This window comes from Protofrankia sp. CiT1 (assembly GCF_917627335.1).
GTDB lineage: Bacteria > Actinomycetota > Actinomycetes > Frankiales > Frankiaceae > Protofrankia.
Map to the genome: position 1 here is coordinate 8090 of NZ_CAKJTP010000013.1, position 43382 is coordinate 51471.

The 43382-nt window shown below is 64.5% G+C and carries 35 protein-coding genes and 1 pseudogene; 10 read left to right on the forward strand and 26 right to left on the reverse strand.

All coding sequences use genetic code 11. The features are described from left to right. The first annotated feature begins 107 nt into the window (after positions 1 to 107). The 3 genes from MJ785_RS04050 (at position 108) to MJ785_RS04060 (ending at position 2657) form a co-directional block, all read left to right on the forward strand. Positions 108 to 968 carry a helix-turn-helix transcriptional regulator gene (locus MJ785_RS04050; RefSeq protein WP_239307834.1) on the forward strand — a complete coding sequence of 287 codons (861 nt, stop codon included), beginning with the start codon at positions 108 to 110 and terminating at the stop codon, positions 966 to 968. Beyond that, positions 965 to 1204 carry a DUF397 domain-containing protein gene (locus MJ785_RS04055; RefSeq protein WP_239307835.1) on the forward strand — a complete coding sequence of 80 codons (240 nt, stop codon included), beginning with the start codon at positions 965 to 967 and terminating at the stop codon, positions 1202 to 1204. Before MJ785_RS04050 ends, MJ785_RS04055 begins: the two co-directional genes overlap by 4 nt. A 1294-nt stretch (positions 1205 to 2498) precedes the next feature. Further along, positions 2499 to 2657 carry a hypothetical protein gene (locus MJ785_RS04060; RefSeq protein WP_239307836.1) on the forward strand — a complete coding sequence of 53 codons (159 nt, stop codon included), beginning with the start codon at positions 2499 to 2501 and terminating at the stop codon, positions 2655 to 2657. A gap of 166 nt (positions 2658 to 2823) precedes the next feature. Here MJ785_RS04060 and MJ785_RS04065 read toward each other — a convergent pair whose 3' ends face one another. The 4 genes from MJ785_RS04065 to MJ785_RS04080 all read right to left on the reverse strand — a co-directional run bounded on the left by MJ785_RS04065 (position 2824) and on the right by MJ785_RS04080 (position 7119). Continuing rightward, positions 2824 to 3717, reverse strand: a complete 894-nt coding sequence (locus MJ785_RS04065; RefSeq protein ID WP_239307837.1) for a hypothetical protein — start codon at positions 3715 to 3717, stop codon at positions 2824 to 2826. 51 nt (positions 3718 to 3768) lie between these two features. Next, complete coding sequence (locus MJ785_RS04070) at positions 3769 to 4926, reverse strand: glycosyl hydrolase (RefSeq protein ID WP_239380060.1); 1158 nt, start codon at positions 4924 to 4926, stop codon at positions 3769 to 3771. Between the two features lie 3 nt (positions 4927 to 4929). After that, positions 4930 to 5916, reverse strand: a complete 987-nt coding sequence (locus tag MJ785_RS04075; RefSeq protein ID WP_239307839.1) for an NAD(P)-dependent oxidoreductase — start codon at positions 5914 to 5916, stop codon at positions 4930 to 4932. 72 nt (positions 5917 to 5988) lie between these two features. Next, a complete protein-coding gene (locus MJ785_RS04080) occupies positions 5989 to 7119 on the reverse strand; it encodes a DegT/DnrJ/EryC1/StrS aminotransferase family protein (RefSeq protein ID WP_239307876.1) in 1131 nt (376 codons plus the stop codon). Positions 7120 to 8085: 966 nt separating this feature from the next. Here MJ785_RS04080 and MJ785_RS04085 point away from each other — a divergent pair. Further along, positions 8086 to 8514, forward strand: a complete 429-nt coding sequence (locus MJ785_RS04085; RefSeq protein ID WP_239307840.1) for a hypothetical protein — start codon at positions 8086 to 8088, stop codon at positions 8512 to 8514. A 34-nt stretch (positions 8515 to 8548) separates the two neighbouring features. Here MJ785_RS04085 and MJ785_RS04090 read toward each other — a convergent pair whose 3' ends face one another. Then, on the reverse strand, positions 8549 to 9247 hold the full coding sequence (locus MJ785_RS04090) for a metallophosphoesterase (RefSeq protein WP_239307841.1): 699 nt from the start codon (positions 9245 to 9247) through the stop codon (positions 8549 to 8551). 264 nt (positions 9248 to 9511) lie between these two features. Between MJ785_RS04090 and MJ785_RS04095 the strand changes: the two genes are divergently transcribed. After that, the gene (locus tag MJ785_RS04095; RefSeq protein ID WP_239307842.1) at positions 9512 to 10414 is read left to right on the forward strand and encodes an alpha/beta fold hydrolase; all 903 of its coding nucleotides are present in this window, start codon (positions 9512 to 9514) and stop codon (positions 10412 to 10414) included. A gap of 110 nt (positions 10415 to 10524) precedes the next feature. Here the strand turns inward: MJ785_RS04095 and MJ785_RS04100 are convergent, their stop codons facing one another. From MJ785_RS04100 to MJ785_RS04130, 7 genes and pseudogenes are all read right to left on the reverse strand, one after another. Continuing rightward, positions 10525 to 12303 carry an MFS transporter gene (locus MJ785_RS04100; RefSeq protein WP_370651383.1) on the reverse strand — a complete coding sequence of 593 codons (1779 nt, stop codon included), beginning with the start codon at positions 12301 to 12303 and terminating at the stop codon, positions 10525 to 10527. A gap of 329 nt (positions 12304 to 12632) precedes the next feature. Beyond that, positions 12633 to 12869, reverse strand: a complete 237-nt coding sequence (locus MJ785_RS04105) for a zinc ribbon domain-containing protein (RefSeq protein WP_239307843.1) — start codon at positions 12867 to 12869, stop codon at positions 12633 to 12635. A gap of 35 nt (positions 12870 to 12904) precedes the next feature. Continuing rightward, positions 12905 to 14242 (reverse strand): annotated as a pseudogene (locus tag MJ785_RS04110) (ATP-dependent 6-phosphofructokinase). Between the two features lie 492 nt (positions 14243 to 14734). Next, positions 14735 to 15826, reverse strand: coding sequence for a PP2C family protein-serine/threonine phosphatase (locus tag MJ785_RS04115; RefSeq protein WP_239307845.1), 1092 nt, complete (start codon positions 15824 to 15826; stop codon positions 14735 to 14737). Between the two features lie 671 nt (positions 15827 to 16497). Then, the gene (locus tag MJ785_RS04120) at positions 16498 to 17775 is read right to left on the reverse strand and encodes a GNAT family N-acetyltransferase (protein ID WP_239307846.1); all 1278 of its coding nucleotides are present in this window, start codon (positions 17773 to 17775) and stop codon (positions 16498 to 16500) included. Positions 17776 to 18432: 657 nt separating this feature from the next. Further along, positions 18433 to 18795, reverse strand: coding sequence for a hypothetical protein (locus MJ785_RS04125; protein WP_239307847.1), 363 nt, complete (start codon positions 18793 to 18795; stop codon positions 18433 to 18435). Then, positions 18792 to 19097 carry a WhiB family transcriptional regulator gene (locus MJ785_RS04130; RefSeq protein ID WP_239307878.1) on the reverse strand — a complete coding sequence of 102 codons (306 nt, stop codon included), beginning with the start codon at positions 19095 to 19097 and terminating at the stop codon, positions 18792 to 18794. The genes MJ785_RS04125 and MJ785_RS04130 overlap by 4 nt, the downstream gene beginning before the upstream one ends. Before the next feature lie 557 nt (positions 19098 to 19654). On the opposite strand from MJ785_RS04130, the gene MJ785_RS04135 reads away from it, so the two are divergent. Then, on the forward strand, positions 19655 to 21058 hold the full coding sequence (locus MJ785_RS04135; protein WP_239307848.1) for an XRE family transcriptional regulator: 1404 nt from the start codon (positions 19655 to 19657) through the stop codon (positions 21056 to 21058). Positions 21059 to 21815: 757 nt separating this feature from the next. Here MJ785_RS04135 and MJ785_RS04140 read toward each other — a convergent pair. Beyond that, complete coding sequence (locus MJ785_RS04140) at positions 21816 to 22655, reverse strand: carbon-nitrogen family hydrolase (RefSeq protein ID WP_255723980.1); 840 nt, start codon at positions 22653 to 22655, stop codon at positions 21816 to 21818. Positions 22656 to 23064: 409 nt separating this feature from the next. On the opposite strand from MJ785_RS04140, the gene MJ785_RS04145 reads away from it, so the two are divergent. Together MJ785_RS04145 and MJ785_RS04150 are read left to right on the forward strand one after the other, a co-directional pair. After that, positions 23065 to 24258 carry an acetyl-CoA C-acyltransferase gene (locus tag MJ785_RS04145; RefSeq protein ID WP_239307879.1) on the forward strand — a complete coding sequence of 398 codons (1194 nt, stop codon included), beginning with the start codon at positions 23065 to 23067 and terminating at the stop codon, positions 24256 to 24258. 164 nt (positions 24259 to 24422) lie between these two features. After that, positions 24423 to 25181: a 3-hydroxyacyl-CoA dehydrogenase gene (locus tag MJ785_RS04150; RefSeq protein ID WP_239380061.1), complete on the forward strand. Its 759-nt coding sequence runs from the start codon at positions 24423 to 24425 to the stop codon at positions 25179 to 25181. Positions 25182 to 25451: 270 nt separating this feature from the next. On the opposite strand, the gene MJ785_RS04155 is transcribed toward MJ785_RS04150, so the two are convergent. The 4 genes from MJ785_RS04155 to MJ785_RS04170 all read right to left on the reverse strand — a co-directional run bounded on the left by MJ785_RS04155 (position 25452) and on the right by MJ785_RS04170 (position 31688). Next, complete coding sequence (locus MJ785_RS04155; protein ID WP_239372824.1) at positions 25452 to 26627, reverse strand: acyl-CoA dehydrogenase family protein; 1176 nt, start codon at positions 26625 to 26627, stop codon at positions 25452 to 25454. A 156-nt stretch (positions 26628 to 26783) separates the two neighbouring features. Then, the gene (locus MJ785_RS04160; RefSeq protein ID WP_239307852.1) at positions 26784 to 27824 is read right to left on the reverse strand and encodes an LLM class F420-dependent oxidoreductase; all 1041 of its coding nucleotides are present in this window, start codon (positions 27822 to 27824) and stop codon (positions 26784 to 26786) included. A gap of 475 nt (positions 27825 to 28299) precedes the next feature. After that, the gene (locus tag MJ785_RS04165; protein WP_239307853.1) at positions 28300 to 29736 is read right to left on the reverse strand and encodes an ABC transporter ATP-binding protein; all 1437 of its coding nucleotides are present in this window, start codon (positions 29734 to 29736) and stop codon (positions 28300 to 28302) included. Next, a complete protein-coding gene (locus MJ785_RS04170) occupies positions 29733 to 31688 on the reverse strand; it encodes an ABC transporter permease (RefSeq protein ID WP_239307854.1) in 1956 nt (651 codons plus the stop codon). The genes MJ785_RS04165 and MJ785_RS04170 overlap by 4 nt, the downstream gene beginning before the upstream one ends. A gap of 199 nt (positions 31689 to 31887) precedes the next feature. On the opposite strand from MJ785_RS04170, the gene MJ785_RS04175 reads away from it, so the two are divergent. Further along, a complete protein-coding gene (locus MJ785_RS04175; RefSeq protein WP_239307855.1) occupies positions 31888 to 32994 on the forward strand; it encodes an ABC transporter substrate-binding protein in 1107 nt (368 codons plus the stop codon). 72 nt (positions 32995 to 33066) lie between these two features. Here the strand turns inward: MJ785_RS04175 and MJ785_RS04180 are convergent, their stop codons facing one another. The 9 genes from MJ785_RS04180 to MJ785_RS04220 form a co-directional block, all read right to left on the reverse strand. Beyond that, positions 33067 to 33909, reverse strand: a complete 843-nt coding sequence (locus MJ785_RS04180; protein ID WP_239307856.1) for a metal ABC transporter permease — start codon at positions 33907 to 33909, stop codon at positions 33067 to 33069. Further along, on the reverse strand, positions 33909 to 34874 hold the full coding sequence (locus MJ785_RS04185; protein WP_239307880.1) for a metal ABC transporter permease: 966 nt from the start codon (positions 34872 to 34874) through the stop codon (positions 33909 to 33911). Before MJ785_RS04185 ends, MJ785_RS04180 begins: the two co-directional genes overlap by 1 nt. Positions 34875 to 34898: 24 nt before the next feature. Next, positions 34899 to 35708 (reverse strand): metal ABC transporter ATP-binding protein, encoded by an 810-nt coding sequence (locus MJ785_RS04190; RefSeq protein WP_239380062.1) that lies wholly within the window; start codon positions 35706 to 35708, stop codon positions 34899 to 34901. Beyond that, positions 35705 to 36649: a metal ABC transporter solute-binding protein, Zn/Mn family gene (locus tag MJ785_RS04195; RefSeq protein ID WP_239307858.1), complete on the reverse strand. Its 945-nt coding sequence runs from the start codon at positions 36647 to 36649 to the stop codon at positions 35705 to 35707. The genes MJ785_RS04190 and MJ785_RS04195 overlap by 4 nt, the downstream gene beginning before the upstream one ends. Positions 36650 to 36749: 100 nt before the next feature. Continuing rightward, positions 36750 to 37700 (reverse strand): SPFH domain-containing protein, encoded by a 951-nt coding sequence (locus MJ785_RS04200; protein ID WP_239307859.1) that lies wholly within the window; start codon positions 37698 to 37700, stop codon positions 36750 to 36752. Between the two features lie 69 nt (positions 37701 to 37769). Further along, positions 37770 to 38210: an NfeD family protein gene (locus MJ785_RS04205; protein ID WP_239307860.1), complete on the reverse strand. Its 441-nt coding sequence runs from the start codon at positions 38208 to 38210 to the stop codon at positions 37770 to 37772. Positions 38211 to 38448: 238 nt separating this feature from the next. Next, on the reverse strand, positions 38449 to 39252 hold the full coding sequence (locus tag MJ785_RS04210) for an SDR family NAD(P)-dependent oxidoreductase (protein ID WP_239307861.1): 804 nt from the start codon (positions 39250 to 39252) through the stop codon (positions 38449 to 38451). A gap of 92 nt (positions 39253 to 39344) precedes the next feature. Further along, positions 39345 to 40418, reverse strand: coding sequence for an ABC transporter substrate-binding protein (locus MJ785_RS04215; protein WP_239380063.1), 1074 nt, complete (start codon positions 40416 to 40418; stop codon positions 39345 to 39347). A gap of 486 nt (positions 40419 to 40904) precedes the next feature. After that, a complete protein-coding gene (locus tag MJ785_RS04220) occupies positions 40905 to 42107 on the reverse strand; it encodes an amidohydrolase family protein (RefSeq protein ID WP_239307863.1) in 1203 nt (400 codons plus the stop codon). Positions 42108 to 42454: 347 nt separating this feature from the next. Between MJ785_RS04220 and MJ785_RS22010 the strand changes: the two genes are divergently transcribed. After that, the gene (locus MJ785_RS22010) at positions 42455 to 43351 is read left to right on the forward strand and encodes a TetR/AcrR family transcriptional regulator (protein ID WP_305039300.1); all 897 of its coding nucleotides are present in this window, start codon (positions 42455 to 42457) and stop codon (positions 43349 to 43351) included. Positions 43352 to 43382 lie beyond the last annotated feature (31 nt).

Genomic DNA, 43382 nt, shown 5'->3' on the forward strand with positions numbered 1-43382 from the left:
CTCCCGCAAGAGCAATCGCGACCGTGTCGTTACGGAAAGCATCATCCAGTACATAAAAGTGATGAAGTGCTGGCAGAATGTAGCAATGCTCTACGCGAAGGGGATTAATGGGCACTAACAGTGGTCCAACCGTCCGAAGGCGGCGACTCGGCGCCGAACTCCGCCAGCTCCGTGAGGAAGCTGACGTGTCCGTCGATCAGGCTTGCGAACTCCTCCGTTGCTCAATTTCAAAGATCAGCAGAATGGAAAACGGCCGCGTACCGGTCCGGACCCGCGACGTCCACGATCTCTTGCAGCTCTACGGCGTCACGGACGAGACCAAACGCGAAGCCTTCCTCGCGCTTGCCCGCGAGTCTCGCAAACGTGGCTGGTGGCATACCTACCACGATGTGGTTCCTCCATGGTTCGAGATCTACATCGGCCTCGAAGGAGATGCCTCTTCGATAAGCGTGTACGAGGCGCAGCTCGTTCATGGACTGTTACAGACAGCCGAGTACGCCCGCCACGTCATCCGCGCCAACAACCCAGAGATCGTGGAGGAGGACCTGGAGCGCAGAGTCGCACTGCGGCTCGATCGACAGAGTCGCCTCACGCACGACAACCCTCCTCGGTTGTGGGTCGTCCTCGACGAGGCGGTGCTACACCGTCCGGTTGGCGGTACGGCCGTGATGCGAGCGCAGCTCGAGTATCTCATCAAGCGAGCGAAACTACCCAATGTGACTCTCCAGGTCGTTCCCTTCGTCGCGGGTGCCCACGCGGGAATGGGTAGCACCTTCGCGATCCTCGGCTTTCCGGACCCGACAGACCACGACGTTGTCTATATCGAGGAAGCGACAGGGAGCCTCTATCTTGAACGGGCGGCGGAAATTCGGCACTACCGGCTGAAGACCGACTACCTGTTGGCCGCCGCGCTTCGCCCCGACCAGTCCCTTGAGATGATAGCCAGAGTGACGGAGGAAATGAAATGACTGAAAACAGCATGTCAACCACAAGCAAGATCGATATCGATGCCGAGACGGCCGTGTGGCGCAAAAGCAGCTACAGCAATGGTGCCGGCGGCATGTGCGTAGAGGTTGCGGTCGCTGCCGACGGCATCCTCGTCCGCGATTCGAAGGACCCAGCCGGCCCGGTCCTGGCCTTCACCGGTGGCGAATGGGATGCCTTCCTTGCCGGTGTCAGGGACGGCGAGTTCGATCAGATCTGACCCGCCGAATCACAACCACGGGCCAACACGGTGCTGCCGGGCGGCCGGATGTCGCTCAGACCGCTCGGCACCGGAATGAACCCGGGACATACGGTCCCAGCGGCCAAAGAGAGTGCGATCATGGTTTTTCACTCGCCCGGAACCACCAAGCGGGCTAGTATGCCAAAAATCGTGTAAGCATTATTTTTCGTCTGGCCAGAGATCCCGGGTGTGCTGGATTTTTGCGTACCCTCAGGCTCACAAAGGAGCCTGAGGGTACCCTGCAAGGATCATTTCGGACAATCGTGGACCTATCTTTCCGTCGGCAGGCCACGGGCGGGCGGCTCCCGAGGAAGGCCCGCACCGAACGGATACGGCCCATGTCGTAACCGATCCGGCCGCGCCCCGGCCTGGACGTGATAAGAGAGGCTCCGGCAATAGGGCGTTCGATCAGGGAGCGGCGCCCGGGCGGATGGATCGCGAGGCTGCGGAGGGAGTCACCGGAGGTGTTGGGTGGCGACTGACGAGCCGGGGTACCCGTGCATCGCGCAGCGATGGACAGGGAGCGATGATGCGAAGCGCCGACCGGGCGGCGCGAGCCGGACAGTCCTATTGCCGGAGCCCCTAAGAGAGTATCTCGTCCAGATAGGCGAAGTTTATCGTGTCCGATATGCAGCAATTGTCATAATTTAGGAATGGCGAGGTGGGGCATCGACTCACCTGCGCCGTCGTCTGCACCTCCTGAGGTGGCTCTGATGCCGGGACGGTTCGACTCTTGCCCCGCCTCACCACCTCCAGAAGCTCGGCTGAACCATCGCAAACCGGAACCCCCGTGGCACGACGCGGCCGAAAAAGTAATCAGACGAGCGCGGATAGCAACATCATGAAAAAGGCCTTGCGATCGGGCCCCCGACAGCGCACTCTGTAGAGGTCGGGTCGGGTTGTGGTCCTTGCCTTGTGATCCTTTTCTTGTTGTCCGCTCGCTTTGCCGTCCTTCCCGTTGACGTAGTGTCACAAAATTTCGATTATCTCATCGGGTGCTGGTGCCCGTTGTCGCTATAGGGAGCGAAGCCGTCATGTACGCCATAGCCTGGGCAGAGGCCCGAAGGTCAGGGCGTTTCGGCCTTTCCCCCCATCCGACCTTTAGATCCAGTCAGCTTCGTCGATTGCGCACTGGCGGAACGTAGGCGATCGACCGTTTCGCGGGCAGGGTGCCAACTCCGTCGGCCCGGAAGCTCATTGATCCAAATCGCGCCTGGCGCATGTCAGGCGGATTTTTCGTCGTCCTGTTCCCGCACAACGGGAGGTGATCAGCGTGGCCACTGCCACGACGAACCTGCTCAACACCCCGCTTGAGGACCCGCGTACCGAGCGGGTGCGCCGCAACGCTCTTGCGGCGTACGTCGACGGAAAGATCAGTTTTGCCCAGGCGAACTCCCGCGTCCGCAGGGCAATGGAGCGATTTCAGCCCTAAGGCGTGTTTCGACAGTCAGCTGTCCGGCTCGCCGCGTCCAGGCTGCACCTGGCCGTGTTCTTGGCTGCACCGATACCGCTCCTCCGGTATCGGTGCAGCCCACAGCCTTGCCAGGAAGCTACCTGGACGCGGCTCCCTGATCGAAAGCCCGATCTCACACACGCTCTCAGACCGCTGCGGACTCCCGCGTGACACTCGCGGCACGGTCCCGACCGAGACCGAAGATCCCGATCGCGACCAGGCCGAGCGAAATGACAAATGCCGCCATCTGGGGTCCTTCTGGCGCCGTCTCGTCAAACAAGGTCAAACCAATCATGACCGGTAAAAAGGCTGAGACCCCGCTGGTCACTGGGAACGCGATCACTGCGGCCCGGCCCTGTAGGCCTCGCTGTTCCAGGCCCAGCGCAAGAACGGAAAAGGCGATCAGCACATAAGGGGTCGGTGTTGACAGCAGTCCGGCCAGTTCATGATTGTCCAGATACAGGCCGATCTGGCGAGTCGCCAGAGTCGCGATGGCGTAGCAGACTCCGGCCGACAGTCCGAACAGCAAAGCCGCTTGGGCGATCCGCCCCCCACGCCCCGCCCGGTTCGCCAGCCACGCCCCGACCGCTGTGAACAGCAGCCCACAAGCCAGGAACAACGCCAGATCATGATTGCTTGCTGGTGTGCCGACCTTGGCCCCGCTGCTGAAAGCGAGGGCCAACAGCCCAATTCCCGCGGTGAGGCACGCCATCCCACGCCAACCCACCCGGCTGATCCGCTCTCCCAGGTAACGCCGGGCCAGCAACGAGAAGACCACCATGTCGCCCGCCATGAGCGGAGCAACAAGAGCGACCGGCGCCACCGACAGCGCGAGTACCTCCAACAGGAACGACCCGGCTTCAACAGCGAGCCCAAGCAGCCACAACGGTCGCAATACAAGACGTAACAGCAGGCCAAGCCCCAACCCGCCACCGGGCGGGGCCTGGCGTGCCGCGACAGCCTGGATGAGCGGAGCCGTCCCATACAGCGCCGCCGACACAACAGTGACAGGGACGCCGACAACGAGCGCGTCGCTCACATGTCTTCCCGGACACGACTGATAACGGCCAGGATACGGCCGGTCTGGCCGTTACCAGCCATTAGCCAGCTCGACCTGACTGAGTGCGGCACCAAATGCCTGCTCCCAGGCCTCGGGCGTCCCGACCACCCGTACCGATGGTGGCTTGATACGGTCCAGCGCGGCGAGCGCCGAACGACGCAGGGACATGGCACCGGCGGAGGTCACGTCCGCGCGCCCCCGGTCGAGCTCAAGCTGCAGGTTGTCGCGGCCGTGGCCGGGGACGACGTCCAGCAACAGGAGGTCACGACCGATGACCCGCGCCTCGCTACAGGTGTCACCCGACGAGGTGACAACAAGATCACTTGCTGCCATCAGCTCGGGGATACGGTCGGTGAAGCCGAAAGGGATGATCCGTGGGTGCGTGTTCGCACGTTCTCGCAGGCGTGCCGCAAGCGAGACGTTGCGTCCAGCTACCACAAGCACCCATATACCGGCCTCGGCAAGTGCCTGAGCGCCCTCGACCAGCGGCCCGAGGCCCCAGGAACCCGACATCAACAGTACGCACCGGGCGTCCGCGGGAATCTCGAGGGCCGCACGGGCCGCCTCCTGTGTCGGTGGGTCATAGAACGGTTGACGGACCGGCGTGGGTACCACCGCGATCCTCGCCTCTGGATGGAAACGCCGGACGAACCGCGCCGCCGTGGTTGAGGTGACCAGATACAGGTCGGTATTTTCATGTACCCACAGTCGGTGGACACAGACATCTGTGCAGAACACCGTGGTCACCATCCGGGGATGTTCGTGCTTGATCCGACTGGCCGCGGCGGCCCCGGTGGCGAAGATTGACAACAGCAGCTCCACTGGCTGCTCCCGCAGTTCCACGCGGAGTTTGGGTACGAGAAAGCGTGACGAAGTCGCCTCGATCGCCCTCGCCAGCCCGCCGCCTGGACGCATCTGCGAAAAGTGCAGGGCATCATACAGCCCAGGAACGGCCAGCATCCCGCGAAAAACACCCTCACCCGCCGACCCGGCCCGGCCGCCCATCATGCGCAGGGAGTCCAGCGTGCGAGTGGAGAATCCACGCAGAGCCAGCGAGTGCGCGCAGGCCTGGGCCATGACGTCGTGGCCCATCCCGAGCGAGCCCGACAGCAAAAGCGCCCGCCGGCCAGGCTGGCCTTCCCGCCCCGTCGGGAAGGCCAGCGGTTCCTCCGTGTGATCGTCCGTCATGCTCTACTCGGAGGAGACCGGGGCGCCGACCCCATCAGCCCGACGGGCGGATACCGGCTGGTCACTCGTGGGCTGTCGGTCCGCCAGGTACCACTCGACATACTGCCTGACACCGTCGGCAAAGCCGGTGATCGGCCGCCAGCCGAGCAGCCTCTCGGCCTTCGCGTTCGATACCGACCGGCCCCGGAAGTCACCCGGGCGTGCCGGGACGTGTTCGATCTCGACGCCGGGGAAGTGATCCTGGACCGCCTGCGCCATAGCCAGCACGCTGACCCGTTCGTTGCCCTCGAGCGCGATCGTCTCATTACGGGCCGCGTCATCCATGGCAAGCACATGCGCATCCGCGAGGTCACGGACGAAGACGTAGTTACGGAACTGCTGCCCATCACCAGCGACGGTAAGCGGCTCCCCGTTGAGCGCCTTCCGCAGGAAGCGAGCCAAGACCAGCTCGTCGCGCATGCCCGGACCGTACGGGATGCCGTAGCGCAGGACCGTGAAGTCCAGGCCATAGGTCTGCTGATAACTCTGCAGGAGCAGTTCGGCCGCAATCTTGGTTGACGTGTAGACGTGGCCGGCACGGCTCATCGCGAATTCCACGTCCTCGGTCAACGACCGTGGATCATCCAAATCGCCCCCGCTGGCCCCATACACCCAGACCGTGCTCGCGAACAGCACGCGGCGCACTCCGGTGGCACGGGCGGCCTCGCACACGTTGGCCGTGCCCTCCACATTGAGGCGCACCGTTCGGATCGGATCGGCGAAAGCATGATCAACATTGGACATGCCAGCAAGATGGAAAACCATGTCACAGCCGGTAAAAACCGTGGTAAGCGCGGAGAGGTCCAGAACGTCCACAATCCGGTGGTCGGCACGTGGATCGGTCATGCGCGCATTCAGATCCAGCGAGATCACATCGTGGCCGGCGTCCAGGAGCCGGTCCACTACATGGGCTCCGATGAAACCGGAACCGCCAGTGACGATTATACGCATTGGTCATCCGTCCAAGATCGTCAGGTTTGGGGTCGGATCATCTGGTCGGACCTGATCGGAGTGGATCCCCGGTCAGATCGTGACCGTGAGGGTCTCGACGGCGGATGCCAGTGACGCAAGCACATGGTCCACCTCAGCTTCGGTCATGTCCGAATGGACGGGGAGGCACACATGCCTGGCGCACACATCCTGTGCAACCGGATGGTTACCCCGCGCATAAATCTCAAAAACGGGCTGCTGGTGCAGTGGCGCCTCGTACACCTCACCGGACAGCGACACACCGTGACGCTCCTTGAGCTCCTTCTTCAGTCGTGCCCGATCGATGCCCGGACGTGGCAATACGAGGTACTTGTAATAATTACTGCGCCCGCCGGTCGGCACCACAATCGGTTCGAGTCCCTCGATCTGGCCGAGGCCGGCCGTATAGCGAGCGGCTACCGCGTTGCGGCTGTCCAGAAACTCAGGCAACCTACGGGCGTGCACCAGACCGGTGACGGCGTGCAGTTCACTCATCCGCCAGGCGTAGCCCTGCTTGATGTGAACGTTCCCGAGAAATCCAGCCTTTCCCTGGTCCCGGAATATCACCGCCTCATCCCGTACTCGCTCATCAGCAGTGACGATCATCCCACCCTCGCCGCTGGTCACGACCTTCGTGGGATAGAACGAAAACGCCCCGGCCACACCGAACGAGCCCGCGTACCGGCCGTTATGGCTAGAACCGTGCGCATGGGCCGCGTCCTCGACCAGCAGAATGCCGCGTTCGTCACACAGCGACCTGATGTCGTCGACTTCAGGAGTGATTATCCCTCCGATGTGCACCAAGATCACCGCACGTGTGCGCGGCGTGAGCGCGTCAGCGACTGTAGCCGCGCTCAAGGCGAACGTCCTGGCCTCCACATCCGCAAAGACCAGATTCGCGCCGGCACGCAAGACCGCGAAGCCGGTCGCCGCAAACGTGTTCGTCGGCACGATGACGTCCGCATCCGCCACATCCACGGCACGGAGGATGATCTCAAGAGCCGCGGTGCCGCTACTGACTGCCACCGCGAATGGAACATCATGAGCCGCGGCGAACTCGGCTTCGAACTCCTTCGTATGCGCGCCGAGCGTCAACGCTCCGCTAGCCAGGATCTCCGAAGTCAACGACGCAATCTCCGCGCGATCGGCTTCGGGAAAGACGATCCGCGCCGCTGGAACCTGCACCTGCACACCCCCTTCGCTCCGCCCCACCTTGCTGTTCGCAACTGTCGCCGGTCCAGACACGGCGCAGCGCGACGCTACCGGTTCACCTACCTAAAAACCGTCAGGATCATTCTGCCGACGGCAACCTCCATGATCATCTTTTGGGACGCCGACCTGCGGGGCGGCGAACGAGCCGAGAATGAGCGCCGAGATCCCGATTTGCACCTCCATCGCGGCTAGCAAACAAGATAGACCATTGCCACCCAAATCCACCCGGACATCGACGGATGGCTCGCCTGAAGGGGCGACATAGTTCCACCACGAACACGCGGATGAATCACAACGATGCAACTATCACCCAACACGCCAATAATGGGCGCGTTTGACAACTTCATGACGACCAGTGGACACCTTCGCATCACGACAGCTTGGGCATCCAGAGATGAAAAATTGATCATTGCGCTATGACCGCGGAGTGCCTGATCAACGGCCAGCATGACCGGCCAGCGCGAAGAGAAGATCTACCACAATGGTGGGACTTCGATCGACCGACGGCTCAACGCGCCTGTCGGCAGAGACCCCGGCCTACCTGGTGTCTCACCGCGCAGGAACCGAAGCTGACCGTCATAGGCTCTGGCAGAGGACTGCGGTCGCGCCCCGGGGACCACAAAGCCCCGGCGAAGGGTAGACCATCTAGCGTACGGGGGGAACGCAGATCGTGCTACCACTTCGCCGGGACGCAAGGTAAGGATAGCGGCCAATTGAGCACGTCAACAGATGAAGCGGGCTGGGACTTTGGTCCCGACCTCAAGATCGATACTTTCTGGAGAGAATCAACTACAGAAAGATGTGATTCACACTCCTGGCAATGACTCCAGGCAAAATGATCATAATCGTGCTGGCACCTCCATGGATCTCGCTGGACCGCAGCGGAGTACATGCCAACGGACGGATTCCCGAGAGCGGTACCCGGGAAGGAACAGCAGCGTGACACAAGACAAGATCATAAGAGATCTCGCTGGCGTGGTCGGACTCATCGACAAGGTAGAACCCTTTATCGAGCTTGAGGACACCTCGACCCGCGACGAAGCCGCTCGTGAGATACGCAACGCGGGTGTGCGCTACGCACGAGTCGTCCACCTCGAAGAGGACATCATCCGCTCATCGATCATCACCTTGGATGACCTCGACAAGATCCGTAATCCGGCCCGGCCACTGGAAGAGGCGATCGATTCCTTTCTGCCCGAAATCTTCCTGGACTGGCGTGACTTCCTCACCAGCGCCGTCGACGACTCGCTGCGCAATGCGGCGACGGGTGCGACGATCACGGTCGAGGATGAGGGACGACCGCTCGGCGTAATCCCAATCACAACCATCGAGGCGTTCATCCATACCGACGACACGCGACCACGGTGAGCCTGCCACCGATGGCTACTAACAGTTACTACTGTTAACAGCTAGAGCGCCCAGGCATGACTTCGTAGAAGGTCACTTCGGATGCCGTATCGTCATAAAGCAACCAGTGGGACGGCTTGCCCCGCGCCGGGCCTACGTTGACCAGCAGGCGCCGCGCGCCACTCGGGTCGACCGGGGTTGGTACCCCTGGCATGACCGGCCGACGATGTGCCACCACGACGCCGGCCGGGCCGTTCATCTCCCCGAGCGAGGGCAGATCCAGCAGCAGCGTCTGGTGTGAATGGCCGACCATCAGGATCGGGACGTCGGGCAGCTCGACCAGCCGCGGGTAGAAGACCGCGGGCCACCCGGGACGAGCCGGCCCGTCCTCCCAGGAAAACTGGTGGCCGTGCATTGTCATGGCAGCCCCGAGCATCCGAGTTTCGGGCGCGGCAAGCAGGACATCAAGATCACCAAAAATCTGTTCGGACCGCAGCAGATCGCGGATCCGCCACTCCTGGTTGCCCAGGACCAGATCGACCCCGGCCAGCTCACGCCACAGTGCTGGATCCGGTTCCACCACGTCAGTGAGCTCCCAGTGGGTGGCGGCAGTATGGCGACGCCACGGCACCTTCGCCTCGAGGTAGTCGCCGAGGCACACCACCTGGTCGGCCCCGCGCTGCTGCACATCGCCAAGCACGCGCCGCCATGCTTTGCGCCTGCCGTGCAGGTCCGCCACGACCGCGTATCGCATAGAACCACCATCCACCGCTCATCGCCACCCCGCCAGATATGTACCCAGCCCGACGGGTGAGCACAAAACGGAGAACTCGGCTCATTGCCGTGGATTCGGTACACCTGCTTTCTTGGTATTGGTTACCTCGGGTGAGCGGATCAAACGATCGCAGCCATCGGGACCGTCCCGGCCGGCTAGTCAAGCCGACTCCGGTCAAACTGGATTACGACACCGTCCAGCACCGCATATCCGGAATGGCAGAACCTACATGGCAGATAGATCATGAACCTTGAGACTCCCGGATGGTTCCGCAGCGCACTCGAGCAACGGCCCGAGCGGCGCACGACCCAGGTCGACGGATGCCGGATCAGCTACCGGTGCTGGGGGGAGCGAGAGCGCCCGGGAATCGTTCTCGTGCACGGAGGGGGCGGGCATGCGGGCTGGTGGGACCACATCGCGCCACTGATTGACAACGAGTACCGAGTTATCGCGATCGATATGTCAGGCCATGGTGACAGCGGACGCCGCGATGAGTACAACCTCATCAGCTGGGCCACTGAGATCGTCAGCGTGGCACGGGACGCCGGCCTCACCGGCACACCGATCATCATCGGGCACAGCATGGGCGGCTGGGCATCGATCATGGCTGCGGCGAAGTTCCCGGAAAGCGTCGGCGGCATCATGATCATCGATGCTCCGGTCGCGGACGTCACCCCGGAGGAACGGGCCGCCCGCGAACGGACCGCATTCGGGCCACTACGCGTATATCCGACCGTAACCGATGCCCTGGCCAGGTTCAGGACCGTACCAGACCAGCCGAACATGCTGCCCTACGTTGTGAACCACGTGGCACGGACCTCCATGGGCGCGGTCGAAGGCGGCTGGACCTGGAAATTTGATCCGGGCATTTTCCGAGGACGCCGGCCGTCTTCGCAGATCCTCAAAGAGGTACGCTGCCGGGTCGCCTTGTTTCGAGCCGAGTACGGCCTGATAACGCCGGACATCGGCACCGAGATGTACGAGCTGCTCGGGCGGGTCGCGCCAGTCATCGAAATCCCGCTCGCGGGGCACCATGTCATGCTGGACCAGCCGTTGCTGCTGGTCACCGGCATTCGGACGCTGCTTGCCGACTGGCAACACTCGGTGCCCCAGAGCCGGCCGAAGGCGCAGGCAACCACCGCGTAACAGGCCAGTGAGCATATGATCATGCCTCTTCGCCGGCAATCGGAGGCCCAGGGCCCTGGCCGGGCAACCGGTGGTCACCATAACCGATGGCCCGGTGAACGTGGCATTCGTCATCGGGCTTGCCCGGATGTTCTTGAGCCCTCGGCGCGGTGCGCGGGGATCAGCCCGGCTCCGGTGTCCGCCAAGCGCCCGCCTACCTCCTCCGCCGCGCCGAGCCTGGATTTCGTCCCGCCGGCAGACCCGGCGATGAAGGATGCGAGCAGGGCGATCAACAGCATTACGATGGAGAACGCAAAGGTAGCGGCAAGACCATCGGAGAACGGCCCGGAGATCAGATTCGGAAAAAAGGCGCGGCCGGTTACGTAAGCGCCCGAGTCAGGTAGAGCCGACAGCGTCTGCGGCCCGAGAAGCTGCTCCATCGGATTGTATCCGAGAAAGGCTGAGAATAGAACGCCGATCGGCGGAAGCGTGGAAACAGTCCGCGCAACCGGCACTGGCACACCTTGGTCCACAAGCCCGTTGAACATGGTTGACGGCAGGCTACGCGAAAGCCCGATGACTATCAGTGTGAAGGAAAACCCGATCGAAAGCACGAAAGCGGCGTTCTGGAAGGTGGCGGCCATGCCCGCGCCAACGCCTCGGGTGTTCGCCGGCAATCCGTTCATCACGTCAGCCCGGTTCGGTGAAGAGAACAGACCGGTGCCCAGGCCATTGATGAGCAGAATCAGCGCGAATATCGGATAGGGGAAGTTCACCGGGATTACCATGAACAACACAAAGCTCACGATGACGATGGCCAGGCCTGCCATCGTGAACATCCGGGCACCGAAGCGGTCGGACAGCACGCCGGCAAGCGGTGCGGCCACCAGAAACCCGACCGTCAACGGAATCAGGTAAATTCCTGCCCATAGCGGAGTCTCCGCGAAACCGTAGCCATGCTGCGGCAGCCAGATTCCCTGTAGCCAGATGAGAAGGACGAACTGGAGACCGCCGCGGCCGAGTGACGCCAGCAGGTTCGCGACATTGCCAGCGGAGAACGACCGGATCCGGAACAGTTCCAGATTGAACAGCGGTTCGGCCACCTTAGACTCGATGACCGCGAAGGCGGCCAGCAGGAGTACGCCGCCGATCACCGCAGCCAGCACCCACGGGTTGGTCCAGCCCATAGTGCGCCCACCATAGGGCTGTATGCCATAAGTGATGCCGACGAGCAGCGCGATCAACCCGCCAGCGAACGTCATGTTTCCCCACCAGTCCATCGCTGTACGACGCCGCACACCGTTGTCCCGGAGTTTCGCATAGGCCCAGAAGGTACCGAATACTCCAAACGGTACCGACACCAGGAAGACATAGTGCCAGTTGATCGGGGCGAGTAGCCCGCCCAGCAGTAGACCGAGAAAGGTGCCGGCGATGCCGGCGACCACATTGATACCCAATGCTAACCCGCGCTGACGGGTGGGAAAGGCATCAGTGAGAATAGCCGTGGAATTTGCGACGAGAAACGCCCCGCCCACGCCCTGTATGATCCGCCAGCCGATCAGCCAGAGAGCGGCCGTGCTGCCGTGCATCCAGGTAGCGGCCAGCAGAATCGAAGAAGCGGCGAAGATCGCAAATCCGAGATTGTACATACGGACGCGACCGTACATGTCCCCAAGCCGGCCAAATGTCACCACCAGCACGGCCGTGACGACGAGGAAGCCCATCATCATCCACAACAGATAGCTGATGTTGCCAGGGCTCAACGGGTTGATGTCGATCCCGTGGAAGATGTCCGGCAGCGCGATCAGAACGATCGACGCATTGATCGTTGCCATCAGCATGCCGAGCGTGGTGTTGGACAGGGCGATCCATTTGTAATGCGGACCCAACGTAATCGGGCGATTATCCATTGCCGATGGTCGAATAGTCCGCATATTGTCCGAAATTTGCTGGTCCATGCAGCCCGAGTCCCGCACTTCGCCGCCCTCCACGCACGCCACTCGCCTCACTCGAAAACTTGCTTAGTAAGACTAAACAAGTAACACCAAAGTTGGCGAGGCGAGAAGTGTGAGATTGGCCCGGAGTTCCCCGGAAGTGACCCTGGCCAGCAGTTCGGCAAAAAAATCAGGAATAATGGGGACTAACTGGGCAAAACTATCGGATGTCCCAGAAGCACGAAAACGGCGATGGGCTCCCTCAAGACACTTCGAGGGAGCCCATCTGGACGCACAGGGTGGAATCAGGTACAGCAGCCACCGCCGCAGCAGGCGCCCCCCGACGCGGCAGGCTGCGGCGAAGCCGGTCTGGAAGAGGGCGCCGCTGACCCCGCCCGGGTCACCGCGACCGCGGTGAACACCCTGCCGGTGTCGGTGTGACCACCCGGGCACGGCGTGCTGGCGGCGGCTGTCTCAGTGATCCCGCGCCGCACCTCAAAGCTGGTGTCGCACGTGCGGCAACGGTATTCGTATGCAGGCACACTCCTACTTTACGCCAACGACGCGGCGTCGGCGGTCAGCCGAACTGAACTGGCTGACCGGTCGCCTCCAGGACCGACAGCCAGAGATCGCCGGCGGGGTCAACCTGGCTGCGATGGCTGATAGCCAACGGGATCGGGACGTGCACGAACCTGCGTCGCCACCGGCCGACCACCATCTCGGTACGGCCTGACATCGCCGCATGCACCGCGGCGTGCGCCAGCCGGATGCAGTACACACTGTCATACGGATTCGCCGGTACGCTGCGGATCATATAACTCGGATCAATGTATTTCAGATTCAGCTCCATGTCCACCGCGCCGAAATATTCCGTCACCCGCCTGTTGAGGAGCGGGCCGACGTCCCGTAGCTTGATATTGCCGGAGGCATCGCTGCCCTGTGATTGCTGTCCCTGCTCCTCTTGGGCGAAAAGCTCCTGCCCGGCGCCCTCCGCGACGACCACGACGGCGTGGCCCCGGTCCTCGACCCGTCTGTGCAGGAAGTTCAGCAGCCCGCCTTCGCCTTCGAAGGCGAAGGGCACCTCGGGGATGAGCACCACGTCCGCATCGCTGTTCGCCAGCGACGCGTAACAGGCGAGAAAGCCCGAATGGCGGCCCATCAGCTTCACCACGCCGACGCCGTTGGGTGAGGATGTCGCCTCGACATGCGCCGCCCGTATCGACTCGGCAGCCTTCCCGAAGGCGGTCTGAAAACCGAAGCTCTGGTCGATGTACGGAACATCATTGTCGATGGTCTTCGGCACACCGACAACGGCGATCTTATCGCCTCGCTCGCCCGCGATACGGGCGATCTCGAGCGCGCCGCGCAGTGAACCGTCACCGCCGATGACAAACAGGATGGTAATACTCATCCGTTCCAGACAGTCAACGATCTCCTCCGGGTCCTGTTGCCCGCGCGAGGTTCCAAGAATTGTTCCGCCGTTCTCGTTGATAGTGCCGACGAGCTCGGGGGTCAGGTCCAGGACGCTGTGGCCGTAGCGGGCGATGAACCCCTGATACCCGTTGCGGAAACCGAAGATCCGAGTCACGCCGTAGTGTGAGGTCAATTCGAACACCAGCCGCGGATAACATCGTTCAAACCTGGGCACAGCCCCCCGCAGGTGACAATTCCGACCCGCGTCTTGGATGGGTCGAAAAAAATCTTTCGCCGGGGCCCGGCCGGCTCAAATCCCGGGAAGAGCGTCGATCGGCATATCACGTTGCGTAACCAGAGACAACGTATCGTCAAGGAGTACCCGGTCGTCTTCATCCACATAATGCTGGGTCGTTCGCTTGTCACCGATCAGCGGCGCAAGCGGCGAAGTGATCCGGCAGGATCCCAGCACCCTTACCGAAAGTTCTTGGCCGTCAGCCATCAGTAACGCACCCTTGTGACCATCGGCAGCGCGAAGAGAATGGCCCCGGATGACCTCGGAGCCTCTCGGTGATCGCGCCATCCCTGCCCGACTGGCGGACCGGCTTTGTTACCGACGCGAAACAGAGATTTCCGGGTGGGTGACACCACGATTGTCAAATCTCCTTTCTCGCCCACTCGTGTCAAAGAGTACCGGTCCAGCCACCAGCACCGAGGAGGAGGCTCGTGAACATGTTTTCGCCGTGCGCCAGACGAAACCCATGCTTTACTGGTCGGACACATCGTGCCCCCCGGGTCGGGCTCACCTGTCACCGTCGGCGGGCATCGGCTGGCCGACCAGCCGCAGGTCGCCATCGATGTTCATCCCACCGCCGGCTGGCGTGCACGCCAGCCGGATCGCCGTGGCAACGCGGCCCCTACCCGAAAAAAGTGAGATCCATTACAAAACGCCCGCCAGCGGCCGACCCGCCAGTAGGCACAGATCCACCGATGCTCACTCGCCCTGGCCGACCGAGATGGCTGATTCGGACGCGGACACTGGCAGCCCGCCGGAAACCGCGATCATGCGGCCCGGCGCGGGCAGCCGCTCGGCGATGAGCAACGCGAGGTCGTCGTGCAGGTTCCCCCCGACATGGCCGTGCAGATGAGCCACCAAAGCGTCCAGCACGGTGTCCAGAGTGGCCGCTGCCAGCTCGGAAAAATGATCTTCAAGGCTAAAAAACGTCCGGTTGCTGTCACGAGCCTCGATCAGGCCGTCAGTGAACAACAGCAACCGGTCGCCCAGGCCCCAACTGCTGATGGTTGCCGTGAAGTCCTCCGCGATGCCCAGCGGAGGACTGGGCTCGATGATTGCCAGCGGGCGGGCTGAGTCCCCGGACAGCAGAATCGGCGGCGGATGTCCAGCAGAGATCATTCGCAGCGTACCGTCTGGTTCGATGTCGACAAGCAGAGCTGTGACGAAATCCTCGGCGCCCGCTTCCCGGGAAACCGCTCGGGCGCAGGCAGCGGCAACCCGCTCGATCTCCGGGTAGTGGACGGCGCCCTCACGGAAGGCACCCAGCACAACCGTGGTCAACCGGACCGCGGGCAGACCTTTCCCCTTCACGTCCCCAATGATCATTCGTGTGCCACCGGATACCGTCACAACCTCGTAGAGATCCCCACCAACCAGGGTCTCGGCCGTGGCGGACAAATATCGAGCGGCGAACGCGATCCCGTCCACAGCCGCGGGTACCACTGGCAGGAGCGCACGCTGGGCAACCTCGGCAACGGCACGTGCCCGCCCGAGCTCCCGTTCTCTACGCCGCCGGGTGACCGCGACGTAGATCGCTACAGCGCCCTGGACCGCGACGAGTACACCTGCGGCGACATGCTGCCCGGTATCGAACCACCGATCCCATGCGCCCGACGCCACGGCCGCGGCCACCGCGGCGAACCCAGCGACAACGGTGACCAGCGTCGAACTGGTAGCCGAGGCGAGCAGCGGCACCAGGCCGTAGAAGCCGGTCAGGTCGATCCCGGGGATGACGACATCGGCGGCCACGAGAAGCCCCAGCAGACCCAGCAGGCCTCCATCGGCCGCCACGACCGCACTTCCACATGTCCGCATTGTCCTCATCATGTACACAACCAACGAACGAGGAAACGCTGTTGACCACGATGCGACCACCATTGGAACGCTACGTGTGCCGCGGCCGCAACCGGAACCGGAAGCGGCTGCCGGCCATCATCCACCGGCGGGCGAGGCCGAACGCCACGCCGGTACCGGATGAGTTGTATCGGTACGGCCAAGAAGGCGGCCAGGGGCTGCCTGGGCGTGGCGAGCCGGACAGACGGCTTCCGAAACACGCCCCGGAGAGCCTCCGGCGGCGCGGCCATACCGCAGCGCGCTGCCGGAGGCTTGTGCGCGAAGTGACAGCAGAACGGTCAAAAATCAACTACAAGACATATAAGGCACAACATTAACTAACAGTAGTAGACATGAGCACATCAACTATGCACCATCAGGGGCAATATGGACAACGGACACCCCATTCGGGGCCGATCTCAGGCGGGGACGAAGAAGCTGGCCCCGACCGCTAGACGCCCGCTGACAGGCATCCGCGGCAGGTCGCGCCACCCGGCCCATCGCGGTCGCACCGCTGGAGCCAGGCCGAGGGCGGTCACCACAGCCTGCGGCGCGCCCACACCGGGAAACCGCCCCGCCGGGCCAGCCGCCGGCATCCGGCTGGCGGTAGGTCAACGATGGCGGAAGTTTCAGCTGCGGGTGAAGGCCCTGGCGTCCGAACGGAAGCGATCGAGTTCATCCGCGCTGATGGTCGGTCGCGATGAGCGCGCCGCCGCCAGAAGATCTTCGGTGGTCACCGGCAGGCGCTCACCCTTGTCGACCGCGCGGTGGAACGCGGCCGCCACGGCTCGCTGCACGGTGGATGCAAGATCAGCGGGTGTGAACAGCTCAGTGGCCGCGACAACCGGTTCGACGTCCACCTGCTTGTTGTCGATCCGCTCGAGGAAACGATCGAGTAGAAGACGACGGCCGGGGGCGTCCGGTGGTCCCACCGGAAGGACAAGATCGAAGCGTCCGGGGCGGATGAACGCCGGGTCCAGCGCCGCGATCGAGTTCGTCGCACAGATCAACAGACGCCCTGGGGAACTACGGAACTGTGGGATGGCCTTCAGCAGCTCATTCACCACCGACTGGCTCTCCGGCCCGACGGCTTCCCGGGACTGCGCGATCTCGTCCACCTCATCGATGAACACCACGACTCGTTCGACCTGCATGAGTTCGGTGATGGCCGTACGCAGCTCGGCCGCGAGGTTGCCACCGCTGCCGGCCGCGACCAGCCGGGATGGCAGAAGTTCCACGAACGGCCACTCCAGACGTGCCGCTACCGCCCGCGCGAATGACGTCTTCCCGGTACCCGGTGGTCCGAACAGAAGCATGGTCGTCGGTGTGACCACCCCATACGTCTCCGCCAGCTCGTTCTCCTTGATAGGCAGCAGCAGGCGCTGTTCCACCAGTTGCTTGCCTTCGGCCATGCCGGCCAGACTGTGCCATTCCGCCGCTGTGAGCAGGGTGCCGCCCCAGCGCTCCACGGTCGTGACGTCGACCGGCCGCAGTGGCTCGTACTTCTCATAGAGTGTGAGCCCGGTCTTGACGAAGCCCCGGTTCCGGAAGGCGAGTTCCCCGAACTGCCCCGACGCGAGCAAGGTGGTTATACGGCGATGACCAGCGTGAATCAGCTGGTTCTCCAACGCCTGCAGAAGCGCGGACCCGATACCTCGGTATCGCCACGCAGGCGAGATTGCCAGCGCAAGTACCCGGGCATAGCCTTGTTCGTATTTTCCGACCGCGACGCCGACGAACTGATCGGGTGTGACGGCGACGACAGCGGGAGTGTCCTCGCGCAGCGCGAGAACTGTGTCGGTCAGGTCAAAAGACGGCCCTTCTTCGTCAGATCTGACCTCCTCAAGCAGACGAACCGTAGCGGTGTGATCGGTGGTGTCGTAGGATCGCACATGCCAATTGGTCATGACCGACTCCTTTCACTCGTGTCACTCGTGCGCAAGTACGGGTCAGTTACCTGTCGCGTCGTTTCCACTCGTGTTACCACTCGGGCAGCGGCAAGGAGCCCGCGGCGCAGGCTCGAAAGGAGCAGAATTAACCAGCCGGCGCGGGCTATCCATCCGCGGAGGGGAGCGGTAGATTGCCCGCGCCGGGGTCTCACCCGGGGTTCGCGACCGTTGTCAGCGACCACTCCGGGGAGCTTTTTTCGGCCACGCTGGCCTCAGCCACCGGCCAAAGAAGTCGGGCCCGTTACTCTTTTCACACCGTCGGGGGGCCGGGCCCGCTCAGACCACGGCGGCGGACGCCGCGGGTAACGTCCTGGGCTCCGTACCGCGGCTGCCCTGGCCGGCCCCCCGCATCGGGTGGAGACCCACGCGGTGTTATGCCCCGGCGATTTTCGGCCGGTTTTTCAGTGACCCCGGGGATGCGGCCAAGGTGGCACCAACCGAGAGTCGACCAGTTCGTTGCGGAAACAGTTGTCCCACGTCGGGCATATCGATCGAACATCTGACGGCACCATCGCGTCAGTGCGGTGAGGCCTCGGCGGAACATTCCTCGAGGTGCCCTCCCCTGCCCTCGCGGACGGCCGACAGGCGTTGTCGGCGTCCCACGGAGTCCGATCATCAGACGGCGCCCTCGCGCGGGCGGGGGATCGTATGTTCCCGCTCAAGCGGAGCGGCCGACAGCAGGCTCCGGCCCGCTCGGGCGAGTTCGTCCGGTAGCCCGCTCAGCCCGAGCCTGTGCCCGGCCTCGGTGCGAATGACCATCAGATGGGCCAGCAGTGCTCGAGCTTCGTGAATCTCTCCTTCCGGCGCGCCATCCGCGATCAGCCGTGCGAGGGCAGTCATCACATCGCTTTCCGAGGTCACAGCCTCGGCGTATTCGCGTGCGGCGATCCACAACCGAGCCGCGGCATGCTGCCAGTCCGCCATGGCGCAGGCCATCAACGCGGGCGAGGCGGTCCGCGGCAACGTCTGTGTGATCACTGTGCTACCCGGGGAGCGGGGGCACTGACCAGCTGACGACGCAGTGCCCGTCGCTCATCCTCGTCCAGACCACCCCAGACACCGGCGTCCTGACCTGTGTCGAGCGCCCAGTTCAGACACTCACGGATCACCAGACAGCGGCGGCAGACGGCCTTGGCCTCCTCCAGCTGCCGCTGTGCTGGCCCGGTCGTACCGACCGGGAAGAACAGCTCCGGGTCCTCATCCCGGCAGGCGCTGCGCTGACGCCAGACTTCCAAATCCTCCGCGGTCTGCGGCTCCTGCGGCCGGACATGACGCCACATGTATGCGGTGTTCATGTCCTCAAACTGGCCGCGCAACTCGCCAGCCGCGTCCAATACAAGAACTCTTCTGCTCATCCGACACCGTCCCGTGGTCGCGTCGACATGAAGACTAAATCGAGCAGAAGCGTACGACCGGCCCCAGGGAGTGTCTACTCGCAATGTTTCAGAACCAGGGAACAGGGAATATGCCCCAGGACGGGGCCAAGGACTCATGAATAAAGGCTGAGGTACAACGTCCTGCCACCGACATTCGTCCAAGGCGCCGGGAATCATGCTTTTCAGCGACATCCGGGCGGCAGTTCACAGATCCACACGATCACCGTCCGGATACTCCGCGTGTGCCTGAGTCGCGAGCGCCCGGGGCCCGGCCAGGGTCACATACGGTGCCGACGAATACCGGCCGGGGCGTAATCCGGCGAGAATCAAGACGCCTCGCCGTGGACCGACCAGGAACAACGACTCACCACAGGTGACCTCGGGTCCTTAGACTCCGGAGGGGGGGTTGGCTACGTTCCGACTACATGCCTTGACATGACGGCCAAATGGGAGAAGGTCAGATGCCTCCTCGAAGGGTTACCATCGGTCCGTTGCAGCATGCACGCCAGATCCGCGGCCTGTCTCTGGCGCGGGCAGCGGAAGAGATCCGGAGTCTCGCCGAGGACATCGGTAGACCATGGGATGCGTTGACCGCACAGCGCCTCTCGGAGTACGAGGGTGGCAAACGCCCGAGCTGGGAACACTGTGATCTACTATCCCGCTATTACTGCACCAATGTCGTCGCGCTGGGCTGGGCGTGCGACTATGCCGGACCCGAGACCGGGACCCTGGCACTCATGTCGAATTCAGTTGACGATGGGGAGGCTCGATGGGCAGACGCCGATCTCGACCTTCTATGGAGACCTGACGGGTTGGCCGTCGGGTTCGAGGAGGTGACCGCCAATATGGAACGGCGGAAGTTTCTCAGCGTGTCCGGCGTGGCGCTGACCTCGGTTGCGCATCACTGGCTCATGACCGATTCAGCCGGCCTTGCCGCGGCGCTTGAGGGAAAGCGTGTGAACGACTCGCTCGTCGCGGGCTTCGAGCGGCGGGTCGACACGCTTCGCAAAATGGATGACGTTCTCGGAGGGGATGACATATACGAGCTTTCCATGGCGGAGCTACGGGTAGCCGTCCGCGTCCTGCGGACCGCCTTGTACGGCCACGCCCACGAGGCACGGCTGTACGCTGTCGCGGCTGAGCTGGCCCGCATCGCAGGCTGGGCAGCCTTCGACAGCGGCTACCACGGGGGTGCCCAGCGCCTGTGGATGGTCGCGCTCCGGGCCGCCGGCGAGGCCGGCCAGCCCGCGCTCGGCGCCAACATCCTGCGTTGCATGGCCGAACAGGCGGCCTGGTATGGCGACCCGAATGACGCCGTCACCATGCTCCGCTCAGCGCAGGCCGGAGCCCGCGCGGCAATGACCGCCACCGAGAAGGCGGCAATCTCCGGCGCGCTGGCTCTCGCGTACGGCCGTGCCGGTGAAAGCACCACAGCCGCCCGGACCGCCGAGGACGCGGTTCATCTCATCAGCCAGTCACAACCAGCGGAAGATCCGCCGCACATCTACTGGTGTGTCCCGTCCTGCATTTCGCTTTTCGCCGGTGAGGCGCTGCTCGCCAGCGGTGACGGAGCCGCGGCCATTCCGTATCTGGACAATGCCACGGACGGGTTGGCCGGTGATTTCCCACGCGCCCGGGTGGAAGCCATGACCAGGTTGGGTGTGGCGCACGTCCAGGCCGGCGATGCCGATGCCGCCATTCAGCTCGGGCATCAGGCCGTTGAACAGGCGGCTCTTCTCGATTCCGGAATGGCCGGACGAGACGTCGCGACACTCTGCCGTGAAATCGAACGTACCGGGTGCCCCGGGGCCGCCGATCTCACGGATCATGCCCGCGTCGCGCTGACCGCCGTCGGCGCGGCCTGACGGCACGGCAACGCTCCACCCGGTCTCCACAACGCTGGACCCGCTCCGCGGCTCCAGCACGGGACACCGCACAAGAGGCAGTCGAGGCGGCATCGCCGCACCGACTGCCTCTTGTGTTTTTGTGATTTATGTCCGCTTTGATGCATTCATCAGGCCGTTGATTACGCCAGCCGGGAGTATGACCCTCGCCACATTTCTCCATCTATTCAAGTCCGACTGGAGTCAAATACCCGCAACATCCCGTTCGTCGGCCTCGAGGGTGGCAAAAATATGATCTTCCAGATTGACTCCGTAAAGCATCCAGATAATTACCAAAAGTAACGCCAATTACTTAGCGTTAAATACCTCGAGAACGTCCGACCAATGGCCGCCTATCGTCGACCAGCCGAAGGCAGCGGACGATCGGCGATCAATATGATCGGCCAATATGATCACGATCGCCGCTGATCACCGCCACACCTCTCACCGCACTTGATTTCCCGACCATGCTGTCGCGAAACTGATAGCTGGGTCACGTCCACCGGAACAGTCTCGGCAATCCCCGCGGCGTCACCCAGCAGGGGCTGTCCGGGTATCTGGTACGAACCGGGTATTCAGCCGCCGCCAGGATCGACGGGCGACGGCACCGCGCCAGACCGGTCTCGACCGATGGCATGAGATCCGCGCTGAAGGCTTCGGAGCCGGCCCCGTACGAACCCGCCTGGCAGGATCATGGGATCCATGCGGCCACGGGTCCGGTCCACGACCGCACAGTCGGTCACGGATTGTCTCCACTGGGCGACTCGCCGAGTCGATTGATCAACAAAATGTCAAACCGTCGGTGCGCAAGGGCTGGAAACGCGGCTCGAACATCCGCGACTCTCGCGGTGTCAAAGGTCGCCGCGGGCAGACTCGGAGCATCGCCGCCCTCCGCCAGTACCACGCCCCATGGATCAACAATCACGCTGTTGCCGGCCAGTCGCCGGCCGGCCTGCCAGCCCGCGGCATTGCAGGCGACGAGAAGAACCTGGTTCTCGACAGCGCGGGCACGGGTCAGGATCCGCCAGTGGTCAAGTCGTTCGTGCGGCCAGGCTGACACGACCACGATGATCTCGGCACCCTGATCGACAAGCAACCGGAAAAGCTCCGGAAAACGAAGATCGTAACAGGTGGCTAGCCCGACGGTACCGAAAGGCGTACGGCTGGTGATCACATCCCGCCCCGGCGTGAGCAGTTCCGCCTCCCGCGAGCCATGGCCGAAAAGGTGAACCTTGCGGTAGACCTGGAGAAGATCTCCATCGGGCCCGATGAGCACAGTGGTGTTGTGAAGACGCCCGTTCGGGCTCCGCTCGACCATGCTGCCGGCGACCATGTGCCAGCGGCGTTCCCGGGCCACGCGCCGGAGCGCGGTGAGAACGGGCCCGTCCAGCGGTTCGGCGTCCTGGGCATACCGATCGAACGAGAAATACCCTGTCATCCACAGCTCGGGCAGCACAACCAGGTCCGCGTCGTCGATGCTACGCAGTTGAGCGAGCACTCGCCGCAACCGATCGTGAGCCCCCTCCGAGCTGGGACATTCAAGTTGGACACAGACGACGCGAACTCCGGGTTGTGGCACGCTCCGAGCGTGCCACTCCACTCCCGTTCGCGGGGCTGGGGCACGCGCATCGCCGCATCGCCGCCCATCCATCGCCGCGCGATGCGCGGGTACCCCGGCTGGTCAGTCGGCCCCCAAGGACCATGGTGACGCCACCTCCGCAGCCTTGCGATACGCGCGCCCCAAGCCCAATTCTTGATCCACTCTCCTATTGCCGGGCGCTCTAACCTGCCGGAAATTCGCTTTTTTTGACCGCGTAATGCCTGGTGGATGACGATGGGCATGGCAGTCCACTGACGACAGAGGTCGACGAGCGGTGCGTTGCGGCCTCGCCCGGCGGCTCCTTTGATCGTCCATGGTTTCCTGCCACGAGCACAAAACCATGATCGTGCAGCTGCTGGCTTACCAGTACCCGCTCGAAGGGAAATTCATGAACAACGCGGTCATCGTCGATGTCGTTCGGAGCGCATCCGGACGAGGCAAGCCAGGCGGCGCTCTGTCCGGAGTGCATCCGGTCGAACTGCTCGCGACCGTGCTCCGATCGTTGATCACACGTAACGACCTTGACCCGGGGCGGGTCGACGATGTCATCGGCGGATGCGTCCAGCAGGTCGGCGAGCAGTCCGCGAACATCACCCGGTATGCCCTGCTGTCCGCGGGATTCCCGGAGAGCGTGCCAGCCACGACCGTTGATCGCCAATGCGGATCAAGCCAACAAGCCGCGCACTTCGCCGCGCAGGGCGTGATGGCCGGCGCCTACGACATCGTGATCGCGTGCGGCGTCGAGTCGATGAGCCGCATCCCGATGGGCACGCCGACCATCGGCCAGGACCCACAGGGTCCTGGCGTCCACGCCCGTTATCCCGAAGGCCTGGTCAACCAGGGCGTTTCGGCCGAACTGATTGCCCAGAAATGGAAGTTCGACCGCGAAACCCTCGACGCCTTCGCGGCGGCCTCCCATCAGCGCGCGGCGGCCGCGGCGGCCGCGGGCGCCTTCGACAACGAGATCGTGGCGGTGGCAGCCCCCGCGCCGGACGGAACAACCAGTACACATCTGGTGGACCAGACCATGCGGGCGAGCACAACAGTCGAGGGCCTCGCCGGTCTCAAGCCATCCTTCGGCACCGAGGAAATGCGGGCGCGGTTCCCCGACGTCGACTGGAAGATCACCCCTGGAAACTCCTCACCGCTGACGGACGCGGCATCCGCCGCACTGATCATGAGTGAACAGGCTGCCAGCAAGCTCAACCTGCGCCCCCGCGCCCGCTTCCACGCGTTCTCGGTGGTCGGCGACGACCCGTTGCTCATGCTTACCGGTCCCATCCCAGCAACTCAGCAGGTTCTCGCGCGAGCCGGCCTGACCATCGGCGATATCGACGCCTACGAGGTCAACGAGGCCTTTGCCCCCGTGCCACTGGCCTGGGCACACGAACTTGCCGCCGACCCGGCAAAACTCAACCCCCGCGGCGGAGCGATCGCCCTTGGGCACGCGCTCGGCGCCTCCGGCACCCGGCTGCTGGGGACGCTGGTCAACTACCTGGAGGCGAACGGCGGCAGGTATGGCCTACAGACCATGTGCGAAGGCGGCGGCATGGCCAACGCAACCATCATCGAACGTCTTTAGAGCGCCCGGCAGTAGGGGCGCGCCATCCTGCCGGCGGGCAATGCCGTCTGGCTGCCGGCTCCGCCGTGAAGCCGGCAGCCTGTGCCCCGATCCAGCCGTGACAGCGGTATGACCGGAAACAGCATGATCAAAAATGTCAACAAAACAAGAGAGGTGTCGGACAGGTGAATATCGCAGGTGGCGTCGCCCTGATCACAGGAGGAGCCTCCGGCCTCGGGCTCGCGACAGCCCGTCGTCTCGTAAACGCCGGTGCCAGTGTCGTGCTGCTGGATCTGCCCACATCAGGCGGCGAGCAGGTCGCCGCCGACCTTGGCAAGGCCACCTTCGCGCCCGCTGACGTCACCGACTCCGAACAGGTCAACGCCGCGCTCGATATCGCTACCGGCCTGGGCGAGCTGCGTGTCGTGGTCAACTGCGCCGGGATCGCGCCGCCGGCCCGGATTCTCGGTAAAGGCGGCGTGATGCCGCTGGAGGCGTTCACCCGGATAGTCACGGTCAACCTGATCGGAACCTTCAACGTGATCAGGCTTGCCGCCGAACGCATGGTTCACAACGAGCCCACCGCCGGCGAACGCGGGGTGGTCGTGTGCACCGCGTCGGTCGCCGCGTTCGAAGGCCAGATCGGGCAGGTCGCATACGCCGCGTCCAAGGGCGGTATCGCCAGCATGACTCTGCCGCTCGCCCGCGACCTCGCGGACAAGCAGATCAGGGTGGTTACCATCGCGCCGGGCCTGTTCAAGACCCCGCTGCTCGCCAGCCTTCCGGCGGAGGCACAGGCTTCGCTCGGCCGCCAGGTGCCGCACCCCAACCGCCTCGGCGATCCTGACGAATATGGCGCGCTGGTCGAGCACATCACCGCCAATCAGATGCTCAACGGTGAGGTCATTCGACTCGACGGCGCCATCCGAATGGCCCCCCGCTGACCATGTGATCGATGGGTGAGATCCGCTCCACGACGAGGGTGGCCGCACCTCCCCTGCTTACAAGGAGATGTCGGTTACCACGGCCGTATACAGGGAGAAACCCGGCGCTGGGCTGGGCAGCTCCGTACGCGGTCGGGATGGTCCCGCGTGCCAGCAACCGTAGGTACGCGGGACCATCCGCAAGAGTGAACACCGGCATGGCACAGACACCGGTGTCCGCGAACATCACGGAAGCTTCCTCCATGCCGGTCACGGACTCCGCCGTACCGATTACAGACCGAGATCCCGGCCAATGATCTCTTTCATGATTTCATTGGTCCCACCGTAAATCATCTGGACACGAGAATCGACGAAGGCCCTGCCAACCGGATATTCACGCATATAGCCATACCCTCCGTACAGCTGCAGGCAGCGGTCGGACACCCGACACTGAAGCTCAGTGACCCAGTACTTGGCCTTGGCCGCGCGCACGGCGCTGAGTTCGCCACGCAGATGCTCAACCAGACAATCGAGGATGAACGTACGGGCGATATCGATCTCGGTCGCCAGTTCCGCCAGAACGAACCTGCTGTGTTGGAATGATCCGATCGGCTGGCCAAAGGCGGTGCGCTCCTTCGCGTACGCCAGAGTCTGCGTGAGCAGGCCCTCAATCATGCCGAGGCCGGCGATCGCTATGGACAGCCGCTCCTGTGGCAGGTTGCGGACCAACGCGTAAAATCCGCTGTTCTCCTCGCCGAGAAGGTTGGCAACCGGCACCCGGACGTCGGTAAAGGACAGCTCGCTGGTGTCCTGCGCATGCAGCCCGATCTTCTCCAGATTGCGGCCCCGTTCGAAACCCGGCATCCCACGCTCGAGAACGAGCAGGGACAGCCCGCGGTGTGGGTCGTCCGCGGTGCGCACCGCGGTGATCACAAGGTCGGCATGCTGCCCGGAGGAGATAAAGGTTTTTGCGCCGTTGACGACGTAGACATCCTCGTGACGGACCGCGCGGGTCCGGATAGCGGCCAGATCACTGCCTGTACCTGGTTCGGTCATGGCCACCGCGAGAACGGTCTCACCCGAGACCGTACCGGCAAGCCAACGCGCCTTCTGCTCATCGGTGGCGAGGCCGAGCAGATAGGGCAGGACAATGTCATTCTGCAACGTCAGGCTAAGACCCGCCGACGTGGCCAGCGCGCGACCGAACTCTTCCCCGACGATCGCGTTGAACCGGAAGTCCTCGATGCCGGGCCCGCCGTACTTGTCATCGACACCGAATCCGAGCAGGCCCCACGCACCAGCGTCGGTGAACAACGCACGATCAACGATACCTGCCCGCTCCCACGCATCATAGTTCGGCAGCACACACTGCGCGACAAAGTTCCGCACCAGCTCGCGGAAGAGTGCATGCTCGCTGTCATACACGCGTGCCGACAGTGACGACGGCGGCTGGTCCACATTCACCATCGAGCGCTACCTCCCCAGCCCAGTCCGCACATCAATGATCTCGACGCAGAACAGCCCAACGCCTTCTTCGGCCCGCCGAGGCGATTCACCGAACGCATACGCCCTGGAACGACCCTAACAGGCAACATATATCAATTAGTTTACTACATGATCGACCTAGGGCAGCAGCTTACGCAGCAGTTCGATGGAAGCGACCCGCTCCGCATGGGTGGCGGCCAACGGGGTCACATTCAGTGACGTCACCCCGGCCGCGACCAGCGAATCCAACCGATCCCGCAGGTACCCCTCAGCACCGATGAGGGATATGGCCCGCAGAAGTTCCGCCGGGACCACAGCCGCGGCTTCCTTCTTTCTGCCGTCGAGGTAGAGATCCTGGATCAGCGCGGCCTCGCGCTCGTAACCATAGCGGCAGGCAAGATCATTGTAGAAGTTCCTGCCTCGAGCACCCATGCCCCCGATATAGAGGGCAAGCGTCGGACGATAAAGATCAATAAGATGATCGACGTCATCACCGATCGCCATCGGCGCGGCGACCACAATATCAAGGTTGCCAAGAGCGGGGTCCCGCCTGGATCGGCCATCCGCCAGGGAGGCCCCCCAGACATCCGCCGCCTTCTCCGGATGGAAGAAGATCGGCTCCCATCCCTCGGCAATCTCCGCGGCCAACGCGACGTTCTTCGGCCCAAGCGCCGCGAGAATGATCGGGATCCGGTCACGCACCGGCTTGTTTATTATTTTCAACGGCTTCCCGAGGCCGGTTCCCTGGTCGGCGGGCAACGGAATCTGATAGTAGCGGCCGCTATGCACCACCCGTTCACGGCGCCACACCTGTCGGCAGATCTCCACGACCTCCCGGGTGCGGCCGAGCGGCGCGTCGTAACGGACGCCGTGAAAACCCTCGATGACCTGTGGACCGGACGCGCCGATCCCGAGCGTGAAACGACCGTCGGACACGTAGTCAAGGCCGGCTGCCGTCATCGCCGTCAACGAGGGAGTACGACTGTAGACAGGCAGGATACCTGACGCGATCTCGACGCGATCGGTGCGCGCCGCGATGAAGCCCAACTGGCTCACCGCGTCAAAGGAGTACGCCTCCGCCACAAAGACGATGTCCACTCCGGCGGCCTCGAAATCACGCAGGCCGGCAACTGTCTCCCTGAAGTCGCCGCTGTAGTCCAACGGCATACCGATCCGCACTGAGGCCTCCTCGTCGACGCCGTTCCAACCGATGGCCAGAAAAGTAGGCGGCCATAGTTCTCCGCACACACTCAAAGGCCCCGGAGGTCACTTGATCCTGGATCAAAACGTCCAAGCACCGCGTGACCCGACCGATAGTCGGGACCTGATCGTTGTACGCCAACCGATGGTCGCGGCGCAACACAACCGCAATAAGAGCGCCCGGCAATAGGGGCGTGGATCAAGGAGTGGGGCTGGGGTGCGTGCATCGCAAGGCGGCGGAGGGAGTCACCCTGGTGCTGGGTGGCGACCGACGACAACGCAGCGAGGTGCGTGCCCCAGCCCCGCGACGCCGCGTCCCCTATTGCCGGTCGCTCTAAGCAGCTTCCGCGGCAGGCGGTCCCTATGCCACCGCCGCCGGAGCAGCGGAGCCCGACGGGCCGCGCTCCCGGTCCGGTGACCAGCTGTCAGGTGGCCGCCGGACCGAACATTGCGGTCAGTCGCTGGCCGAGCCGATACCGAAATAGCTGGCATTGATCAGACCGGGATCCGCCGCAAGGGCGGCGGCGGTACCGGTGAACACGATTCGGCCCCGGTCGAGGATGTAGGCCCGGTCCGCGGCGGCGAGGGCGAGCGACACATGCTGCTCTATCAGCAGAATGCCGGTGCCGCGTTCGTCGGCTAGGCGCCGCAGGACCGCAAGCAGACTCGACGCGAGATCGGGCGCAAGGCCGGAGGAGAACTCGTCGACGATCAGCAGCTTCGGCTGCCGTGCCACAGCGCTGGCCAGCGCGACCTGCTGCCGCTCGCCCCCGGAGAGCTCGCCGCCGGTCCGGTCGAGCAGCGGGCGCAGCGCCGGGAAACTCGCCAACGTCCGCTCGATCTGGTCACCGGGCCGTCGACCGACCGCGAGGCGCAGGATCTGGCGGACCGTCAGCCCCCGGAGAGGCGTCCCGCCCTGAGGGGCCACCGCCAGTCCACGGCGGGCAAGCCCGGCCGGGTTCGGGCGGCGGGCCGGGTGACCGAGGACGCTCACCCGGCCGTCAAACGGCGTGAGCTGCCCGGAAACCGAACGGATGAGCGTTGTCTTGCCGGCGCCGTTCGGCCCGAGCAACGCGACGATCTCACCGGCGTGGACGTCGAGTGTGACCTCGTGCATCACGGGCAGGCGGTCATACCCACTCGTAACCCCTTCAAGGGCAAGCACCTTGTGCTTGGACGGCTGCGTGGGCACGCGAACGGCCGTTGCCGGTGAGCCGCCGAGATACACCTCGCGCACCTCGGGGCGGTCCCGGACCGTGGCCGGTGGGCCATACGCCACGACCCGTCCCGCTCCCAGCACCACAACGTCGTCGCATGCCTCGAAAACCAGCTTGATGTCATGATCAACAAGAAGAATTGCGTAGCCACGCTCAGCCAGGCGGCGCAACCGAGTCGTGAGCGTGGCGCGCGCCGCCGAATCCAGGCCCGCCGCCGGCTCGTCCACGAGCAGCACCTGACCGCCCGCTGCCAGCGCGCGGCCGAGCCCGACAGCGAGCCGCTCGTCGTGCGACAGCGTCGCGGGGAGCTGGTCAGCGAGCATGCCAAGCCCCAGCGCCACGGCCGGCTCAGGCCCGGCTACCGCGAGATTCTCGGCAACGGACAGGTCCTCGAACAGTTCCAGGGACTGGAAGGTACGCGTGAGGCCATGCCGGAACCGCTCATGCGGCGGCATCGAGTTCAGCACCGTCCCGTCCAGCACGATCTGGCCGGCGCTGGCGGGAGTGAATCCGGTGACCGCGTCTATCAACGTGGTCTTGCCGGCTCCGTTCGGCCCGATCAGCCCGGTGACCTTCCCCGCGGACAGGGTGAACGACACATCATGGACGATTTCGACCTTGCCGTAGCTGACGCACAGCCCACTGACGCTCAGGCGAACCGGGTCCCCGGTCATGCGCGTGCCTCGGCGGGTATCCGCAGGCGCACCGCAGGCTGGCGCGGATCGTACGCGAGCCCCTCGGGACGCAGCACGACGAGCACCATCAGGGCTACACCGCACAGCAGCGACTGGTACCTCGCGAGGTCAATAAGACGATCAAGAAGAGTGAACACCACGCCGCCCGGGGCCAACAGGCCGCCCAGCACCGCGCCGCGCACACTCATCACGCCACCGACCGAAGCGATCGCCAAAAAGAACAACGAGGCGAACACCCCGAACGAGTCGAACGAGAGCCGCCCCTGGCCGTAACCGATCAGGCAACCACCGAAGCCGGCGATCCCGGCGGAAATGGCGGAGGCGAGCAGCTTCGTCCGGGCGGCGTCCACACCGACGGCGGACGCCGCCCGTTCATTTGAGCGGACGGCGAGCATCCGCAGCCCTGAGGTGGACGCACGCAGCCGAGCCACCCCGAAGGCGCATAGCACGAATACCGCAAGGGTGAGCAGGCCGTACTGCACCCGTGGGTATCCGGCCCCGGCAACACCGAGATCAATACCGAAAACCTTCGGGGCCGGGACAGCCGATCCGGCAAGACCACCCGTGATCAACGGATTGGCGAAGACCATTTCCTGAAAGGCCACGCCCGCGGTGAGTGTCACCACCGCGAGGTCCACGCCGCGGATCCGTCGGGACAAGACCCCGAGCAGCAGGCCCGCGACGGTCGCCGCCCCGGTGGCAAGCAGCGGGGCGAGCGGAAACGGCACGCCGAGGCCGCCCTGCAGCCTCGCCAGCAGGAAACCGGCCACACCTGCCAGCGACATCTGCGCGAGCGAGAGCTGTCCGGCGAACCCGGTCAGCACCACGAAGGACAGGCACACGACCGCGCCCGCGAGACTGCGTTCCAGACCCAGCCGGTAGGAGCCGGTGAGCAGTACCAACGCGAGCACCCCGGCCGGCACGACCACATAAAGATCACGTAGTGGACGTCCCGCCGGCTCGGCCCGGGGCAGTCTCGCCGCCGCCGGTGCCATGATCTGGTCCCGGCCCGGTATCAACTGGCCGCGGGTGAGCGCGATGGCGATGAGAAAAAGCAGCGGGAACAACGACCGGAGCCCAGGTTGATCAAGCCACGAAACGGCATGCTGAAGGGGAAGAAGAACCGACTGGACCATCCCGAGCAACAGCGCGCCGACGATGGTGGCGCCGAACGACGACAAGCCGCCGAGCAATGCGGCGGCCAGCGCGGGTACGATGAACAATGTGTACGTGGACGGGCTCAGGACACTGATCGGCGCCACCAGTATTCCCGCGAGCGCGCCGAGGACGGATGCCGCCACCCAGCTGGTCGCCGCGACGACTTCAGGCCGGTAGCCGAACTGAGCCGTGGCCTCGTCGGACTCGGCCACCGCCCGGGTGGCGAGCCCCAGCAACGTCCATCGGGATACCGCCCACATCACTATGCCGACCGTGGCCACCAGCGCGGCAAGCAACGGGCGGTCAACAGGCACGTTTTCCCCGAACAAGGAGAAAGAGGTCCGTGGCAGGACGGAGTCGATGAACCTGTTGTCCGAGCCGAACTGCAGTACCGCCAGCGCCTGCAGGGCGATCATAAGGCCGACCGAGGCAACCAGCGTCAGCACGGGCGGCGCGTGCCGTAGCGGCCGAAATATGAGAAAATAGACAACGAGTCCGCCCAGGGCAGCCATGGCGAGCGACACTGTCAATGCCAGCGCGAAAGAGGGGCTATCAGTGAGATGAACACGGGGAGGAAGGCCCACGACGGGGAGGACGAGGTCTCCGACGTCTCTGAGCTCGGCATACTGATAGGTGACATACATCGCGAACGCGGCGTGCGCGACATTGACCACACCTGAAGCGCGGTGTATCAACACCAGTCCGAGACCAAGTGCCGCGTAGACCGCACCGGCACCCAGGCCCAGGACCAGTGCCGCGACATACGTGGGCACAGGGCTCTCCAATCCAGCATGGCGGTCTGTTGTGGGCCAGAGCAGTGTAACTTCTGTGAATATGACGCTGTCCCGTCGTGCTGTCGTAGCCGCGGTCACGGCTGCCGTGGTCCTGTCCGTCGTCCTTGCTGGGTGTACGAGCCGGCGCGGCGGAGGCCCCGCCGGTCCTGGCCGGACCAACGGTGGGTCCGCGAGCCAGTTGAGTGGACCGCCGGTCAAGTTGGGCTTCGTCTCGATGGAGAACACCCCGCTCGGGTCGTTTCCCGAAACCCGAATCGCCGCCCAGGGGGCCGTCGCGTACGCCAACGAGGCTCTCGGCGGAGTTCACGGCCATCCTGTTGAGCTCGTCCCCTGTGTGACGAACGGCTCTCCCGAGTCGTCCCAGGACTGCGCCAACCGCCTCGTCGCTGAGAAACCCGTCGCCGTGGTCGGCGGCGTGGACCTCGGCACCGAAGCTGCCATGGGTCTCTACGAACGCGCCGGGATTCCCTATATCAGCGGCTCACCCCAGCTGAGCGGGGAGCTGAGTTCCCGCACCTCGTTCTCATTGACCGGTGGCACACTCACCGACCTGCTCGGTATCACCGAGTACCTGACGGCCACCAAACATCTGAAAAAGGTCCACGCGCTGTACGCGGACCTGCCCGGACTACTCACCGCCGCGATTCAGGGATCCGAAAAAATCCTCCGCGCCAGGGGCGTGTCGGATATCCAGCTGGTGCGGGAGAAGGTTGATACGGCTGATTTCGCACCAGCCGTCAGCCAAGCCGTGTCCGGCGATCCGGACGCAATCGTCGTCGTTTTCCCGGCCCAGTCCTGCGCACGAATAGCCCAGGTCGCGGGAACGCTCCAGATCAAGACGCCAATGTACTTCGTGGGCTCCTGCGCCTCCCCCGCCGTGCCGCGGGCCGCCGGGCCAAGCGCCGGCAACCTCTACTTCGCCTCGGCTTATCTGCCGTTCGGCACCACCGGCGGCGACCAGGACGCCGAGGCATTCCGAGCACGGCTTCCCGAGGCCCAGCGATCGCCGTTGTCGCAGGCGTCCTTCGCGACCGTCCTGGTTGTCCGATCACTGCTCGCCGAGATGGCACAGACGACTTCCACCGACCTGACAGCCGCCTTCAGGGCGACACGGGACCATCCGAACGTCATGGCGCACCCGTTCACCTGCGACGGAACAGCGATAAACCTCTTCCCGGCGGTCTGCAACACAGCGATACGCATCCTGCGGTGGTCCGGCAACGGCTTCGCGGACGTCAGCGACACCTGGGTGGATGGACGTGAGCTCATGAAACTCATCACCTGACCGCCGATCAACCATTACACCGGCCCGGCGAACGCGGATGTCGGCGCCAGGCCGGCCAGCCATCAACCAAGATCAATGAGTGGTGGCGCCGGGCCAGCGGAGCCGGGCCAGCAGACCCGCGCCGGGGGCGACGAGCACGGACAGGACGAAGATCCCCGCCGCTGTGAGCACGATCGCGCCTCCCGCGGCGACGCTCCACTGCTGACTGACCGCGAGCCCGATCACGCCGCTGGCGACCCCGATGGCGATGGCGACGGCGGTCATCGCCCCGACTCCGCCGCACCACAGCCGGGCGGTGGCAGCCGGGGCCACGATCAGCGCGACCGACAGGATTGTTCCCACGGCCGGTACCGACGTGACGATCGTCATCTCAATCAGCAGCAGGAAGACGAGATCCAGCCGGCCGGCTGGATAACCGACCGCCACCATGGCGTCGCGATCGAAGGCGCCAAAAACTATCTCCTTGCCCAACAGCGCAAGGACCACGACGACGACGACGGCGGTGACGGCCGTGGTGACCAAAGCATCCGGCTGCACGGTGAGAATGGAGCCGACGAGATAGGCGGTGAGATCCCTGGTGAATCCCGCCTGCGCGGACAGCAGCAGTACCCCGAGGGCGAAGCCACCGGAAAGCACGACGCCGGTCGCGCTCACATTGTCAGCGCGCGTCGACAATACGGCGACGGCAAGGACGACGAGGACCCCGAACAGCGCCGAACCGAGGTAGAGGTTCACGCCCGCGATCGCCGCGAGCACCACGCCCGGGAAGGTGGCGTGCGTCATCGCCATCGTGAAAAAACTCAGCCGGCGCAGCACCACGTGTACGCCGATGACGCCGCACAACGCGCCGACGAGCACGGCTTCGATCAGCGCACGGCGGGTGTAGGAGTCCGCCAACAGCTCAGAAAAAATCATCACATGCCCGTCCCCGCCGTCAGACCGGTTGGCGTGCGGGGACCATCCGGCCACTCGCCCGACGCCTGCGCATCCACCAACCGCCCCCGGGCCCGGCGTCCCCGAGTCCAGCGCCCTCGCGCGAACCGGCTGAGTGGGCCGGCCCCGAGCGCGAACAGGTAGCACATGACAAGGGCGAGCACGACGGTCGCGCCCGAAGCCAGCCGTACCCCACGATTGATCGAGGCCTCGTAGCTCGCGGCAAGCCCCAACCAGCCACCGGACATACCGACCGTGATCGCTATTCCGGACACAACCACCAACCGGTCGGACAGCAGCCGGGCCGTCGCCGCCGGAACGACGAGAAGGGCAATAACGAGAATCGTCCCGACAGCCTTGACAGCCGCGACGACAACGATGGCGATGACAAGGTTGAGGATGAGGTCCAGCAGACCGACGCGGTAGCCCATCGCCCGCGCCGCAAGCGGGTCAAACGCCCGCAGGAGCAGCTCCTTACGCAGCGCCAGGAGCACCACGGACACTCCCACGGCCACGACCGCCGTCTGCGTGAGCTGCGTGGAGTCGACAGTGAGGACACGGCCGAACAAAAAAGCCGTCAGGTCAGCGGTGTACGAACGCCGACGCGAGACGAACACGACCCCCAACGCGAAGAACGACGTCAGCAGGATGGCGAGCGCGGCATCCTGGTTCACGTGCCGGTTGGCCGCCAGCACGGTGAACAGCACCGCGGACAACAGCGCAAAGGCGAGGGCCCCTGGCACGATACCTGACTCTCCTGACAGCAGGTATCCGATAACCACTCCAGGGAAAACGGTGTGCGTGAGCGCGTCGGCCAGGAAAGCCAACCGTCGCAATACCACGAAAACACCGACAACACCGGCCATAGCTCCGAGAAGCAGTACCTCGATCAGCGCCCGCTGCATGAACGGGAGCGCGAACGGTTCGACGAGCAGCCGGTTCACCATCACTAGCATCCCGTCACAGCCGCCTCATGCGTGGGCGACGATGACACTGTCGCCAGCCAACGCAAGAGCGGCTCCACCGTAGGCGGCACGAAGCCTGTCCGGGGTCAGCGTGGCCGAAATCGGGCCGAACCCGAACTGGTGCCGGTTGAGCAGACAGACGTCGTCACAGGCAAGATGCGCCAGTGACAGATCATGGGTGCTGACGACAACCGTGGCACCGGCCTCTCGCAGTTCGCCGAGCGCGCGCAACAACGCTTCCTGCGAGACTGTGTCCACGCCGTTGAACGGCTCGTCCAGCAGCAGCAGTGTGGGCTGCTGAGCTATCGCCCGCGCAAGCAGGACACGCTGGCGCTGCCCGCCCGACAACGTGCCGAACCGGTCAGCGCCCCGGTGCGCGAGCCCTACCGCTGTCAGGGCCTGCGTGGCGATCTGCCGGTCGGCCCGGCCAGGCCTGCGCACCCATCCGATCGTGCGATACCGGCCCATCAGCACGACCTGATTGACCGAGACCGGGAACTCGGGATCGAGCGCGTCCGCCTGCGGGACGTAGGCAACGTCGCGACGGGCGCCGGCCGGCGTCCGGCCGAGCACCTGAATTGACCCGTCGACGACCGGGACAAGCCCGAGCACCGCCTTGATCAGAGTTGATTTGCCGCCGCCGTTCGGCCCTATGAGCGCAACTGTGCGCCCCGCCCGCACCACCCCGTCCACATTCTCGACAGCCAGTACCCGGCCGTAAGCGATGCTGGCCCGATCGAAAACCACCGCGGCCGGACGGTCGCCGTCGGCCTGCGCGCCTCTCCCGGCGGCACCGAGCTCCACCTGTGCCCTCACCTCAACGCCCCGACGATCGTTCTGGTGTTGTGCTCTTCCATCCGCAGATAGGTCTCGCCGTCCGACCCCGGTGGGCCGAGCGTGTCACCGTACAGAGCATCCTCGCCCGCCACCACCTTGACGCCAGCCTCCCGACCGATTGTCTGGGCTGTGTTCGGCGGTAGCGACGACTCGGAGAAGATCGCCTTCACGCCGGTCTTCCTGATCTCACCGACAAGATCGTCAATATCACGGCCGGACAGCTCCGCGGACGTGTCGAAGCTCGGGATGATCGACCCGACAAAGGCCAGCTGGTACCGGTCAACGTAGTAGCCGAACGCATCGTGGTTGGTCACGAGCTTACGATCGGCCGGGGGCAGGGAGTTGATCTGCTGCATGATATCCGCGTCAAGGGCGTCGAGCTTGCCAGCGTAGGCGGCGACATTGGCCTGGTAGGCCGCGGCACCGGCAGGGTCCTTGGCCGCGAGCGCCTTCTCGATACCGGCCACCATGATCTTGACGTTCAGTGGGTTGTGCCAGATGTGGGGGTCCCCTTCTTTCTCCTCATCACCGTTGCCCGGCCGGATCTTCACCCCCTGGCTGGTGTCAACCCGATCGCCCCTGAAGCCCGCGGACGAGATCACACCGTCGAGCCACTTCTCCAGGCCGACGCCGTTGGCTACCAGGACGTCGGCCTCGCCGATCGCCTTCACGTCCGCGGGCGAGGGCTCGTAGTCGTGCGGGTCGACGTTGGGCCTGAGGATCTGGGTCACCCGCACCCGGTCACCGCCGACGACCCGGGCGAAGTCCGCGACCTGGGTGGTGGTCGCCACCACCTTGAGCTTTCCGGACACCGTGGCGGCTTCGGAGCTGGCATCCCCACCGCCAGTAGCACAACCAGCAAACAACATGGCAACGGCGGTGAGGCCGACACCTCCGGCCGTACGACGGACCCAGGTCATACGCAAAGGGAACTCCAGCATGAAGGCGATGATTGCCTTGATGAAAACGGTTCCCGGTTCGGATGTCAAATTATGATGTGCCCGCTCTCGGGCGCGGCGGTCAGGGCGTGTCCGCCTCGCCGCTGTCCACCGCACTGGGCCGATCCGTGGCGGACCCCGTCGCACGATCAGACCGATCATGATCGTCAATGAGGCCGCTGAACGCGGCAAGCCCGCCGAAGGCCTTCGTCAGCTCACTCGGAATGATCCAAATCTTGTTCGCGTCGCCTTCCGCGAGGCGCGGCAGAGTCTGCAGGTACTGGTAGGCGAGAAGCTTGCGGTCCGGGTTGCCGTCGTGGATCGCCTGGAACACCGTGGTGATGGCCTGGGCCTCGCCCTGCGCCGCGAGGATCTTCGCTTCCCTCTCACCCTGAGCCCGCAGGATCGCGGCCTGTTTCGCGCCCTCAGCGCGCAGGATCTCGCTCTGCTTGACGCCCTCGGCAGACAGGATCGCGGCCCGGCGGTCCCGCTCGGCGCGCATCTGTTTTTCCATCGAGTCCTGGATTGACGGTGGTGGCTCAATCGCCTTGATCTCCACCCGGTTCACCCGGATACCCCACTTACCGGTTGCCTCGTCAAGGACACCGCGCAACCGGGTGTTGATTTCATCGCGGGAGGTCAGGGTCTGCTCCAGGTTCAAACTACCGATTACGTTGCGCAACGTGGTGACCGTGAGCTGCTCGATCGCGCGAATCACATCGGCAATCTCATAGATGGACGCCCGCGGGTCGGTGACCTGAAAGTAGATGACCGTATCGATACTGACGACAAGATTATCCTCAGTGATCACCGGTTGCGGCGGAAACGTCACCACCTGTTCACGCAGGTCGACGCGCTCCCTGATCCGGTCCACCACGGGGATGACGATGGCCAGACCCGGGCCCAGCGTCCGGTGGTAGCGACCGAGACGCTCGACCACGACCGCACGGGCCTGCGCTACCACCCGCACGGATCTGGCAAGGAACACCAGCAGCACCAGTACGACGACGGCAGCAGCGATCAGCCCGGCCATCAGGACCACCCCGTTGCCACGCGTAAGCCCCGCAGCGGCATCGTCATCACGTCAGCGCCTCCGGTCTTCCTACGTCCACAGCTCGGCGGGATGGACGATGGCCGTCGCGCCGTCAATACGCAACACCCGGACAATGCTTCCCGGTTGGAGCGCATGGCCCGCGACCGGCATGCGCGCCGACCACACCTCACCGCCGATCTTGACCCGACCACCGTTGCCGTCGACGGGCTCCAGCACGATCCCGGTTTTTCCGATCAACGCATCCACACCCATCGCGACCCCCGGCGGCTGGTTCAGATGGCGCCTGGCAACCGGCCGCAGCCCGAACAGAAGCGCGACAGAAGCGGCCGCGAACGCCGCGAGTTGCGCGACGGAACCGCCACCGACACCCGCCACGACAGCGGCGACGAGGGCCGCGATCGCGGTCATTCCGAGGATCAGAGCGAGTGTCAGCAGCTCACCGGCCCCGAGAACCCCGGCGATCATCAACCACCAGAGCCACGCTGACATACTGTCATCGTAGGCATCGTGCGACCTGTTGTGAACGACTTGCTGTGGACGTGGAACCCGGGGTTAAGAGCGACCGGCAATAGGGGTGTGGATCAAGGAGCGGGGCTGGGGTGCGTAGATCGCGAGGCGGCGGAGGGAGTCACCCTGGTGTTGGGTGGCGACCGACGACAACGCGGTGAGGTGCGTGCCCCAGCCCCGCGACGCCGCGTCCCCTATTGCCGGTCGCTCTAAGCCGATATCAGGATGCGGCGACCAAACGACGTACAAGATCTGTATCGGCGGACCGGCGCAGAAGATACTCACGGACCTCTCCGGCCGCCGCGTGCACGACCCGCCCGGTGATGTCGCCGGCCTCGGGCGAGGCGAGCATCGTCACCACCCGGGACACGTGCTCAGGGGCGAGATCGAGCCCAGCCGAAAGACCGGCGTCGAGCGCTCCCGCCGACATCCGGGTACGGGCGCCCGGCGAGATCGCGTTGACCGTGATGCCGTACCGGGCACCCTCCTTCGCCGTCGCCATGGTCAGCCCCCAGATCGCCGCCTTGGCCGAGGAATAGGCGACCGTGTCGGACATCCGCATGTCCAGCGCGGCCTCGGAAATCGTGTTGATGATCCGGCCGAAGCCCTGGGCGCGCATGTGCCCGAACGCGGCTCTCGTCGTGCCGACGCTGCCTCTGACATGAACGGCGAACACCCGATCGAGGGCCTCCTCGGTCAGCGCCTCGACCCCCGAAGTGTCAACGATCCCGGCGTTGTTCACCAGGATGTCGATCCGCCCGAACACGTCTCGTGCCCGCTCCACCGCGACCGCGGCGCCAGCAAAGGTCGATATGTCGGACATATCCGCCAAAGCACGGCCGCCAGCGGCTGTGATCTCGGCAACCAGGCTGCTGGCAACCGGATCACCGCTGGTCAGACCATCGAGGCTCGCCCCGACGTCGTTGACGACCACCGCGGCGCCGGCAGCGGCCAGCAACCGCGCGTGCGCCGCACCCAGCCCTCGTCCCGCTCCGGTGATCAGAGCGACCCGTCCTGTCAACATGTTCTCATCGTCTCGACCTCGTGTGTGCCGCGCCTGGGCGCGAAGCCCTTTGATCCGGCCGGGCCACCGTTCGCGGCCCGGCCGGTGGTGCATCAGGATGGGTTGAACACGTTGATCGACTGCCCGTCGAACAGCGGGACGCGCCTGCCATCCCTGAGTTCCGAGAACCGCACATCGGTCGTGAAGATCCTGTTGTCCGGGGAGATGACCTGAACCGGCTTGGCGAAGTTCACCTTCGGTAGTGGTGAGTAGTCAATATCACCGGCGGTGTTGAGTGCCTGGGCCAGGCTCTCGCCATCAACCGTTGTGATCTTGGCTGCCAGCTCGGCTACCAGGTGGGTCGTCCCCCACATGATCAGGCCCTCGTCAGTCAGCTCGTTCGCGGACGTGCCATTGGCGACGGCCTCGTCGTGGAACTTCTTCACCGCGGGCACGTTGGTATCGGTCACCGCGGGGTTCTGAGCAACGAGGACCACACCGGTGGCGGCCGCGCCCAACCGATCGATCCCCTTCTGACTGACCTGGCTCGAGCCGTAGGCCACGGTCTCGTTGTTGCCGGACTGGCGCAGTGTCTGGGTCAGTCGCTCGAAGCCTGCGCCGCCGAGCACGACATCGACGCAGTCAGTGCCGCTGAGGTTGGCCGCGTAGGTCGTGTAGTCAGTGGCGGTCGGTGGTATGAAGACGTTCCTGGGAGGCGGCAGGTTGTACGGCTTGAGGCCCAGACCAATCAGCGAGGCGGAGTTACGGCCGGCCGCGAGGTCGACGATGGCCGCCGCGGGGGTCTTCTTGCCGAGCTTGCCGCAGGCGGTTCCACCGCCCGCGACCTCGATGACGCCAGAGATGAACGGGTACGAGTACGGGCTCTTCAGCTCGCTGGCGCTGTTCGGGATCTGACCGACCACGGGGATCTTCCCCTTCTCCAGGATCGGCATGTACCGGTCACCGTTCGCGGAAGTTCCGGTGACGAACAGGTACTTGCCGGCGACCGCCTGGTTCGCGCAGTCAGCGGCCTTGTTCGGGTCAAACTGATCGTCACAAACGGTAACCTGAAGCGGCCGGCCCTTGACGCCACCCGCCTTGTTGATCGCGGTGGTGGCGGCGTTCACAGCCGGCGGAATGTCGGTAAACGCCTCCGATGGCCCGGACAGCGCAGTGATGACCATCATCTTGATCGGCTCACCGGGCAACTGACTGCCTGTGCTCGCACTCGCCTCAGGCGTGTCCCTGGTCGAGCCGCCCCCGCATGCCGCCAACGCAAGTATGCCCACCAAACTTACGGCAATAAATAACTTTCCGCACACATTCCAATTCCTCCGGTGATTTAGATGATAAAAAGTGACTTTCTGTATTAAAAAATTAACCATGGAGTCACCATCAGGATGATTCCGCGCGGCCCGCCGCTGTCGCAGCCAGCCGGCGAAGTCGGACAACATCTCGGACAACATCTACGAGCTCGGGCCCCCTCACCCCTAAAAACCTTAAATGAACAATAATTTAGCTAAATGTGATCTCTTCGAAGGTAGCCGTCACGTCCAGCCGCCCACGCACACCCCAACCCCTTCCCCGACATGCCGAGGGCACCACAGCGCAGGGATGCCGCGCTGTGGTGCCCTGGCCCTGGCCCTGGCCCTGATGGTCGTCGGCGATGGCCGCTACCCGGCGAGAACCGGCGGGAGCTCGAGCATGCGGATGGCGTTCGTCCGTACTATCTTCTCGATATCAGCGGCAGGAATATCCCGCATTGCCTGTTCGGCGTAGCCACGGGTGTTCGGCCAGGTGGTGTCCTGGTGCGGGTAGTCACTTTCAAAAGTGATCTGGTCTACGCCGATGGCATGACGGCTGACAAGCCCGAAGTCATCCTCGAAAAAACACCCGTAAACCCGGCCGGCCACATAGCTGCTGGGCGCCTCCGTCATTTCTGGCGGCAGCCCGGACGCGGCATTACCCATACGCCAGACCCGGTCGGCGCGTTCGAACAGGTACGGCATCCACCCGATCTGGCTTTCCGAGAAAGCAATCTTCAGGGTGGGGAAACGTGCAAGTACGCCGGACAGCAGCCAGTCCGCCATCGCCATCTGGGAGTTCACCGCGGTGATTGCGATCCGTACGCTGGTCGGCGCGTCCGCCGAAGTGGTGAGGAACTGCGAGGACGAGCCGATATGCATGCATATCACGGTCGCGGTCTCCGCGCAGGCCCGCAGCAGCGGATCCCATCGCCGTTCGGCATCGTGCAGGCTTGGCAGGCCAAGCTTTGCCGGAAGTTCGCTGAAAGCGACAGCGCGCACACCACGAGCGGCGTTTCGACGCACCTCGGCCGCGGCGAGCTCGACGTCCCACAACGGGATCAGACAGAGCGGGATAAGCCGGCCGCCGCTGTCGCCGCACCACTCCTCGACCATCCAGTTGTTATAGGCGTGCACACACGCCAACGCGAGGTCCTTGTCCTTGGCTTCGTAGAAAGTCTGGCCGCAGAACCTGGGGAAGGTCGGGAAGCACAGGGACCGTTCGACATGATTCACATCCATATCAACCAGACGTGCCGCCGGCTCGTAGAATCCTGGCCGCATCTGGTCGTACCCCACCGGTTCCTTACCGATCTCCTCCGGTTTCAGGCCCGCGGACGCCATTCCCGCGACCACTGCGTACCGGAGGTCCTCGTACACCCACCAGTCGGTCTCCGGGCCGCTCGTGGCCATCCGGAACGGCCAGCCGTTTGCCGGGATCATCTCGTACGGCGCACGCACCACCCGTGGGCCCACCTCGCGGTACCTGCTGGGCAGCCAGTCCCGCCACAGGTGCGGCGGCTCAATCACGTGGTCGTCCACGGAAATGATGGCCGGAATGTCAGTTGTCATCGAACCTCCGCTGCAGTTTCATGGGTGGCCACCTCGTGACCAGTGCGGCCGGCCACCGGCCCGCTGGAAGATCAGGAACCGGTCGTGGGGCCAGCGGCCGACCAGGCCCGCGAGCGTGGCCCGGTCAGCCCCGCACCCCGCGCGGCAGCACCATCGAGGCCCCCATTCATGATCAACTCATGAGCCTAACGTACACATAACCGACAGCCCGACCGACCAACAGCTCCTGGACGGACGGAGGGTCAGCTGGCATCGAGAACTAAAGCAGTTGTGCCAGAAGATGAAAAGAGCTGGAACGGTCCGGACGGCCCGACGATGCCGGCGGCCGCCCACGTCAGACTGGAAGGGTGACCGTCTCGACCAGCACCGGCGACCGAGGCCGCAACGGGCGACGCGGCAGCTACGACCGCGGCAGGATCACCCGTGATGCCCTGATCGCGGCAGCTGAACGCCTGTTCGCGGAACGAGGGCTCGACGCGGTGTCGCTACGCGAGATTGCGGCCGCCGCTGGCAGCCACAACACCGGAGCGGCGCAGTACCACTTCGGTAACAAGGAGCGACTCCTCGAAGCAATCTTCGAACATCGCGCGACCGTGCTCAACGCACGCAGATCGGTACTACTCGCCCAGGCCGCCGGTGCCAGCGACGCGACCACGCGACCGGCCGGCACGGACGCGGAGCGCCGAGCCGAGATGGTCACGCAGGTGACGGCGCAGCCGACGGCCATGCTCCAGGCCACGGTCGGGGCCATCGTGCGGCCGTTGGCTGAGCTGGTTGGTCACGGCCAGTACGTCAGTTTCCTGGCCCGGCTACAGGCCGACCATGCGCGCGACCATCGCATCCGCCGGCCGGACAACCTGACAGACACCACGTTTCGCCAGGCCCGGGACATGCTGTGGCACGCGCTTCCCGCCCTGCCGGAGCCGGTGTTCCGGCGACGCTTCAACCTTGCCATGCGGATGGCCATCGCCGCGCTTGCCGACTACGAACGAGCCCACCCCAACGAAGCGCACGCCAACGCCGCCGAGCGCCCCGCAACCGCGCCCGCCGACCACGGCCTAGCCGTCCCGCTCTCGGCCGAGAGGCTGGACGATCTGGTTACAGACCTGATCGAGGCCATGTCCGGGATGCTGGCAGCCCCGTCATCCCGGCTCGGCCAAGCTCCCGGCCCGGTCGACTCCCCCGCTCTGCCGGCCGACAGCACCGCCACGGACGCCACGGCCGACAGGCCCACCGGCCGCTGATCAGCTCAGCGATGCCCGGGACACCGCTGAC

What these genes read in the sequence shown, in the direction of transcription:
- MJ785_RS04050 (WP_239307834.1), top strand. Translation starts at nt 108, where the DNA reads ATGGGCACTAACAGTGGTCCAACCGTCCGAAGGCGGCGACTCGGCGCC.
- MJ785_RS04055 (WP_239307835.1), top strand. Translation starts at nt 965, where the DNA reads ATGACTGAAAACAGCATGTCAACCACAAGCAAGATCGATATCGATGCC.
- MJ785_RS04070 (WP_239380060.1), bottom strand. Translation starts at nt 4,926, where the DNA reads ATGACGGACGATCACACGGAGGAACCGCTGGCCTTCCCGACGGGGCGG.
- MJ785_RS04075 (WP_239307839.1), bottom strand. Translation starts at nt 5,916, where the DNA reads ATGCGTATAATCGTCACTGGCGGTTCCGGTTTCATCGGAGCCCATGTA.
- MJ785_RS04090 (WP_239307841.1), bottom strand. Translation starts at nt 9,247, where the DNA reads ATGCGATACGCGGTCGTGGCGGACCTGCACGGCAGGCGCAAAGCATGG.
- MJ785_RS04095 (WP_239307842.1), top strand. Translation starts at nt 9,512, where the DNA reads ATGAACCTTGAGACTCCCGGATGGTTCCGCAGCGCACTCGAGCAACGG.
- MJ785_RS04100 (WP_370651383.1), bottom strand. Translation starts at nt 12,303, where the DNA reads ATGGATAATCGCCCGATTACGTTGGGTCCGCATTACAAATGGATCGCC.
- MJ785_RS04120 (WP_239307846.1), bottom strand. Translation starts at nt 17,775, where the DNA reads ATGACCAATTGGCATGTGCGATCCTACGACACCACCGATCACACCGCT.
- MJ785_RS04130 (WP_239307878.1), bottom strand. Translation starts at nt 19,097, where the DNA reads ATGTGGCGTCATGTCCGGCCGCAGGAGCCGCAGACCGCGGAGGATTTG.
- MJ785_RS04135 (WP_239307848.1), top strand. Translation starts at nt 19,655, where the DNA reads ATGCCTCCTCGAAGGGTTACCATCGGTCCGTTGCAGCATGCACGCCAG.
- MJ785_RS04145 (WP_239307879.1), top strand. Translation starts at nt 23,065, where the DNA reads ATGAACAACGCGGTCATCGTCGATGTCGTTCGGAGCGCATCCGGACGA.
- MJ785_RS04155 (WP_239372824.1), bottom strand. Translation starts at nt 26,627, where the DNA reads ATGGTGAATGTGGACCAGCCGCCGTCGTCACTGTCGGCACGCGTGTAT.
- MJ785_RS04165 (WP_239307853.1), bottom strand. Translation starts at nt 29,736, where the DNA reads ATGACCGGGGACCCGGTTCGCCTGAGCGTCAGTGGGCTGTGCGTCAGC.
- MJ785_RS04180 (WP_239307856.1), bottom strand. Translation starts at nt 33,909, where the DNA reads ATGATTTTTTCTGAGCTGTTGGCGGACTCCTACACCCGCCGTGCGCTG.
- MJ785_RS04185 (WP_239307880.1), bottom strand. Translation starts at nt 34,874, where the DNA reads ATGGTGAACCGGCTGCTCGTCGAACCGTTCGCGCTCCCGTTCATGCAG.
- MJ785_RS04195 (WP_239307858.1), bottom strand. Translation starts at nt 36,649, where the DNA reads ATGACCTGGGTCCGTCGTACGGCCGGAGGTGTCGGCCTCACCGCCGTT.
- MJ785_RS04200 (WP_239307859.1), bottom strand. Translation starts at nt 37,700, where the DNA reads ATGGCCGGGCTGATCGCTGCTGCCGTCGTCGTACTGGTGCTGCTGGTG.
- MJ785_RS04205 (WP_239307860.1), bottom strand. Translation starts at nt 38,210, where the DNA reads ATGTCAGCGTGGCTCTGGTGGTTGATGATCGCCGGGGTTCTCGGGGCC.
- MJ785_RS04210 (WP_239307861.1), bottom strand. Translation starts at nt 39,252, where the DNA reads ATGTTGACAGGACGGGTCGCTCTGATCACCGGAGCGGGACGAGGGCTG.
- MJ785_RS04215 (WP_239380063.1), bottom strand. Translation starts at nt 40,418, where the DNA reads ATGATGGTCATCACTGCGCTGTCCGGGCCATCGGAGGCGTTTACCGAC.
- MJ785_RS04220 (WP_239307863.1), bottom strand. Translation starts at nt 42,107, where the DNA reads ATGACAACTGACATTCCGGCCATCATTTCCGTGGACGACCACGTGATT.